General features: G+C 61.1%; 56 protein-coding genes, 1 tRNA gene and 3 pseudogenes (1 of these 60 only partly in view). 30 read left to right on the top strand and 30 right to left on the bottom strand.

Annotated features, from left to right (window positions below; genetic code table 11):
* The 3 genes from NKJ72_RS19055 to NKJ72_RS19045 form a co-directional block, all read right to left on the bottom strand.
* Nucleotides 1-1,392, bottom strand: the 5' portion of a protein-coding gene (locus tag NKJ72_RS19055; protein ID WP_352478898.1) for an alpha,alpha-trehalose-phosphate synthase (UDP-forming). The gene continues 390 nt to the left of window position 1, outside the view; the window shows 1,392 of its 1,782 coding nt (coding positions 1-1,392); its start codon is at nt 1,390-1,392; the stop codon falls past the left edge of the window.
* Between the two features lie 177 nt (nt 1,393-1,569).
* Nucleotides 1,570-3,732 (bottom strand): amylo-alpha-1,6-glucosidase, encoded by a 2,163-nt coding sequence (locus NKJ72_RS19050; protein WP_352478897.1) that lies wholly within the window; start codon nt 3,730-3,732, stop codon nt 1,570-1,572.
* 48 nt (nt 3,733-3,780) lie between these two features.
* Complete coding sequence (locus NKJ72_RS19045; RefSeq protein WP_352478896.1) at nt 3,781-4,842, bottom strand: glycosyltransferase family 4 protein; 1,062 nt, start codon at nt 4,840-4,842, stop codon at nt 3,781-3,783.
* Between the two features lie 101 nt (nt 4,843-4,943).
* On the opposite strand from NKJ72_RS19045, the gene NKJ72_RS19040 reads away from it, so the two are divergent.
* Nucleotides 4,944-5,399: a DUF982 domain-containing protein gene (locus tag NKJ72_RS19040; protein WP_502901865.1), complete on the top strand. Its 456-nt coding sequence runs from the start codon at nt 4,944-4,946 to the stop codon at nt 5,397-5,399.
* A gap of 241 nt (nt 5,400-5,640) precedes the next feature.
* On the opposite strand, the gene NKJ72_RS19035 is transcribed toward NKJ72_RS19040, so the two are convergent.
* Nucleotides 5,641-6,237: a hypothetical protein gene (locus NKJ72_RS19035; RefSeq protein ID WP_254817284.1), complete on the bottom strand. Its 597-nt coding sequence runs from the start codon at nt 6,235-6,237 to the stop codon at nt 5,641-5,643.
* 198 nt (nt 6,238-6,435) lie between these two features.
* Between NKJ72_RS19035 and NKJ72_RS19030 the strand changes: the two genes are divergently transcribed.
* From NKJ72_RS19030 to NKJ72_RS18985, 10 genes are all read left to right on the top strand, one after another.
* A complete protein-coding gene (locus tag NKJ72_RS19030) occupies nt 6,436-6,603 on the top strand; it encodes a hypothetical protein (RefSeq protein WP_254817283.1) in 168 nt (55 codons plus the stop codon).
* A gap of 262 nt (nt 6,604-6,865) precedes the next feature.
* Nucleotides 6,866-7,090, top strand: coding sequence for a hypothetical protein (locus tag NKJ72_RS19025; protein ID WP_254817282.1), 225 nt, complete (start codon nt 6,866-6,868; stop codon nt 7,088-7,090).
* A gap of 184 nt (nt 7,091-7,274) precedes the next feature.
* Nucleotides 7,275-7,460, top strand: coding sequence for a DUF6894 family protein (locus NKJ72_RS19020; RefSeq protein WP_502894267.1), 186 nt, complete (start codon nt 7,275-7,277; stop codon nt 7,458-7,460).
* Between the two features lie 427 nt (nt 7,461-7,887).
* Nucleotides 7,888-8,430 (top strand): class I SAM-dependent methyltransferase, encoded by a 543-nt coding sequence (locus NKJ72_RS19015; RefSeq protein ID WP_254817280.1) that lies wholly within the window; start codon nt 7,888-7,890, stop codon nt 8,428-8,430.
* Between the two features lie 311 nt (nt 8,431-8,741).
* Nucleotides 8,742-10,454, top strand: coding sequence for an ABC transporter ATP-binding protein (locus tag NKJ72_RS19010; protein WP_254817279.1), 1,713 nt, complete (start codon nt 8,742-8,744; stop codon nt 10,452-10,454).
* Between the two features lie 6 nt (nt 10,455-10,460).
* Entirely contained in the window at nt 10,461-11,642 is a 1,182-nt protein-coding gene (locus NKJ72_RS19005) for a glycosyltransferase family 9 protein (RefSeq protein WP_352478895.1), read from the top strand.
* Nucleotides 11,643-11,651: 9 nt separating this feature from the next.
* Nucleotides 11,652-12,836: a glycosyltransferase family 9 protein gene (locus NKJ72_RS19000; RefSeq protein ID WP_352478894.1), complete on the top strand. Its 1,185-nt coding sequence runs from the start codon at nt 11,652-11,654 to the stop codon at nt 12,834-12,836.
* Complete coding sequence (locus tag NKJ72_RS18995) at nt 12,826-14,004, top strand: glycosyltransferase family 9 protein (protein WP_352478893.1); 1,179 nt, start codon at nt 12,826-12,828, stop codon at nt 14,002-14,004. The genes NKJ72_RS19000 and NKJ72_RS18995 overlap by 11 nt, the downstream gene beginning before the upstream one ends.
* 301 nt (nt 14,005-14,305) lie before the next feature.
* On the top strand, nt 14,306-15,085 hold the full coding sequence (locus NKJ72_RS18990) for a sulfotransferase domain-containing protein (RefSeq protein ID WP_352478892.1): 780 nt from the start codon (nt 14,306-14,308) through the stop codon (nt 15,083-15,085).
* 14 nt (nt 15,086-15,099) lie between these two features.
* Nucleotides 15,100-15,795 (top strand): sulfotransferase family protein, encoded by a 696-nt coding sequence (locus NKJ72_RS18985; protein WP_352478891.1) that lies wholly within the window; start codon nt 15,100-15,102, stop codon nt 15,793-15,795.
* A 29-nt stretch (nt 15,796-15,824) separates the two neighbouring features.
* Here the strand turns inward: NKJ72_RS18985 and NKJ72_RS18980 are convergent, their stop codons facing one another.
* Nucleotides 15,825-16,805, bottom strand: coding sequence for a glycosyltransferase family 2 protein (locus tag NKJ72_RS18980; protein WP_352478890.1), 981 nt, complete (start codon nt 16,803-16,805; stop codon nt 15,825-15,827).
* Nucleotides 16,806-17,030: 225 nt separating this feature from the next.
* Between NKJ72_RS18980 and NKJ72_RS18975 the strand changes: the two genes are divergently transcribed.
* From NKJ72_RS18975 to NKJ72_RS18960, 4 genes are all read left to right on the top strand, one after another.
* Nucleotides 17,031-18,194, top strand: a complete 1,164-nt coding sequence (locus NKJ72_RS18975) for a glycosyltransferase family 4 protein (protein ID WP_352478889.1) — start codon at nt 17,031-17,033, stop codon at nt 18,192-18,194.
* Between the two features lie 113 nt (nt 18,195-18,307).
* Complete coding sequence (locus NKJ72_RS18970) at nt 18,308-19,081, top strand: glycosyltransferase family 2 protein (RefSeq protein WP_352478888.1); 774 nt, start codon at nt 18,308-18,310, stop codon at nt 19,079-19,081.
* A 108-nt stretch (nt 19,082-19,189) separates the two neighbouring features.
* A complete protein-coding gene (locus NKJ72_RS18965; protein WP_254817270.1) occupies nt 19,190-19,912 on the top strand; it encodes a glycosyltransferase in 723 nt (240 codons plus the stop codon).
* Nucleotides 19,913-20,139: 227 nt separating this feature from the next.
* Nucleotides 20,140-21,177 (top strand): phosphatidylglycerol lysyltransferase domain-containing protein, encoded by a 1,038-nt coding sequence (locus NKJ72_RS18960; protein WP_352478887.1) that lies wholly within the window; start codon nt 20,140-20,142, stop codon nt 21,175-21,177.
* 546 nt (nt 21,178-21,723) lie between these two features.
* Here NKJ72_RS18960 and NKJ72_RS18955 read toward each other — a convergent pair.
* Nucleotides 21,724-22,004: pseudogene (locus NKJ72_RS18955) on the bottom strand (P-loop NTPase family protein); the annotation flags it as partial.
* A gap of 288 nt (nt 22,005-22,292) precedes the next feature.
* Between NKJ72_RS18955 and dusA the strand changes: the two are divergent.
* A complete protein-coding gene (dusA, locus tag NKJ72_RS18945; RefSeq protein WP_352478886.1) occupies nt 22,293-23,285 on the top strand; it encodes a tRNA dihydrouridine(20/20a) synthase DusA in 993 nt (330 codons plus the stop codon).
* Between the two features lie 6 nt (nt 23,286-23,291).
* Here dusA and NKJ72_RS18940 read toward each other — a convergent pair whose 3' ends face one another.
* Together NKJ72_RS18940 and NKJ72_RS18935 are read right to left on the bottom strand one after the other, a co-directional pair.
* Nucleotides 23,292-23,996 carry a TIGR02281 family clan AA aspartic protease gene (locus tag NKJ72_RS18940; RefSeq protein ID WP_352478885.1) on the bottom strand — a complete coding sequence of 235 codons (705 nt, stop codon included), beginning with the start codon at nt 23,994-23,996 and terminating at the stop codon, nt 23,292-23,294.
* A gap of 13 nt (nt 23,997-24,009) precedes the next feature.
* On the bottom strand, nt 24,010-24,243 hold the full coding sequence (locus NKJ72_RS18935; RefSeq protein ID WP_031193575.1) for a DUF1289 domain-containing protein: 234 nt from the start codon (nt 24,241-24,243) through the stop codon (nt 24,010-24,012).
* A gap of 174 nt (nt 24,244-24,417) precedes the next feature.
* Here NKJ72_RS18935 and NKJ72_RS18930 point away from each other — a divergent pair, with 174 nt between their 5' ends.
* A complete protein-coding gene (locus tag NKJ72_RS18930) occupies nt 24,418-25,416 on the top strand; it encodes a nicotinate-nucleotide--dimethylbenzimidazole phosphoribosyltransferase (RefSeq protein ID WP_352478884.1) in 999 nt (332 codons plus the stop codon).
* Between the two features lie 4 nt (nt 25,417-25,420).
* Here the strand turns inward: NKJ72_RS18930 and NKJ72_RS18925 are convergent, their stop codons facing one another.
* The gene (locus tag NKJ72_RS18925; protein WP_352478883.1) at nt 25,421-26,935 is read right to left on the bottom strand and encodes a sensor histidine kinase; all 1,515 of its coding nucleotides are present in this window, start codon (nt 26,933-26,935) and stop codon (nt 25,421-25,423) included.
* A gap of 75 nt (nt 26,936-27,010) precedes the next feature.
* Here NKJ72_RS18925 and NKJ72_RS18920 point away from each other — a divergent pair, with 75 nt between their 5' ends.
* The 4 genes from NKJ72_RS18920 to NKJ72_RS18905 all read left to right on the top strand — a co-directional run bounded on the left by NKJ72_RS18920 (nt 27,011) and on the right by NKJ72_RS18905 (nt 29,606).
* Complete coding sequence (locus NKJ72_RS18920) at nt 27,011-27,634, top strand: thermonuclease family protein (protein WP_352478882.1); 624 nt, start codon at nt 27,011-27,013, stop codon at nt 27,632-27,634.
* Nucleotides 27,635-27,675: 41 nt separating this feature from the next.
* On the top strand, nt 27,676-28,287 hold the full coding sequence (locus NKJ72_RS18915; RefSeq protein WP_352478881.1) for a glutathione S-transferase: 612 nt from the start codon (nt 27,676-27,678) through the stop codon (nt 28,285-28,287).
* A 13-nt stretch (nt 28,288-28,300) separates the two neighbouring features.
* Nucleotides 28,301-28,918, top strand: a complete 618-nt coding sequence (locus NKJ72_RS18910; protein WP_502901863.1) for a uracil-DNA glycosylase family protein — start codon at nt 28,301-28,303, stop codon at nt 28,916-28,918.
* A gap of 196 nt (nt 28,919-29,114) precedes the next feature.
* The gene (locus NKJ72_RS18905) at nt 29,115-29,606 is read left to right on the top strand and encodes an Lrp/AsnC family transcriptional regulator (protein WP_006333679.1); all 492 of its coding nucleotides are present in this window, start codon (nt 29,115-29,117) and stop codon (nt 29,604-29,606) included.
* A gap of 11 nt (nt 29,607-29,617) precedes the next feature.
* Here the strand turns inward: NKJ72_RS18905 and NKJ72_RS18900 are convergent, their stop codons facing one another.
* The 11 genes and pseudogenes from NKJ72_RS18900 to NKJ72_RS18850 form a co-directional block, all read right to left on the bottom strand.
* Nucleotides 29,618-30,190 (bottom strand): DUF3299 domain-containing protein, encoded by a 573-nt coding sequence (locus NKJ72_RS18900; protein ID WP_352478880.1) that lies wholly within the window; start codon nt 30,188-30,190, stop codon nt 29,618-29,620.
* Nucleotides 30,191-30,258: 68 nt separating this feature from the next.
* Complete coding sequence (locus tag NKJ72_RS18895) at nt 30,259-30,840, bottom strand: GNAT family N-acetyltransferase (RefSeq protein ID WP_352478879.1); 582 nt, start codon at nt 30,838-30,840, stop codon at nt 30,259-30,261.
* A complete protein-coding gene (locus NKJ72_RS18890) occupies nt 30,800-31,504 on the bottom strand; it encodes a DNA alkylation repair protein (protein ID WP_352478878.1) in 705 nt (234 codons plus the stop codon). The genes NKJ72_RS18895 and NKJ72_RS18890 overlap by 41 nt, the downstream gene beginning before the upstream one ends.
* A gap of 9 nt (nt 31,505-31,513) precedes the next feature.
* Nucleotides 31,514-32,389, bottom strand: a pseudogene (locus NKJ72_RS18885) (NAD(P)-dependent oxidoreductase); the annotation flags it as partial.
* Nucleotides 32,390-32,447: 58 nt separating this feature from the next.
* On the bottom strand, nt 32,448-33,275 hold the full coding sequence (locus NKJ72_RS18880) for an ABC transporter permease (RefSeq protein ID WP_352478877.1): 828 nt from the start codon (nt 33,273-33,275) through the stop codon (nt 32,448-32,450).
* Nucleotides 33,272-33,985, bottom strand: coding sequence for an ABC transporter permease (locus NKJ72_RS18875; protein WP_254817256.1), 714 nt, complete (start codon nt 33,983-33,985; stop codon nt 33,272-33,274). The genes NKJ72_RS18880 and NKJ72_RS18875 overlap by 4 nt, the downstream gene beginning before the upstream one ends.
* Nucleotides 33,986-34,103: 118 nt before the next feature.
* Nucleotides 34,104-34,886, bottom strand: coding sequence for an ABC transporter substrate-binding protein (locus NKJ72_RS18870; protein WP_254817255.1), 783 nt, complete (start codon nt 34,884-34,886; stop codon nt 34,104-34,106).
* 212 nt (nt 34,887-35,098) lie between these two features.
* On the bottom strand, nt 35,099-35,608 hold the full coding sequence (gene mobB / locus NKJ72_RS18865) for a molybdopterin-guanine dinucleotide biosynthesis protein B (RefSeq protein WP_352478876.1): 510 nt from the start codon (nt 35,606-35,608) through the stop codon (nt 35,099-35,101).
* Nucleotides 35,605-36,234 (bottom strand): molybdenum cofactor guanylyltransferase MobA, encoded by a 630-nt coding sequence (mobA, locus tag NKJ72_RS18860; RefSeq protein ID WP_352478875.1) that lies wholly within the window; start codon nt 36,232-36,234, stop codon nt 35,605-35,607. The genes mobB and mobA overlap by 4 nt, the downstream gene beginning before the upstream one ends.
* Before the next feature lie 65 nt (nt 36,235-36,299).
* A complete protein-coding gene (locus NKJ72_RS18855) occupies nt 36,300-37,220 on the bottom strand; it encodes a DMT family transporter (protein WP_352478874.1) in 921 nt (306 codons plus the stop codon).
* A gap of 124 nt (nt 37,221-37,344) precedes the next feature.
* Nucleotides 37,345-37,701 carry a hypothetical protein gene (locus NKJ72_RS18850; RefSeq protein ID WP_352478873.1) on the bottom strand — a complete coding sequence of 119 codons (357 nt, stop codon included), beginning with the start codon at nt 37,699-37,701 and terminating at the stop codon, nt 37,345-37,347.
* Nucleotides 37,702-37,959: 258 nt separating this feature from the next.
* Here NKJ72_RS18850 and NKJ72_RS18845 point away from each other — a divergent pair, with 258 nt between their 5' ends.
* Nucleotides 37,960-38,949 (top strand): hypothetical protein, encoded by a 990-nt coding sequence (locus NKJ72_RS18845; RefSeq protein ID WP_352478872.1) that lies wholly within the window; start codon nt 37,960-37,962, stop codon nt 38,947-38,949.
* A 256-nt stretch (nt 38,950-39,205) separates the two neighbouring features.
* Here the strand turns inward: NKJ72_RS18845 and moaA are convergent, their stop codons facing one another.
* Nucleotides 39,206-40,201, bottom strand: coding sequence for a GTP 3',8-cyclase MoaA (gene moaA / locus NKJ72_RS18840; protein WP_352478871.1), 996 nt, complete (start codon nt 40,199-40,201; stop codon nt 39,206-39,208).
* Nucleotides 40,202-40,399: 198 nt separating this feature from the next.
* Between moaA and NKJ72_RS18835 the strand changes: the two genes are divergently transcribed.
* Entirely contained in the window at nt 40,400-40,753 is a 354-nt protein-coding gene (locus NKJ72_RS18835; protein ID WP_352478870.1) for a gamma-butyrobetaine hydroxylase family protein, read from the top strand.
* Between the two features lie 17 nt (nt 40,754-40,770).
* Here NKJ72_RS18835 and NKJ72_RS18830 read toward each other — a convergent pair whose 3' ends face one another.
* Nucleotides 40,771-41,199, bottom strand: a complete 429-nt coding sequence (locus NKJ72_RS18830; protein WP_352478869.1) for a nuclear transport factor 2 family protein — start codon at nt 41,197-41,199, stop codon at nt 40,771-40,773.
* A 161-nt stretch (nt 41,200-41,360) separates the two neighbouring features.
* Here NKJ72_RS18830 and NKJ72_RS18825 point away from each other — a divergent pair.
* Nucleotides 41,361-41,973, top strand: a pseudogene (locus NKJ72_RS18825) (pyridoxamine 5'-phosphate oxidase family protein).
* A gap of 27 nt (nt 41,974-42,000) precedes the next feature.
* On the opposite strand, the gene NKJ72_RS18820 reads toward NKJ72_RS18825, so the two are convergent.
* Nucleotides 42,001-42,453 carry a MarR family winged helix-turn-helix transcriptional regulator gene (locus tag NKJ72_RS18820; protein WP_254817243.1) on the bottom strand — a complete coding sequence of 151 codons (453 nt, stop codon included), beginning with the start codon at nt 42,451-42,453 and terminating at the stop codon, nt 42,001-42,003.
* A 47-nt stretch (nt 42,454-42,500) separates the two neighbouring features.
* Here NKJ72_RS18820 and NKJ72_RS18815 point away from each other — a divergent pair, with 47 nt between their 5' ends.
* Nucleotides 42,501-43,409 (top strand): alpha/beta hydrolase, encoded by a 909-nt coding sequence (locus NKJ72_RS18815; protein WP_352478868.1) that lies wholly within the window; start codon nt 42,501-42,503, stop codon nt 43,407-43,409.
* 35 nt (nt 43,410-43,444) lie between these two features.
* Here the strand turns inward: NKJ72_RS18815 and NKJ72_RS18810 are convergent, their stop codons facing one another.
* The gene (locus tag NKJ72_RS18810; RefSeq protein WP_352478867.1) at nt 43,445-44,059 is read right to left on the bottom strand and encodes a TetR/AcrR family transcriptional regulator; all 615 of its coding nucleotides are present in this window, start codon (nt 44,057-44,059) and stop codon (nt 43,445-43,447) included.
* 98 nt (nt 44,060-44,157) lie between these two features.
* Between NKJ72_RS18810 and NKJ72_RS18805 the strand changes: the two genes are divergently transcribed.
* Together NKJ72_RS18805 and NKJ72_RS18800 are read left to right on the top strand one after the other, a co-directional pair.
* On the top strand, nt 44,158-44,904 hold the full coding sequence (locus tag NKJ72_RS18805) for a 3-oxoacyl-ACP reductase family protein (protein ID WP_352478866.1): 747 nt from the start codon (nt 44,158-44,160) through the stop codon (nt 44,902-44,904).
* A gap of 223 nt (nt 44,905-45,127) precedes the next feature.
* On the top strand, nt 45,128-47,020 hold the full coding sequence (locus NKJ72_RS18800) for a L,D-transpeptidase family protein (RefSeq protein ID WP_352478865.1): 1,893 nt from the start codon (nt 45,128-45,130) through the stop codon (nt 47,018-47,020).
* A gap of 11 nt (nt 47,021-47,031) precedes the next feature.
* Here NKJ72_RS18800 and NKJ72_RS18795 read toward each other — a convergent pair whose 3' ends face one another.
* The 4 genes from NKJ72_RS18795 to NKJ72_RS18780 form a co-directional block, all read right to left on the bottom strand.
* Nucleotides 47,032-47,508, bottom strand: coding sequence for a hypothetical protein (locus NKJ72_RS18795; RefSeq protein WP_352478914.1), 477 nt, complete (start codon nt 47,506-47,508; stop codon nt 47,032-47,034).
* Between the two features lie 127 nt (nt 47,509-47,635).
* Complete coding sequence (locus NKJ72_RS18790; RefSeq protein WP_352478864.1) at nt 47,636-47,887, bottom strand: PepSY domain-containing protein; 252 nt, start codon at nt 47,885-47,887, stop codon at nt 47,636-47,638.
* Nucleotides 47,888-48,105: 218 nt separating this feature from the next.
* Nucleotides 48,106-48,180 (bottom strand) — tRNA-Val (locus tag NKJ72_RS18785).
* A 102-nt stretch (nt 48,181-48,282) separates the two neighbouring features.
* Nucleotides 48,283-48,966, bottom strand: a complete 684-nt coding sequence (locus NKJ72_RS18780; protein WP_254817239.1) for a phosphoglycolate phosphatase — start codon at nt 48,964-48,966, stop codon at nt 48,283-48,285.
* A 144-nt stretch (nt 48,967-49,110) separates the two neighbouring features.
* Here NKJ72_RS18780 and rpiA point away from each other — a divergent pair, with 144 nt between their 5' ends.
* From rpiA to gor, 3 genes are all read left to right on the top strand, one after another.
* Nucleotides 49,111-49,842 carry a ribose-5-phosphate isomerase RpiA gene (rpiA, locus tag NKJ72_RS18775; RefSeq protein WP_352478863.1) on the top strand — a complete coding sequence of 244 codons (732 nt, stop codon included), beginning with the start codon at nt 49,111-49,113 and terminating at the stop codon, nt 49,840-49,842.
* Nucleotides 49,829-50,407, top strand: coding sequence for a DUF2059 domain-containing protein (locus NKJ72_RS18770; protein ID WP_352478862.1), 579 nt, complete (start codon nt 49,829-49,831; stop codon nt 50,405-50,407). The genes rpiA and NKJ72_RS18770 overlap by 14 nt, the downstream gene beginning before the upstream one ends.
* Before the next feature lie 117 nt (nt 50,408-50,524).
* Nucleotides 50,525-51,913, top strand: a complete 1,389-nt coding sequence (gene gor, locus NKJ72_RS18765) for a glutathione-disulfide reductase (protein WP_352478861.1) — start codon at nt 50,525-50,527, stop codon at nt 51,911-51,913.
* A 52-nt stretch (nt 51,914-51,965) separates the two neighbouring features.
* Here the strand turns inward: gor and mgtE are convergent, their stop codons facing one another.
* Both mgtE and NKJ72_RS18755 read right to left on the bottom strand, forming a co-directional pair.
* Nucleotides 51,966-53,324: a magnesium transporter gene (gene mgtE, locus NKJ72_RS18760; protein WP_352478860.1), complete on the bottom strand. Its 1,359-nt coding sequence runs from the start codon at nt 53,322-53,324 to the stop codon at nt 51,966-51,968.
* 271 nt (nt 53,325-53,595) lie between these two features.
* A complete protein-coding gene (locus NKJ72_RS18755) occupies nt 53,596-55,485 on the bottom strand; it encodes an ABC transporter ATP-binding protein/permease (RefSeq protein WP_352478859.1) in 1,890 nt (629 codons plus the stop codon).
* Nucleotides 55,486-55,572 lie beyond the last annotated feature (87 nt).

Raw genomic sequence — 55,572 nt, 5'->3', positions numbered from 1 at the left:
GCTGGTGACCATGCAGATGTCGGCGGCGCGGTAGACCTCGTAAATCTGCTCCTGCCGATGATGTTCGGCGACCATCAGGATAGGACTGTATGTCTCGCTGCCATAGCGTCGGTTGAGCTCGTCGGCATAGCGGCGGCATTCGTCGTGGAGTTGCTGGTAGGCGGGCAATGTCCCCCGGCTCGGCGCCGCGATCTGCAGGAAAACCACCTTGCCTATCCATTCGGGATATTTCGTGAACAATTCGTCCAAGGCATGGAAGCGATCGAGAATGCCTTTCGTGTAGTCGAGGCGCTCGACTCCGATGCACAGTTTGGTATCCGCTGACAGGCCGAATCTGTCGCGGACACGGGCGCGGCACTCCTCCACAGACGGCAGTTTTGCCAGCAATTGGGCCGGCCATTCTATGGAAATGGGATAAGCGTGGACCAATGTGGTCTGCCCACCATAGGAGATTGCCGCGTCTGCCCGTTCTATCCGGCTCTCCAGAAAGCGGTCGACACTTTCGGTGAAGTTGTTGGCATGGAATTGGGTATGAAAGCCGATGATCGAACTGCCGAGCAGTCCCTCCAGGATCCGCTCACGCCACGGACAGATGCTGAACACTTCCGAATTGGGCCAGGGGATATGCCAGAAGGTGATGACTATCGCGTCCGGCAGGCGCTGGCGAATCATGCGCGGCAGCAGCGCAAAATGGTAGTCCTGCACTAGCACGATCGGCCGTTCGTTGCGGGCTTCGGCAACCACCGTATCGGCGAATTTGCGGTTGACGGCCTCGTAGGCGTCCCAGTCCGAGGCGCGAAACACGGGGCGGGTGAAGGCGATATGGCAAAGCGGCCATAGCCCCTCATTGGCGAAACCCAGATAATAGCCCTGATATTCCTCCTCCGTCAGCCAAACCCTGCGCAGCGTGTAGGACGGATTGCCTGGCGGCACCTGCACCCGGTCGTCCTTGTCGACGGTGAGGCGGTCTGCCGTGCCGCCGCCATAGGCGATCCAGGTGCCGGCACAGGCGCGGGTGATGGGCTCGAGTGCCGAAACCAGCCCGCTGGCCGGCACTAAAAGTTGCACGCCGTCATCCTTGATGTTGTGGATGTAGGGTTCGCGGTTGGACACTACGATGACCTGTGCGTCCGGCAGGTCGTCGGCCAGGATCTTGCGCAAGGTGTCGGGCGACCACGTGACGAGTGCCGCATCGGCCGATTGGCCGTTCTTTTCGAACTCGCGCAGCACCTTGCGTGCCGCTTCCGACGCGACATCCTCGCTCGGCGTGTATGCGGCCGCCGTTGCGCGGCCGCGGCGCTGGCGGGATATCGATAGGAGAATGGCAAAAGCGGAAAAGCCAAAACTTGCAATCAGCAAAACCCAGAGCAGGTTTACAGTATAATCTGACATCGAATGTGATCTCGCCTCCGGCCGGCCGATAGCCGTTTCTATTTGTTTTTCTGGTTCGCTGCCGTGTGACGACGACAGCATCCCCCGCTGCCCATTTTTGCAACGCACAAAGGGGCTATCGGTTCCGGACGATTGTAATGCCGGGCGTCATTTCGATGCGCCGCAGCGCGGCGGGTATCAAGTGCGCACGATGAGCGGCACCATCCCCTCATACCGATCGGCGAGAAAGGCGACGACCCGGTCGCCGACACGTTGGAATGTGAGGTCGACCACCGTCGAGCCGACACCCAGATGCCGCAATGTCAGCGTGTCGATGCCGATCGGCAGCCTTGGGCGGGTGACCCGGATTTCGCTCTTCCAGCCGTCGATTTCGAGGCCAAGGCAGGCCTGCATCAGCATGAAGGCCGATCCCGCCGACCAGGCCTGCGGCAGGCACGCGACGGGATAGGCGATCGGCGCTTCGCCCGGCGACCGGGTAAAGCCGCAGAACAGTTCCGGCAGCCGCATGTTGAAATGGACAGCCGATTCGAACGTGCCGCTCATCAGCCGGACCACGCTGTCGCGCACGCCGTAACGTGCCAGGCCGGCACCGCACATGGCGGTGTCGTGCGGCCAGATCGAGCCATTGTGGTAGGACATCGGGTTGAAGAATATCGCATCGTCGGCCAGCGTCCTCACTCCCCAACCAGAGTGGAACGACGCAGAGAGCAGCTGATCGGCGACCATCTGCGCCCGTTCCGGCTCGGGCAGCCCGACATACAGAAGATGGCCGGCATTCGACGTCCGTACCTTGCAGAGCTCGCCTGCACCATCGATCGCCAGTGCGTAGAAATTGAGATCGTCCATCCAGAAATGGCGTTCCACCGCGGCGCGCATGGTTTCGGCGCGTTCCTCCCAATGATCGGCCTTGTCGTCCTCGCCGCGGCGGCGGGCGAGCGCCGCCAGCCCGCGGAACGCAGCAAAGACGTAGCCTTGCACCTCGACCAGGGCGATCGGCCCCTTGGGCATGCGGCCATCGGCATGGAAGACGGAATCGAAACTGTCCTTCCAGCCCTGGTTGGCGAGGCCGGTCTCGGCGCCGCGCTGGTAGGTAACGAAGCCGGTCGCGCGGCTTGTCTCTTCCGTCCATTCGGCCGCTGCACAAAGCGATGGCCACAGGCTGTCGACGAACGCCATGTCGCCGGTACGATCCGCATAGGCGCAAGCGAGATGAATGTAGAGCGGCGTGGTATCGACACCGCCGTAATAGCGGCCGAACGGGAGCTCCCGCAGCGCCGCCATCTCGCCCTTGCGGGTCTCGTGCATGATCTTGCCCGGCTGCGAATCGCTGAACGGCGACGTTTCGGTTGCCTGATGCTGGGCGAGAAAGGCGAGTACGCCGCGCGCCAGCCCAGGATTCAACCACAGCATCTGCAATGCGGAAATCACCCCATCACGGCCAAATGCCGTCGAGAACCAGGGTATGCCGGCATAGGGGTAAGGTCCGGTTGCAAGCTCGGTGGTCAGCAACGCCACGTCCGCGCGCGCGCGTTCGATCCAGTCGTTGAAGACGCGGCCGGAGCTGTGCACCGTCGCGCCGTGGCGGCGTTTGGCGCGCATGCCGAAGCGAGCGCGGGCGGCGGCAGCCCGAAAACGGTCACGGTCGGGTGTCTCCGCCACCTCCGGGCCGACCTCGATATAGAGGACCTCGCTACTGCGCTTCGTCACCGCAACCAGGAAATCCGCGCGGCTGGCGGTCAAATTGTCCGGCGCCTGCGAGAACGAGATCGCCGACAGGCGCACGAGCTGGTCCAGCCCGTCATATCGAAGCACCACGGATGTCGGACTGGTCTCGGCGGCGTGGGCAATCCCGCGCTTGAGCCGGGTCGAACCGCGCACCTCGAACATGTCGCGGAAATCTGCTGCGAAATGCAAGGAAACCCGAATGGCCGACGATTCCTGGCTATAGTTGGAAAGGGTGATGCGCTCGAACAGCCGGTCCTGCCAAAGCAGCCTGACGCGTTCTATGTGGATCGCGCCCTGCGGAATGTCGCGGCCACCGACACTCTGGATCGGCAGATTGGTCAGGTTCGAGGTGAAAAGCACATTGTCCTGGCTGAGCGATGCGCCCAGCAGCGACATTTGCCGGCCACCGATCGTCAGCCGGAATTCCGAAAGCACACGCGTGTCATCTCGGAAAAAGCCGTCGCCAGCGCCGCGGATGTCGCCATAAGCGTCGGCCACCGCGAAGCAGTCGCCTTGCTTGAGGGCGAACAGTCGGTGCGGCTCCCGGGGCGCAACCTCGTCGAGCGAGGCAAGGGCTACGGCGGGATCAAGCTTACGCTCGTCGAGTTGATTCATACGTCACAAGCTCTGTCGTTTCGTTTCCAACGTCCACAATGACGCCGATCAGGACGCTCTCGCTTCACCGGGAGTGCCGATCAGGCGCGCATAGGCAGTCACATAGTCGTGGGCCATTCTCGTGGCAGAAAAACGGTTTTCGAATACGGCTCTCACCTGTCGCCTGTCGAGGCGCAGCAATTCCGGTATCGAGGCGACAGCAGCATCGACTGAATCGACAAGGAAACCGGTCACGCCGTGGTCGATGATCTCCGGCAGGGCACCGCATTTCCAGGCGATCACCGGAGTGCCGCAGGCCATAGCCTCTATCGCGGCAAGACCGAACGGCTCCGGCCAATCGATCGGAAACAGCAGGCCGGCCGCCTTGCCGAGGAATTCCGCTTTTCTGTCCTCTTCGATCTCGCCAATGTAGTCGACACGGTTGCCGTCGATCAGCGGCTCGACCGTGCTGTGGAAAAAAGCGCGGTCGTCGTCGCCGATCTTTGCCGCAACCTTCAGTTTCAGCCCGGAGCGCAAGGCGATCTCAATGGCACGGTCCGGGCGCTTGTCGCGCGACAGCCGGCCCAGAAAGGCCAGATACGGCTCGTCCGCATCCGTCTCGAAAGTCGGCTCGTAGATATTGATCGGCAGCCCGTGATGGATGGTCGCCAGCCAATTGGCCATGGGTAGCCCGGTTCTCTGGCTGCGCGAAATCGAGATCATCGGAAAGCGCGGAAAACGTTCGTAGGCCGGGGCCAGGTCGACATAGTCGAGCCTGCCATGCGGTGTCGTCACCGTCCGGTCAGGCATGTGTTCGAAGAAAGGAAAATGCAGGAAGTGGCTGAGATGGAAATGGATGATATCGAACTGTTGCGCCCGGTTCCTCACCTCGGCGAGCATCGCGAGATGCGCCGCGGTTTCGGATTTGTGCGGGCGCGGATCGAGACGGAGCGCGCGCTCGCGACACGCCACCAATTTTGCCGATGTCTTGGTATCGCCGCTGGCGAACAGGGTCACGTCATGGCCAAGCTCGACCAATCCTTCGGTCAGATAGGAGACGATGCGCTCCGTCCCTCCATAGAACCGGGGTGGCACGGATTCATGGAGCGGCGCCACATGGGCTATTCTCATGTTTTGGCATTTCCCTCAAAAAAGACTGCTCGTGGCATCGAAATGCATCAGCCGCGCTAACGTTCCCGTACCATAGCAAGATGTCATCCAATTGGGGCAAGATGTCATCCGATAAGGGCTGCGGGGCGTTTCCACCGCTGCTCGTCTGGTCCGCCAACATTTTCCAAGCCAAGCCCTCTTTGCCGGGAACCAAAGCCCGGTTCGCGAGTTTAGTGGGGTTCGATCGCACGCATCCGGTCGACGGGGAGGAAATGATGGACCGCTTGCAATTCTTTTCACCCGTGCGGATTTTGCGCGGACAGGGACAGCCCGTGGAGGAGATCGACAGCGTTGCCGAAGCAATGGCATTCTTGCGAAAATGGCCGGCCGGGCGGCGCGGGCCCGTTTACCAGTGCGCCGTGAATTGCTGCGCTGCGGCCATGGCCGGCCGGATGTCGGCCGAGGAAGCGCGAAAGGCTTTTACCGGCTTTGCCCGGATCACCCGCCTGCTCGAGGGCGATCGGCCGTTGCCGATGAGCGGCGAGGATCGGCATCGCGATCACGCGTTGAGGCGATAGGCGCCAACTGCCGCTGATCGTCAGAGCACGGGTGGCATTCAGCCGGAGCGCCCGATCGGCGACCGATGCGCATTTGCGAACAGGCGTTTGAGCTGGGCTACAGCACCGTTCTCGGCGATGTAATCGCAATAGGCAACGTAAGCGGGGTCGCGTGACAGATGGCGTTCCTCGGTGATGGCGCGGAGTGCGTAGAAGGCGTTGAGTCCGAGCAGGATGGCGGAGTGCGGAGTGCCGTAGCGCTTCAGCGGGTCCTGCGGCGGTGAGGAAAGGTACGGAGATCAGCCACCAGGAGAGGTTCTTCGAAACATAGGCCGGATGCTTGATGCAGCGATGCGGTCCCCTGGTAATGATTTCCGCGATTGGTGAGATTGGAAAATCTCAGGCCAAAGCTCACGGTGGACCAGACAAAAATCAAGATGCAGAAGAGGACAGCCGATCCCCAGAAAACTTGGAGCGCCGGTGAGGGAATCACCGCCGTCCAGTTGGCGCCCGTTTCGTAGTTCAGGTAGGCACGGGTGGCGGTGTTGATGGGTTCATAACAGGCAAGACAAACCAGCCAGCCGAACACGGCGGGCTCGACGCTGCGGATATGGTTGTCGAGTACGCGCAGCGTGAAGATATAGCTGACGATCGCGACAAGAACATCCACCATGAACAGGAGATCGATTGCAAAAGCGTGCCAGCGCATGATGTCGAGCTGATACGGTTGTTCAAGCCCGGCAAGGATCGAACCCAGTGTGGAGCACAGATAGACGAACATCAGCGGCAGGAAGAAGCCTTTGACGATCCAGCCCCGCACATGCTGGCGTATCTGCCCGGTCCGTTGCGGCAAACTCACGCCGGTATTCCGGCATTATCCAGTAGACTGCGGCAATGGTCGTGAGCGTAACGATGACGCCGATGAGCTTGCGCACGACGCGTTCTCAGCGGTCGGGCTCAGGGGCGGCATAGAAAGTTGAACGAAGCGCAGACAATGGTGCCGCATTGCGGTATTTCGACCGGAAAGGCCAGAGATGCACTTTTGGGGGAATAGATAATGTCGAAACGGCTTAGACTGGTCCTGGGAACTGCCGGCGCAATCGCCGTCGCCATCGTCTGGGGGATCGTCGCGACGCTGATGGGGGTGCCATCGATTCTGATCACCGTCGGAGCGGTCGCGATCGGCGCGGGCATCTACAGCTATCTCGATCGAAGCCGGATCTGATCCGGTACCCCGGCGACGCGGCATAGCCCAAAAATCCCACGGCCGCAGACTGACGGCGGCAATGCTCAGTGTACGAAAATTACCAACGACAGCGTTCTGTGGAACGAGTGGCCTCTCGAAGCTATTGTGTGACGGTCCGAGACCCCCGCCTCGGCCCATTGGCTCACCCAGCCGAGAGGTCCGCTGCTAGCCAACGGCAGCGGACCTTCACCCGGAGGACCGCCCCCGGAAGACGGACATTGTGCCGAATCGAGGGAGAACGATGGTCGTCGACGAGATTGCAGCGCGGCGCCTGAAAATTCTGATCGAGCAATATATCGAGACCAGGAAGAGGCGCCACGATGAGGTTTCTACCGCAGCGGCTGAGATCGCGATCATGGCAGTCATGCCGAATTGCCCGGTCTCCGGAAAAGCCCTGGACGACATGATTGCGGCATGTGCGTTCGAACATGGGCTGGGGGTGCTGTTCGATCGACCTGACGCATGAAGGCCTGAACGCCATGAATCCCGATGTCAAAATCGTACAGTGCTGTCCTGTACGTACGAATTCAACGCTGTTCCTGAGACCGCTCGCGACGACATAACCAACCAGCCGGAGCAGGCACGCCGAGATATTTTTTTCATTTCCGAAACAATGACGGCCGCTTGACGGAAGATTCGAGAGGCAGGAGGTGGATGGCCTGTCTGCCGCCCAGGACAACGCCATGGCTTCGGCCAAGGAAACCCTGGCCGAGGGTCTGCTCAGCGGCAGCCCAGTCCTGACAGGTCTTTCCTTCGAAATCTGCGAGGAGAACCGGAAGCTGCTTTTCCGATTTCCCTTCTCGGAAGCTGCCGAAAAGGCTGGCGCTCGACCTTGATCGCCCAAGACCCCGCAATGCGGGCGAGCTTTGATCGAGCCTGGCTGAAAAACCGCATCTCGCGGCAAGACGGTCGTTGGTGCAAATCAGCACCATAGGCAAATTAGTAGCATAGCTGCCGGCACAAAGCAAGAACAAACATGGCTTGCCTTGCCGAAAGGGCGTACGTTTCAGGAACTCGAGGGCAGGCCCGGGTGGGGGGCGCCAAGCGACATTGCGGTTTCCAACCGATGTGTCGATCTGTCGGGCTGGTGTTCGTCAGCTTCCCGAAACGTCTTCGCAGGATGCTGTGATCAGGAGTTCCTTTCTCCCGCGGTTACGTTTACAGGACGTTCTGGACAGTGTCGTTTGCGCGCCAGCAACTGGTCCGGGGCCAAGGCCCAGCGCACAGTCGTCCTCCGTCAAGGAAACCAGTCCGGCGCCGCTTTTGGAGAACAATGATTTGTGGTGGTCAAATAAGCAAAAGAGATTCAAGGGAACGTGGGACGACCGACTGGACGGCCTATTCTCAGCAGAGGTCGACTACGCCGGGAAGTCCATTCTCGATGTTGGCTGCAACATGGGTGTTGTCGCCTATGAGATATCCAAGCTAGGACCAAGTTCGATCCATGGGATCGACATTCTCAAGCCGCATATCGAGACGGCCAGGATGATCTTCCTGGGTTGTCCGGTTCAAAGCCGGTTCGATTGTCTCGATCTTGGCAGCCGGAAGCTGCAAAATGTTCTCCAACCGCAGTATGACATCGTCATGCTGCTGGCGGTCTACCATCACATGCAGTGGAGCCTCGGCGCGGACAAGGCGCGACGCGTGCTGTGCGATATCGCCAGGCGTGCTCAAACGATCGTTGCCCGCGTTCCTCCTGGCAAGGATAGAGAGATGATCGCGGTGCTTTCGGATGTGGGCTTTTCAATCAAAAGCAATCACACCTCGCCTCTTGGAAGCCATCTCATGGTCCTCGCGAAACACTGACCGGGCATAGCGCGGCCGACGGCGAATGGCGCAAGAGCCGCGTGGCTGGGTCCGCTATGCTCGTATGCGAGGAACCGACGGTCGTAAGCCGATGACGTGCAAGGATCCGGTTCGGCATTGACTGCGGTCGGGAACGAAGCCACAGACAGGTGATCGAAACCGTTTCGCGCTTCAAGACAACACGAAGACCGGACGGGATCGCAACGGGCGGCGACGAGATGATTGCAAAGAAACGAGTGTCAACGGGCCCAGCATATCCGCTGATCAAGCGTCTGATTGGCGAAAATCTGCCGCCGCACAAGATGCTGTATGTGACAGGTTTGCTGTGCTCGATCGCTGCTGCTGCGGCGACCGGGGCGGCGGCCTGGATCATGAAAGTCATGATCAACACCATCTATGTCGAGCGAGACGCTGCCGCTGTATCGGGTATCAGCGTCGTCATCATCGGCATTTTCCTGGTCAAGGGCATAGCTGCCTACTGCCAGACCATCACCACGGGCAAGATTCGCCGGGCTATCGTTTCAGACCTTCAAAACCGTCAATTTTCCCGAATGGTGTATTTCGACATCAGCCGTTTCGCGAACCAGCATCCGGCAAAATTTATCTCCAAGATCATGTTCAACGCGCGCGCCGGGGCGACCGTTATTCTCACCCTCACGAGCAGCGCCGTCTCTGATCTGCTGACCCTGATTGCCTTGGCCAGCGTCATGGTCAAGCAGGACCCGGTAATGTCGCTGATATCCGTGGCGGTTCTGCCGATGCTGTTCCTATCGGTCGGCGCGATAACCAGGAAGCTCAAGGCGCTGGCGAGGGGCGAGACGGAATTGGCCGCACAGGTCCAGTCGATCGGCACGGAAGCCGTCGAAGGCATCCGCACCATCAAGTCCTTCCAGCTCGAGGACAAGGCGGTTGCCAGCTTTGCAAAGGCCGTCCGCAAGATGGAAAGACGTGGCATCCAGATCAACCGGACGTCAGCATTGATGAGCCCATTGATGGAGACCGGCGGCGGCGTGATCATCGGGCTTTTCGTTATGTACGCCAGCTGGCAGACCCTCGGCAACGGCAAGACGCCCGGCGAATTCATGGCCTTCATTACCGCGTTCCTGCTTGCCTATGAGCCTGCCAAGCGGTTGGCCCGGGTCAACGTCGACATCCAGAAGCAAATGGTCGCCGTCGAGCAGATGTATGATTTGATCGACACGCCCGAGCAGCGGCGACTTGCAATCGCGGGCGAGCGCCTGGCCGATGTCGATGGTGGTATCCGCTTTGAAGATGTGGCCTTCTCCTATGACGGCAACAGCCCGGCGCTGGAGGGTGTTTCCTTCGACGTGCGACCTCGTGAGAAGCTGGCGATCGTCGGCCGCTCCGGCGCCGGCAAGACCACCATCGTCAATCTGATCCTGCGCCTGATGGAGCCGGACAAGGGCAGGATCCTGATCGACGGAAAGGACATTTCGAAGATCAGCCTGGCCGACGTTCGCGATAACATCGCACTGGTGTCACAGGACGTCTTCCTGTTCGAAGGCTCGATCCGCGACAACATTCGCGACGGCCGCCCGAACGCCACGGATCAGGAAATCGAGTCCGCTGCGAACCTCGCCCGGGTCACCAGCTTTGCTTCGGCGCTCGAAAACGGGCTCGACACGCTTGTCGGGCCGAGCGGCACCAATCTGTCGGGCGGGCAGAAACAGCGCGTCGCCATCGCACGCGCCCTGCTCAAGAATGCTGCGGTAATCGTCTATGATGAAGCGACATCGGCGCTTGACGGTGAAAACGAACGGGCAGTCATGGAGGCAGCCTTCGACAACACATTTCAGCGCACAGTGATCTGCATTGCGCACAGGCTGTCTACAATCAAGGCGGCCGATCGTATTCTCGTGTTTGACGCCGGACAGCTTGTCGATGCTGGAACGCATGACCAGCTTGCCAAGCACAGCGAGATATATCGTTCGATATTCCACCTGGAGACGCCCGATCCGATGGTCGAAAGCGGCAAAAAGCTGCGGCAGAGCGTATTGCGCTGAAGGCCGATGACCAGCTTTTATCACGGTTCCTATGTCCGGTATGTGATTGGTGGACTGGGCCTTCAGGTGCGCCGGTACAAAAAGGCGGTGCGCAGGTTGTTTTCCGGCCCCAAGCAGCCGCGGTCCATTCTTGAGCTGCAAGCCAAGGTTGAGGCCCTGATCGTTCGCAGGGACTGGAAAGGCCTTGAAGCCGGTACCAATGAGACAGCTGTCGCGGCCGATCATAATCGCGACCCGGAGCTGATGCAGAAGGCGGGCCAGGCATTCGAACGGCTTGGCAACTTTGCGCGGGCAGCTGAGCTTCGGCTTTCCGCTCGCCGGCTGCGGAAAGGGAAAAGCGCGAACGAGTGGACCGGCGAGAATCTCGGATCGGATACACTGCTGATCGACCTTGTGGAGGATGACCCGCGCAGCCTTGGCCGGGTTATCCGCCACGCGCGACTGGCCGGCGCTGCCGCTGCCTATGCGCAAAGCGCAACAATCCGGGTCGAGCCGCGCCTGGTACCAATTCTGCAGCGAACGTTCCCGAAGGCGACCGTGGTCCCGGCGCAGCGGGATGTGGTCGCCAACAAACGTGCGACTTTCGAAGATCTCGCCTGGGTGTTCGGACGCGATGCCGAAAAGCTTGCTGCCGACTTTGTGCCGCTGCGGGCAGATCCTGAACACGTCGAGACATTCCGTAAGCGCTATCGCTCGATGACGGATCTGCCGCTGGTCGGCCTCTCCTGGGGCAGCAAATCCCACACCAAGGACGTGCCTGATTTTCCTGAATGGGCACGGTTCATCGCCCAGACACAAGCGACATTCGTTTCGCTCCAGTACGGACAGATCAAGCCGGCTTTGCGGCGCCTTCGCGACGGCAATGACGCGCGTCTGATCTTTGACGACGGCGTCGACCAGATGGTCGACATGGACCGTTTCGCGGCACAGGTCGCCGCACTCGATGCTGTCGTGACGATCAGCAATACGGCAGCCCATCTTGCCGGAGCCCTTGGCGTGCCGACTGTTTTCCTGATCGACGATAATTTTCAGACGGCATGGCCGGTGACCGGCGACCGGACACCCTGGTATCCGAAGGGCATTGTCATTCGCAAGGAGGGGCGCACTTGGTCGCTGGTGCTCGACGAGGCCGGCCGGCGGCTCTCATCGATCCTGACGACGCTTTCCGACTCTGCCCGAGGACGATAGAACATCGCCGTGCAGAACAGACGAACCATCCTTCAGAAAGCAAGAACCGCCGATCTGCGCCCGCAGGGCGCCGGCGGCAAGCGGCTGCAGAAGGTTCTCGAGCGGGCAAAGGAACTTCTTAGACGTCCCTCGCGCCACGCCGACGAAAGTGCCGAAAGGCATATGAGGCTGATGGAGGAAAGCGTGCAGCGTGGTGACTGGCAAACTGCTCGCGACCATGCACTGGCGCTTGGCGCGCTTGGTGAGCAGCTTGGCGACCTCGGCCTGATCAAGAAAGCGGGGCGCGGACTGAGGCGTCTCGACGGAGGAAATCGCATCTGGCAGTTGATGGCGGCGAGCAAGCAGCGCGGCAGACCCGATTGGGATGGCAGTGATCTTGCGGGTCGCACGCTTCTAGTCGATCGTCGCGAAGGCGACCTGGCAATCTTTTTCCAGTTCGCGTCGCTGCTTGGTCCAGTCGTCGCGGCTGCCGGTCGATGCATCGTCTTCGTCGAGCCGCGACTGGCACCGCTTTATCGCAGAACATATCCTGCGCTCGATGTCAGGATTGAAGGGGAAGAGGACATGGCGGCAGTGGACGCCGATGTCGTTGCCGGTTTCGAGACACTCGCAAAGCATTTCTGGCCGGACGACCCGGCGGCACGCGCGCCCTTCGTTCCGTTGGAGCCGGACCGCCGACTGGTTGCCGAGCTGCGCGGCACCTATCTCGATGGCGGCCCAGGTCCCCTGATCGGATTTGCCTGGGGAAGCCTCAACAAGAGCAAGGATCTGCCGGCCCTGGACGACTGGCGGACGCTGTTCGCCAGCCTGCCGGGGCGCCTCGTCAGCTTGCAATATGGCGATGTCGGGCCGGCCCTCTCCGAGTTCGAGCGCCACGCGCCGGGCCGCATCATCCATGACGCTTCCGTCGATCAGTTGACGGACATGGACCGCTTTGCCGCCCAAATCGCGGCGCTCGACGCAGTGGTGACGATCAGCAATACCGGTGCCAATCTGGCCGGAGCGCTCGGCGTGCCGACGGTTGTCATGCTCGACGACGGGTTTCGACTGTCCTGGCCTGCCTTCGGCGAGACCGTCGCCGCATATCCGAGCGTTCGACTGGTCCGAAAAGGCGGCCGAGCCTGGGCGTCGGCAGTGCAGGAAGCAGGCGGACGCGTCATGCAGATCATCGGCGGAGCTGGCGATGGAAGGTAGCCTACTTCTCGGCCGGTTGCGCCGCGCTGTCGCGCTTGCAGGCTACAAATACAAGGTCTGGTTCCGACGTCACCGGCGGCAGCTCTTCCTTCGCTGGCGTGACGGCGACATTGCCGATCAGATGGCGGATTATCGGCGAAGCGTCGAGTCCCGCGATTGGCCGGCGGCACTGCCGAAAGCCCTGGCTCTTGGATCCATTGCGAAGTCGAGGGGCGAGGTCCACCTGATCGACGAGCTCAGCAAGGCGCTGATGCGGATGGGCGCCTATGGCGCAGCCGCCGAACTCAGGATTGCACGACGCCACATCGTCAACGGCCGCGTCGATGGCGAGTGGCTGGGCCAGGATATTTCTGGCCAGACACTGCTGATCGATCTGATGGAAACCGAAAAGCAGGGTCTGGCCACCGCGATCCATCATGCGAGCTCCGTCGGCTGTGCCCTGGCGCGCGCCGCCCGTTCGATCGTCCTCGTCGAGCGCCGCCTGGTACCGCTCTTTCAGCGCACTTTTCCGACTGCCGATGTGCGGCCGGTCGGCGCTGGCGGCAAGGCCGTCTATGCCGAGGCGCAGGCCTTCGCCGGCGTCCAGCATCTGACTGCCGTTTTCGAAACCGACGAGGCGACGATCCGCGAGCATTTCGTGCCCCTTAAGCCGGATCCGGCCCGGGTCGCTGAACTTCGCGCCCGCTACCGGAAGGAAGGACGACCGCTGGTCGGTATCGCATGGGGCAGCTCCAATCCCGGCAAGGACCTGCCGCCGTTGTCCGCCTGGTGTAACCTGATCGGCCGACCGGACCTCCGGTTCGTCTCGCTGCAATACGGTCAGATCGACACCGACCTGAAAGTTCTGACCAACGGTGAGCCGGAGCGCATTCTTCATGACAGATCGGTCGATCAACTCGTCGACATGGACCTTTTCGCCGCTCAGGTTGCCGCGATGGACGCCGTGGTGACCATCAGCAATACCGGAGCGCATCTGGCCGGCGCGCTCGGCATCCCCTCGGTTTTCATTCTGGGCGACGGCTTCAAGCGCTCCTGGCCGGTCGAGGGCGACCGCACGCCCTACTATCCATCGGCCGTGCTGGTCTCGAAACGGGAACGCCCCTGGTCCGTGGTGATGAGCGAGGCCGAGGCCATCCTGGCGCCATGGATCACAAAAGTGAGTGGCTAGTGCATGTCGTCCGAAAGCGCGTCACTGAATACGCATCGACGCGATCCGCATTAAGCGTTCGGCCGACGGATCGCTGAATGGAGCGCCCGTGTCGAACACTCGTCGCAACAGGCCAAAAAACATAAGGCATTCCGAACCGGGATATAGTAAAGGCCAATTCGCCCCGCAGAGGATCGCAATTCTTGCCGGCATTTCTGCCTTGTGTTCGAATCAGCCGTAGGCTTAGGCGCCCAGTAATGGGGTTGGTCTGGCCGGCAGCGGTTCGGGCGCCAGCTCTGATAATCTAAAGGAGGTCTCTCCCATGTCCTTTCTAAAATTTTTCCAGGCCAAAGCGCCGGCTCTTCCTCTTATCGTATCCTTTCCAAAATCAGGGCGCACGTGGCTGCGTGTCATGCTGGACGATCTCGGGGTTGAAGTTCAATACATTCACGACGGAACCGACCACAAGTTACTTCGACCAAAATCGAGCCTCAAGGAGAATAAATCTCGATACAAGAAGAGAAGAACAATAATGCTTGTTCGCGACCCAAGAGATACGGTGGTCTCAGGGTACTTTCAGGTTCAGAAGCGCCACATGCTTCCAGCCGGATCGTTCAGTGATTTTATCAGAAGCGACAATCATGGGATTGAAAAGATCATCAGGTTCAATCTGCAATGGTTCGCAGCCATGCCCCGGATGCGCGAAATCCGGTATCTTCAATATGAAGATATGCATCGGGATACGGCTGGTGTCCTTCGCGCGATCCTTGGATTCCTGAACCAGCAGGCTGACGATCAGACGCTTGTCGACGTGGCGAACAACCGAACCTTCGACAAGATGAAAGTGAGTGAATCGACCGGTGATCTGTCCGATCGATACGGCAAGATATTACAGCCGCGCGATGCGAATGATCCCGAAAGCTTCAAGGTGCGCAAGGGTAAGATAGGCGGTTACGGCGAATATCTTTCCGAGAACGACGTGGCCTATTGTAACGAGCAGTTGGCCAAGTTCGAATATTGGGAGAAGCTGGACAAGGTCTTTAGCACGAACGGCTTGTGCTATGCTCGCGTCGATAACCGCGCCCGGGTCGCCTTGGGTTAGGGGGCATTGCCGACATGGTGATGCGGACCGGATTCATTTGCGGCTGCGGCCATAGCGGGACGACGTTGATTGCAACGATCCTTGCGTCGCATCCTGACGTCTACCTGCCGCTCCAGGAAACCAACATTTTCTTCAAGTGGACGCCACTGGCCGTGTTCCGCTTCTGGAAACTGAAGCGGGCGGCGCGCGAGGCTGGAAAGAACGTGCTGCTTGAAAAGACACCGCGGCATATCCGCCGTGTGGCCCGCATCCGCCGGCTCGTACCCGGCGCGCGTTTCATCATGCCGGTGCGAGATGGGCGCGACGTCGTGGCGTCGCTGACCAAACGACTTGACGACCCAAAGGAGGCTCTCGACCGCTGGATCAACGATAATGCGCTGGTTCTCGCGGAACGGGGAAAGCCGGATGTGCTGATCTATCGCTATGAGGATCTGGTCGAGAATCCGGCCAAAGTCGTCGAGCAGATATGCGGCTTTCTTGATGTGACCTTCAGCCCGGATCTCCTCGACTACCACAAGAACCCGCAGCAATGGTTCAAGCCGACCGACGCCAGCGTCGAGACGCCACACGAGGTGCTCCGGAACCAACAGGTCAATCAGCCAATCTATGACGGGAGCGGGAGATGGCGCTCCGAACTTGGAAACGCCGAGTTACAGGACCTGGTACAAGGACGAGGTGCCCAGCTCATGAAAGCGTTCGGTTATGCATGATGTTGGTTCGGCATCTGCTGGAGTGCCGTCTACCAATCAATTTTGTCGATCAAACCCGTTTGGAACAGGCTGTGAGCGCCTTCGTACAGCATTGACTGTTCGCTCATCGCGCTGAGAGCGGCTTTACTGCTCGATACCTCATGATACTGGCGATATTTGGAAGCGCCGTTCCAATACTGACCTTCCGCCACCGCGACCTGCGCCTTGTCGTTGAAATCGGCGAAGAACTTGAAATGAAGCAGGCCGGCCAATCCCTTTATATAGTTTCGCCAGTAGGGCAGCGGTGCGTGAATCGACGTAAAAATCGTCTGGCGATCAATATATATCAGAGGAAACTTGGTCAACTTGTGCTGCCTGGCGAAAAGCCGGGTCCTCGGGCCGCCTGTGATCTTCAGATGCCGGGGGCTCCTCGTCACCTCATAGCCGCTGCCGTCGAAATGGTCCGCAACCTGCCATGGCGGCACGATGGGATCGAAGGGTACGTCCCAGATGTTTCCGCTCGGATACATGTCGATCATCGGCGCCAGCAGGCGTGTCATTCCGCGCCGCTTGAGCCAGGCGGCCATCGCGCCGAGCGGATTCTGATCCATGCCGTCATAGACAAGATATTCGTCCGCATCGACGGTCAGATACCAGCGAGGCTGACCATAAATCTGCACAAGACGCTGCCGCCAAAGGTTTCCCAGGTCCGACTGAGAATAGGTGAGCGGCGAGCTGAATAGATCGACATCTGGCTGCTCGGCCAGAAGCTCAGCTGTTCCGTCGGTCGAGCGATCATCAAGGACGGCGAATCTGGTGACGCCGAGCTCGCGATAGTGCTTCAGGAACGGGCGTAGCCTGTCCGCCTCGTTGCGGATGACGAGGATCAAAGGCAGGTCATTCACTTTAAGAGGCGTTATCGGCCGCAGCGATGACACTTCTGCCCGCCTTCCGAAGGCGTGTCTCAGCCGATATATGGCGGTGTCGGTAATCGTCCGGCGGACAATGGCGGGCCAGGTTGCTTTGCTCAAGCCGTCGATTCCCCCTCATAGCGGTCACTACCCGGCTGGAGCTGGCGCTGATCCGCTGTTTGCTGTTAATTTCTACATGCAGCACCGTCAGGCAAATCGCAAGCAGTCGCGGACAATGGACACAGGCCTGTTCTGAGTTCCGCGACTGAGCTTTCCAACTGTTGCCGATGCGCGCTGGCCTCTATAGACATCGTTAGATGGCAACAAGGCCGGAGCCCCGACCCCATGCACGCCGGCATTCGTGGCATCGAAAATCAATTCGACAGGCCGATCCTGTTCGTGCGCCAGCGTTATGCGCCCTTTGGGGGCGGCGAGATCATGCTGGAAAACATCATGGCCGCATTTGCCGCGCGTCAGCGGCCGGTGGCCGTGCTCTCGGGTGACTGGCCGCGCTATGAAGGCGTAGAATTCATCCATTGCGCCGGCCGCCGCTTTCCGCGTTCGCTGCGGGCGGCGTCCTTTGCTCAAGCCGCCTGCCGCAAGATCGCCGAGATGCCACCGGCGCTGGTGCAGAGCAACGATCGCCTCCCGTGCTGCGATGTTTTCCGGGCCGGGGAGGGCGTTCATGCCGCCTATCTTGCCGAACGGCGGCGTTTCGAGACGCGGCTCGGCAGGGCGGCAATGGCGCTGAGCCCCTTTCACCGCCAGACGCTGCGCCTCGAGCGCGCAACCTATGCCAGTCCACGGCTCAAAGCTGTGATAGCGATTTCGAAGATGGTCGCCGAGGACATTGTCCGTCACTATGATTATCCGGCCGAAAATGTGCACCATATTCCCAACGGGGTGGATCTCGACCGCTTCAATCCGCAACTGCGCCAACAGCATCGGGCCGCGGTCCGCGCGCAGCTCGACGTCGACGAAAACAGGCCGGTCGTCCTGTTTGTCGGCTCGGGCTTTGCGCGAAAAGGACTGCTTGCACTGATGAAGGCTGTCGCCAGGCTCGATGGCGAGCCGGAATTGTGGGTCATCGGCCATGATTCGCGCGCCAACGCCTTCAGGCAGGCCGGTAACAGGCTCGGTCTCGGCGCACGGCTCAAGATGCTGGGGCCGCAGAAAGACATGCTGCCGTGGTACGGCGCGGCCGAGATTGCCGTGCTGCCTTCCATCTATGATCCTTTCGGCACAGTGGTCATCGAAGCGATGGCCAGCGGCTTGCCCGCCGTGGTAAGCACCGGCTGTGGAGCGCGCGAGCTTGTCGAGCGGTTCGAGCCGACGCTCGTTTGCGATGCGGCCAGCGAACGTGACCTCGCAGCAGCGCTCGCCCACGCGCTGCAGTTGGCGTCACGACCTGAAACCGGAACCCGGGTGAGAGCGGCGGCCGAACACTATGATTTCAATGTCATGATCAAGCGAATGATGGCGTTGTATGAAAGCCTTGATCTGAAATGATTTTCGACTTTGTTGAATTAGGTTAGTACCCTCAATGTGCTAACGGGCCGGGAGCCGATGCTGCAGATGCATTCGAATGACAGTGGCAGCTTTGATGCCGGAACCTTCTGACCGTGCCGGCGCTCTCGGTCATTATCATCACCCGCAACGAGGAGGCGTCCATCGCGCGCTGCCTTCGCTCGGTGGATTTTGCAGACGAAATCATCGTTCTCGACAATGACAGCAGCGACAGCACCAGGGAGATTGCCGGTGACTTGGGGGCCAAGGTTTTGATGACCCTTGATTGGCCCGGTTTCGGCGCGCAAAAAAACCGTGCGCTGGCCGCGACAACGGGCGATTGGATCCTCTCGCTGGATGCCGATGAGTGGGTGGAGGCGCCGCTCGGCACGGAAATCAGGGCCGCAATCGCCGACCCAAAAGCCTATGACGGCTTCGAAATACCGAGAAGATCGCGCTTTTGCGGGCACATTGTCCGCCATAGTGGCTGGTCGCCCGATCTGGTGCTCAGGCTCTTCCGTCGCCGCTCCGGGCGCTTCAGCGACGACACCGTGCACGAGAAAGTAGTGTTGAACGGAAAGGTCGGGCGATTGTCCCAGCCGATCGAGCACGACTCGATCACCGACCTGGCAGATGCCCACGACAAGATCGGCCGGTACGCAGAAGCATCCGCCGCGCAGCTGCTTGCCGAGGGCAAAAAAAGCTCGATAGGCAAGGCAGTTTTGCGTTCCGTCTGGGCCTATGTGCGCAGCTATATTTTCCGGCTGGGATTTCTGGACGGTTCCATTGGTGCGATGGTGGCTGCGTATTCGGCCAGCTACACCTATCAGAAATGGGCGCGTGTCGCATTGGGAATGCGAGGCCAGGTCCACCCAAAAAAGCAAGGCTGAGGCCAGGACAAATCTGTGAGAAACCGGCTCGGTTGACCGCAATTGTTGCCGAGCCATCGCCAACTAGTTAGTGTACGACCGTTAAAATCGAAAGCCAGGGTAGTGAATATGACTGATGCGTTTAGGGTATTTATCGGATGGGACAGCCGTGAGCCGATCGCGTACGACGTCGCGCGACACTCGCTGCTCAAACATGCGTCGGCGCCTGTCTCCGTCATTCCGATCAAACAAGACGAGATGCGTGCCCGCAGGCTGTATTGGCGGGAAAAAGATCCACTCGCCTCGACGGAGTTCACCTACACGCGCTTCCTCACGCCTTTTCTCGCCGACTACACGGGTTGGGCCCTGTTTTGTGATTGCGATTTTCTGTGGCTTGGTGACGTCGCAGGCCTGCTGAAATATACGGACTCGGACAAGGCGGTCTATTGCGTCCAGCATGACTATACGCCGAAGGCCACAACCAAGATGGATGGCGTGGTCCAGACATCCTATCCTCGGAAAAACTGGTCGTCGCTGATGCTGTTCAATTGCGCGCATCCTTCGGTCAAATCGCTCACGCCAGAGGTCGTGAATCAGGAAAGTGGCGCCTATCTTCACCGAATGCAGTGGGTTGCCGACAAAGATTTGGGTTCATTGCCGGTAGAGTGGAATTGGCTCGAAGGCTGGAACGAAAAGCCTGCTGTCGGCACACCTAAGGCGGTCCACTATACGAGCGGCGGCCCGTGGTTTGCCGAGTGGCAGAATGTCGACTATGCCGACTTGTGGATAGCAGAACGCGACGAGTTCCTGGCTTCCGATCAGGCAGAATCTTCTCAGAGCGCAGTTCGATAAGAGCATCGTGTTTGGCTGGTGACCTGGGCGCTTCCGAATTGGCATCGGCGTCGGCAACAACGCGTGGTGCCGCCTCGGGGCGGGACCGGGGCAGATTGCGCCTAGGAATCTGGCGGTTCCGGCTGGGGAAGCATGACGCGCTGAGATAAGGATCAGCCCGCGGCAATATGATCGGTTTGGGGTCCGTCAGCTCTTTCATCGGCCTAGCTGGCACGCGAAAGTCGACCATGTCGTCACTGCGAAGACGCCTCGATCGTTTCCTGGAAAACCGCGGGCCTAAAATACCGCGGCTGCGGCTGAACCATGTCGAGCGCCTGGCGCTGGTCCGTCGCCATGGTGATTTTTCCCTTGCCTATTCGACCGCCGTGCAGAAGGGGCTTCACTACTTCGGCGATGCCCAGGGCTACATCGCTTACGGAACCAAAACGCGACATCACTTCGCGCTCGGTGATCCAATGGCTGCCCCGGCCGATCGGCGCGACTATATCGAACGTTTCATCGAGGTTGCCGGCAGCCCGTGGTTCGTGCAGATCGGCGAACAGACGGCGCACGTGCTTGCCGGACTTGGCTATCAGGTCAACCGCCTCGGCGTCGACACCAGGCTTGTCCTGCCCGGCCACGACTTTTCCGGAAAGCGTAATGAGACAGTGCGTTATTCCGAACGCTGGCTCTTGAGGAAGGGGTTTTCCTTCGCGGAGGACAATGGGACCGTCTTCCTCGACGAGATTGCCAGGCTCTCCCAGAATTGGCGGGCCGACCGCATCGTCAAGCGCTGGGAGATGAGGTTTCTCAACAGGCCTTTTGCCGATCACCTTGGCGTCGATATGCGCCGTTTCGTCCTGCACGGTCCGGATGGAGAACTCGTGGCCTTGCTGGATTTCGATCCGCTGTTCAGCGACGGCAAGGTCATCGGCTACACCACCTCGTTCAAGCGCAAGCACATCGATGCCTCGGCGCATGCCGAGATCGGCCTGACCAAATTCGCGGTCGACCGCTTTCGCGACGAAGGTGTTTCCGTGGTCACCCTCGGCCTGTCGCCGCTTGTCGAAACCGGACCTAGCGGGTTTGCCGAAAGCGATTTCTGGCGGCGCGCCTTCCAGCGTGCCTATGACTCGCCGTGGGTCAATCGCACCCGCTTCAACCTGCAGGGGCAGGCGGCCTTCAAGCGCCGGTTCCATGGTGTCGAAGAACCGACCTATCTCGCCTTTCGCAAAGGGACCTTTTTCGAAGCGCTTTCTTTGCTCCGGCTGATCAGGGCCGTCTAGTGCCTGGAGATGAGGGCTCGTCGTGTCCCAGCATGGTCGACCTCACACCGGCCAGGCTTGGTTGTTTAGGTGGGAAAGGAAAGCCGTGTCGGGAAGCAAAAGACCGGCTGCGAAGCGCCGGCCTATTCTGCTGCGTCCCCCAGTCCCGCCGGCTACTTTTGGCAGCCCGAGAACGGCTCCGCATCAGCGCGCGCCAAGGGGCGGATTCACGGTTGCTGCTGCGTACCGCCAGGAATAACGAGAGTACCTTGGCCCGGCCTTGAGTATCTGAAGCCTACGAAGAACAAAGCAACGATGATCAAACAAATGACAATGACCGCGACGACGCTGCCAGGATGGTGTCCGGTATCTGGCGGTTGGACCATTGCCTCCCCGTATGGCTATCGCCGCTGACCTTCTTCATCTTCCAACCGAGCATGACGACTGTCAATGGATACAGGAGCTACCCCCGCCATCCAATCAGCGGCCGGTAGTGTCGAACACGTTACGCGCTTGCCGACCGAAGCTGATGATGGACCGAACCGCAGCTTGCTCCCAAGCACGCTTGCGGCGGATTTCGCCCTGGATTTCCTCGCGCAGCTTCTTGTCGAGCGCCGACAATGGCTCGTCCATCGGCGTCCGGCCGGCGGCGAACCCGCAGCGGAAAAGCGGTCGCCGACATGCTGGCCCTGGTGCGGCTCGAAAGCTTCGCCGGGCGCCGTGTAGCGCTGGAAGACCATGCCGATGTTGCGCTTGTACGAAGGCACTGCAAGCAGTGATTTTCCTTCCAGCAAGACATCGCCGGAAGTCGGGTCCTGAAAGCCGGCGATCACCGAAATCATGGATGCAATCCGGTCGCGCAAGCCGGACGGGGCGGCGGCGGCGCGGCGGCATGTCGAATCCGCGTGGCAGATCGCCCGCAACACGCATCGCTTTGGCTGACTGGTATGCCCCCGGCGGTGCATCGTTCCACGGCAGGCATCTAACTGGTGCGTACGGTGACATTGTGACATGCCAATTTGCTTTCAGTTGCGGCGGCAAAATCGTATATCGGGTTAGTTAGGTGTGTATCTCTTGCCAAATTGCTCTGTCATTCGAACGGAGTATCGGACGGACTGAGACAGAGAACTAGTAAAATGAATATGTTACGCCACAAAGTTGCCGTGGCGCCCATGATGGACTGGACGGACCGGCACTGCCGGTTCTTCCATCGCCAGCTGACGCGCGAGGCGCTGCTCTACACCGAGATGGTGGTGGCCGATGCGGTCATCCACGGCGCACGCGAGCGGCTGCTTGGCTTCGACGACAGCGAACATCCGGTGGCGCTGCAACTCGGCGGCGCCGATCCGGGAAAGCTGGCCGAGGCGGCGCGCATCGGCGAAGCCTTCGGCTATGATGAAATCAACCTCAATGTCGGCTGCCCGTCCGACCGCGTCCAGTCGGGCACCTTCGGAGCCTGCCTGATGAAGGCGCCTGTGCTCGTCGCAGATTGCGTTGCGGCGATGAAGGCGGCGGTGAAAATACCGGTTACCGTCAAGTGCCGCATCGGCGTCGATGAGCAGGATCCGGAACCGGCGCTCGATGCGTTGGCCGACGGTGTTTTCGCGGCCGGCGCCGACGCGCTGTGGGTGCACGCCCGCAAGGCCTGGCTGGAAGGACTGAGCCCAAAGGAAAATCGTGACATCCCCCCGCTCGACTATGACCGCGTCTATCGGCTGAAAGCCAGAAAACAAAACAAATTCATCGGCATCAACGGCGGCATTCAATCTCTCGCAGAGGCGCTGACGCATCTCGACCATGTCGATGGCGCCATGCTCGGCCGCGCCGCCTATCACACGCCAGGGATACTGACCGGCATCGATGCCGCGTTTTACGGCAGCACAGCTGAGTCGTTCGATTTTGCCGCGCTGATCGATGCCATGGCGGATTACGCGTCACGCCATATCGAGCAGGGCGGACGCCTCGGGCATGTCACCCGGCACATGGTCGGGCTGTTTCACGGCCTGCCCGGTGCACGCCGCTACCGGCAGATCCTCTCCACCGAGGCGACACGGCCGGGTGCCGGACCGGAGGTGCTGAAGTCAGCCTTCGCCGAGGTCGATTTCGGCAGGACCGCAGAGGCGGCCTGAGCAAATTCAATCCCGCAAGATCATGCGGTCGCCGCGCACGTCGAAGCCCGATAGCGAGCTAATGAAATTCATGCCGAGCAGGCTCTGACCGAGGGTGCCGGGTGCGGCGATCATGATGGGCATGTCCTTGCGCACGATGCCGCCGATCGACAGTTCGTCGCTTCGCACCGACGCTGCGCGCGTCATGCCGTTGGCGGTCGAGATCGGGATGGTGAAGTGGAGAGCCGCCGAATTGAACCCGGCCGCCAGAGCGTCCTCGGCGGTCAGCACTGTGCTGGTCGCGCCGGTATCGACAACCGTCAGGATCGGCGTGCCGTTGATCGTGACGCGCGCTTCGAAATGGCCGCTGCCGGCCTTGTCCAGGGTGACGGTGGCATGGCCTTCTTCCACGCCCAGCGCCAGCGGACTGCCGGGAACAAGGCCGGCGGTGACGCGGCTGGCGAAATCCTGCAACTCATAGCGGTACTGATAGCCGGCGATCAGCGCCAGCACGATGGCGCCCCAGGCGCCGAGGCTGCGGGCCATGGTGCCCAACGGCCTGCCCGATCTGAGCAGGCCGGCGCCGACGAGTGCCGCTAAAGCGCCAAGCCAGATCAACTGGCTGAAATCGTAATTCTCAATGCCGAATGTACTGCCGGCGGAATCGTTGAGCATGAGCAGGAGTACACCCGCCCCGATCGCGACGATCAGAATCCACAGCAGTCGGTTCATCTCTGCGGCCGGTTCACGAGAGGGCGTCGCGTTCGCGTGCCATGCGGCTGCGACGCGTTTCCCGGCGGGGGCGTCGCTCGACCGTTTCCAGCCTTGCCGGCAGCTCGGCCATCACGCTGCGGCGGGTTTGCGGGGTCATGTCGATCCAGGCTGCGATTTCCTCGCGCGTGCGCCCGCAACCGAAACAGAAGCCGGTTTTCATGTCGATCGAGCAGACCAGGATGCACGGGGATTCAATGGCCGTCATAAGGATTTCCTTGGGCTAGCCTCCACATGGTGCAACGACAAAGTCAATGCAAGCCCTCCGGGATGCGCCGCCAACGGGTGCGTTCGCGTCAATACCTCGAAGTTGTGCCAAGGTTGTGCCGGCCCGCCAAGGCGGCTATGCCGCTCCCCAATTCACAGGATGATTGCCATCGACATGACCAGCGCACTGCCTTTCGACGATTTTCGCGACCTCCTGGTGAGCCTGCCGCCGGCAGATATGGTTGCGAACACCCGCGTTCGCCAGTTGTTTGCCAAGGCAGACAAGCCCGAAGACTCGCTTGGCCGTATCGAGGACATCGCCGCCTGGCTCGCCGGCTGGAGCGGTCGCGCGCCGCCGGTGGTGACGCGACCATTGGTGGCGATCTTTGCCGGCAATCATGGCGTCACCCGCCACGGCATTTCGCCGCGCCCCGCCGCCGCTACGGCAAATGCAGTCGAGCTCTGCGCCGCCGGCGGTGCAGCGATCAACCAGATCTGCATCGCCAACGATCTCGGCTTGAAGGTGTTCGATCTGGCTCTGCACATTCCGACAGCCGACATCACCGAGGATGCGGCACTGGACGAGCGCGGTTGCGCCGCCACCATGGCCTTCGGCATGGAGGCGATTGCCGGCGGCACCGACCTGCTTTGCCTTGGCGACCTCGGCGTTGGCAATTCGACTGTCGCCGCGGCCCTTTGCACCGCACTGTTCGGCGGCACCGGCGCCGACTGGGTCGGCCCCGGATCAGGGGCCGACGCAGCGATGCAAAGGCGCAAGGCGGAGGTGGTCGATGCCGCGGTCGCGTTTCACGGCGCGAGCCTCAAGGACCCGCTGGAAGCGCTGCGCCGGGTCGGTGGACGGGAATTCGCAGCGATCTGCGGCGCCATTCTGGCGGCGCGGATGCAGAAGATCCCGGTGCTGCTCGACGGGTTTGCGGTGACTGCGGCCGCTGGCGTCCTACATACCGCCAACCCCGCCGCGCTCGATCACTGTCTCCTCGCAAGCCTGTCGCCGGAGCCTGGCCATGCCAAGGCCGCCGAGCGCCTCGGCCTTCGCCCGCTGCTCGATCTGGGCGTCAGTCAAGGCGAGGGGGTAGGAGCGGCGCTTGCCGCCGGCCTGGTCAAGGCGGGCGCGCTGACCAGCTCCGGCATGGCAGCCGCGGTCGGCGGTTAAGCATTCAGCGCCGGCGCGAAGCAACCGCCTTGGTCGGCAGCGCCGGCAGCTCCTCCATCACCCGGCTCAGCGGGAAGATGGCGATCGCCTCGGTCCCTTCGCGCAGCCTGGAATGGAGCTGGAATTCACCGCCATGCATGGCCAGCAGGCCTTGCACGATCGGCAGGCCAAGCCCTGTACCCTGTTCGGCGCTCTTGATGGCGATCGAGCCCTGGCCGAAGGCCGAGAGCACGATCGGAATCTCGTCTTCCGGTATGCCCGGCCCATTGTCCTTGACGGAGAGATATTGCCCGCCGCCCGCCGTCCAGCCGACGCGCACGCGGATTTCGCCGCCGGTCGCGGTGAACTTGATGGCGTTGGACAAGAGGTTGAGCACAATCTGCCGCACCGCGCGTTCGTCGGCAAACAGGCGCGGCAAGGCGTTTTCGAAATCCTGGACGATGCGGATGTCCTTGTTGCGCGCCTTCAACTCCATCATGTGGCAGCAATCCTCGACGACGGAAAGCAGCATCATCGGCTCCTCATTGAGCTGATAACGGCCCGCTTCGATACGCGACAGGTCGAGGATTTCGTTGATCAGGTCGAGCAGATGCTGTCCGGAGTCGTGCACGTCACGGGCATAGTCGCGGTATGTCGGGTTGCTCATCGGGCCGAGCACCTCGTTGGCCATCACTTCGGAAAAGCCGAGAATGGCGTTGAGCGGCGTGCGCAATTCGTGGCTCATCGAGGCCAGGAAACGCGATTTCGCCAGATTGGCGTCTTCCGCCCGCCGCCGTGCCTCGTCCGACATCGATTTCGCCGTCTCCAGTTCGGCGATCAGCGCATCCTTTTCGGAGCGGAACGAAAACAGCATCAGCGAGGAACGGTTGAGCTGGCGCGCCACATAGGCGAAGAACGGCAGCGACGAGATCAGCAACCCGGCCATGATCACTTCGACCGGCATCCATAATTTTGCACTGGCATAGGCATAGATGGCGACCGGAAGCGCGAAGGTCGCCAACAGCGCACCGCGAAGGGACGATGCCAGGATCGCGGTTGCCGACATGGCGAGCAGCAGCACCACCGCCTTGGCGACCTGGAACTGATCGATTTGGCAAGCTTCGCAGCCAAGCCATGCGAACCAGGCCCAGCCAAGCCCGCAAAGAAAATGGCCGATCAGGAAATCCCTGTGCGTCTCCAGCGGGTTGAGCTCGGACGCTTGCGTGACGCGTCTGGCCATGAACGCAACGATGGTATAGCAGATGAATGTGAACAGCGCCCAGACGCCGATCTCCTTGCCGAGGCCCGCGAACAAGCCTGCCGCGGCCGTTGCCAGAACGAGCAGCGGGATAACGATCACGCCGCCGGTCATCGAAAGCGCGTGGAGCTTCAACAGCTCGCGGTCGAAGTCGGGATTTCCGGCTTGCTGCGAAAGACGGTCGCGCGTCTTGCGCACCGCGCGCGCGACATCGCTGTTGCGATGGCGTTTCCTGCGGTCCACAATAAACTTGTCCGCCGTGGTCGAGCGTTGCAGGGGCATGAAGTCTTCAATTTACGCGGGCAGCAATTTCAAATCGTTAAGCTACGTTCGAATGATTAACCAACGGTTTGCCATATGAGCCGTTCGTGGTCGCGATGGCCGCGCCAGCGATACTATGCGCCGCGTCCGCGAACCCTGGGGCGCCGACTGATGGACTATGGGCTGACACTCATCGTGCTCGGCCTGCTGATCCTCCTGGCGGCGCGCCTCGACCGGGTGGAGACGCGCAAGACGGAGGGCGCGGCCACCGTCAATGACGGCGATAGCATCACGCTCGGCAGCGAGCGCATCCGCATGCGTGGCATCGATGCGCCGGAATATTCGCAAATCTGCCGCAGGGACGGTGCCGACTATCCTTGCGGCAAGCTCGCGCGGCAATCCCTGGTTCGGTTGATAGCCGGCAAAGCGGTCTCCTGCAGCGGCTGGCAGCGCGACCGCTACGGCAGGCTGCTCGGCGACTGCAAGGCCGGCGGCAAGGATCTCAACCGCGCACAGGTCGAGGCCGGCTGGGCGGTCGCCTTTGGCGATTTCGAGACCGAGGAAGCTGCTGCGCGCGCGGACAAAGCCGGCATCTGGGGCGGAACTTTCGACGAGCCGAAGAACTGGCGCGAGAGCCACGGCCATGAGCTGGTCGAAAGAAAGCACGGCACCTTGGCGTCGATCGGCGATGCCCTGCGTGAAATTTTTCGCTTCTGGTGAGTTGTGCTTATAGTTCGTCGGGACGGACGAGGAGGATGGAGATGAAGCTGTTCGACGGCGGGCGCGCGCCCAATCCACGTCGGGTTCGGATTTTTCTGGCCGAAAAGGGACTTCAGGTTCCGCTGATGCCCGTCGACATGGGCGCGCTGGAGCACAAAGAGCAGCCGGTCAGCTCGCGCAATCCGCTGAAGCGTCTGCCGGTGCTCGAGCTCGATGACGGCACCATCATCACCGAATCCGTCGCAATCTGTCGTTACTTCGAGGAACTGCACCCCGAGCCGGCTTTGTTCGGGCATGGGGCGCTCGGCAAGGCAATCGTCGAGATGTGGCAAAGACGTCTGGAGTTCAATTTGTTCGGCTGCGTCGCCGCGGCCTTCCGGCACATCCACCCCGCAATGAGGGAATGGGAGATCCCGCAAATCCCCGAATGGGGCGAGGCCAACAAGCCGAAGGCGGTCGAATTCCTGAGATTTCTGGACACTGAGCTCGCCGGCAGGGAATTCGTCGCCGGCGATGCCTATTCGATCGCTGACATCACCGGGCTGGTCGCCATCGATTTCATGAAGCCGGCTCGCATCAAGGTACCCGAAGAGTGCACCAACGTGCTGCGCTGGCATCGGGAAATCTCCAGCCGGCCGAGTGCCGCCGCCTGATAACGAGTCCCAAATGAGCGAACAGTTGGAAGCCCTGGCGGCGAGGGTGCGTGCCTGCCGCATCTGCGTCGATAAGCCAGCCGGCAGGCCGTTGCCGCACCAGCCGCGTCCGGTGCTCCGGCCATCGTCGAGCGCCCGCATCCTGATCGCCAGCCAGGCGCCGGGTACCAAGGTCCACATCACAGGAATGCCGTTCACCGACGCCTCCGGCGACCGGCTGCGAAGCTGGCTGGGCGTCGGCAGCGAGGAATTCTATGATACGGACAAGTTTGCCATCGTGCCGATGGGTTTTTGCTTTCCCGGTCAGGACGCCAAGGGCGCCGACCTGCCGCCGCGCCGCGAATGTGCGCCGGCCTGGCGCGCATTGCTGATGGCGCTGATGCCGCAAGTCGATCTGGTACTGACGATCGGCATCTACGCCCAAAGCTGGCATATGGGCGCGGCGCGCCGTCCCTCGCTGACAGAAACAGTCATGGACTGGCGCGCCATCTGTGCAGCGTCGACTGACCCGAAGATCGTGCCGCTGCCGCACCCGTCCTGGCGCAACACCGGCTGGCTGAAGCGCAATCCCTGGTTTGAAATGGATTTGCTGCCCTTTCTGAGATCGGAAATCCGCTATCGCCTCGGCTAAGCGTTCAGCAAGAAATCACTCGCTTTTGCGCTATTAAACAGAATTTCTTTCTTGTAATAGGCTTGAACAAGAGGGAATATGGTAATCTATTCCTCGAAGCGCGTCGCATGACGGGACGCGCGTTAAATTCTTGTTTTCATGCATGTCGTTGTGCCAAAGCCGCGCATTTTGACGATTTGCGTCAGGGGAGCACCCAATGGACCGCCTCGATAGAAAAATTCTCCGCCTCCTGCAGGAGGATGCGACGCTTGCAGTCGCCGACGTCGCCAAGAAGGTCGGCCTGTCGACGACGCCGTGCTGGCGGCGCATCCAGAAGCTCGAAGAAGAGGGCGTCATCAAGCGGCGCGTTGCCATCCTCGATCATGAAAAGGTCAATGTGCGGGTGACGGTGTTCGTCTCGATCCGCACCAATTCGCACAGCCATGAATGGCTGCGGCGCTTTTCGGAGGTCATCCAGGAATTCCCGGAAGTGGTCGAATTCTACCGCATGAGCGGCGACGTCGACTATCTCTTGCGCGTCGTGGTGCCCGACATCGCCGCCTACGACGCCTTCTATAAGCGGCTGATCGCCAAGATCGAGATCCGCGACGTGTCGTCTTCCTTTGCCATGGAGCAGATCAAATACACGACCGAGATGCCGCTGGATTACATGGTGCTCGACAAGGAGTCCGGCGCCAACGCCGCCTGAGATTTTTCTGCTTAGTTTTTCTTTTTGTTGAGGAAAGTCCAGGGCGAGTTGACCGGCAGCGTGATCGTGTCCGGCACGGTGCCGACGTCGACCACCTCGGCCTTGCGCACAGCGTAGCCCGACTGGATGACACTTACACCGTCAAGGATAAAAAGCTGACTCTTCTCCATGCCGGGCTGCAAGGCGCCGGTCACCGAAACCGGCTGGTAGGCCTCAGACATCCGGTAGGGTTGGGCAGGCGTAACGAGGACGATCTGGTTGGGCGGCGGCGTCGGCATATGGCTGCAGGCCCCCGTCCAGGGCACCAGCAGGAATTGGTAGACGAGATCACCGTCGCGATCGACCGGCAGTGCATAGCCCGCGAGTTGTACGGTCTTGTCCTGCAAGTTGAGTGACAGCGTTTCGCCATGATCCGGCATTTTGGCCGCGATCATCGGCAGCCCGACGCTTTCGGCGGCTGCCTGGCTCGCCGGGCGCAGATCCTTCCAGAAAATATGCATCGTCCCGGCGCAAGCGTTGCCTGCGACAACAGAGGCGAACACTGCGGCTGCCAGCGTCGCGCCTGACTTGAGACGGTTTTTCATTCCTGCTCCACTGCTGAGCCTTGATCTGCGGCCTATGCCAGCAAGTAAAGCTGCCGCTGTCGCCAAGGTCAACGTTCAAGCCGCATGACATGCCGGCGCGAGCCGGTCATGCCGATCTCGCGAAAGCCGCGGGCGACGAACATGTCGCGAAAACCCATGAAGCTGTAGCTCGGCGATGCCTGGTCGACCGGATAAGCCTCGATCGTCGTGGCACCTTTGGCAAAGACGTGATCGATGGCTGCATCAAGCAATGCGCTTGCCAGCCCGCCGCCGCGCAACGCTCTCGGCACAAAGAAGCAGACGATCGACCAGATCCCGGCCTCGCGGTCGTCCTGCTGCCGTGACAACTTGCGGTAGGTCTGGCGCGGCGCGACCAAGCACCAGCCGACGGTCCGGCCATCGAACTGGGCGACAATGCCGACCGGTGTGCCGGCGTCGATCAGCGCCATCATCGCGCGTTTCTTCTCGTCGTTCTCGACATGCTCGCGGCGGTCGAGATTGCGCCAAGCCATACACCAGCAGTATTTCGGCCCGCCGGGTTGCTCGAACAGGTTTTCGAAATCGGCGCGCGTCGATTGCGTCACCTCCGTGAAGCGCACTTCGCTCAGGTCAAGCTTTTCTGGCGGCGAGCCGTTCGAGCGTCTTGGCATCGGAAAGTTCCTTCACGGCATCCTTGCCGATCCAGCGAGCAGTCCTGTCTGTCGAGGCCGCCAGTTTTAGCGCCACGGCAAGGGCATGGCCGTGCAAATTCATCGATCGCTTGCCGATCGAACGAAGCGCCCAGTTCACGGCCTTCTTCACAAAATTGCGGCCGTCGGTCGCATGCGCTTCGATGATCGGCAGGAATTCGAGGAAGGTCGTCTCGGGTTCCTTCTTCCGGTGGACCACCGACCAGGCCATCATCGCAAAAGCCGTGCGTCGAACAAATTCCCGTTCGTCGACCGCGAATTCGGCGATCAATTCCTTCCAGCAATCCGTATCGACAAAGAGATCGGAGACCCCGTCGACGATATCCCACGAGTCGAAAGTCGCCGCCCATCGTCTTGCATCCGCGGCGGAGAACCGCTCCGGATCGGCTGTCACGGAAGCGATGAACTGCGCCTCCATGATGCCTGTCTGCCAAAGCTCAAAGGCACGCTCATGGTTGCGCTTGATTTTCTTGGCAATCTGCCGCTGCACGCCATGCGAGATACCGAGCGCACGTTCGATCTTGATGCCGTAGCGCAGCATGCCAAGTCGATTTTCCTCCGAGGCGATCGAGCGCAGATGAGCGACAATTTCATCGGCGCTGGATTGAGGCGAAAGCTCGGCCACGGCGAAATCCTATTTCTCCAGCCGCGCCAGCAGCGAGGACGTGTCCCAGCGCTTGCCGCCCATCGCCTGCACGTCCTTGTAGAACTGGTCGACGAGTGCCGTCACCGGCAGTTTGGCGCCGTTGCGGTCGGCCTCGGCGAGGCAGATGCCAAGATCCTTGCGCATCCAGTCGACGGCGAAGCCGAAATCATATTTGCCGGCATTCATCGTCTTGTGCCGGTTCTCCATCTGCCAGGAACCGGCCGCACCCTTGGAAATCACCTCGATGACCTTTTCGATGTCGAGCCCAGCCTTCTTGCCGAAATGAATGCCCTCGGCCAGGCCCTGAACGAGGCCGGCGATGCAGATTTGGTTGATCATCTTGGTGAGCTGGCCAGCCCCGGCCGGTCCCATCAATCCGACCATGCGGGCATAAGCATCTATGACAGGCTTCGCCCTGTCGAAGGCGTCGGGCTCGCCGCCGACCATCACGGTCAGCATGCCGTTCTCGGCGCCTGCCTGACCGCCGGAGACCGGGGCGTCGAGGAACGAACAGCCGAGCGCTTGCGCCTGCTGCGCCAGTTCGCGCGCGACCTCGGCCGATGCGGTGGTGTTGTCGATGAAGATGGCGCCTTTCATCATGGAATTGAAGGCGCCTCCGGCGTCGGTCGTCACCGAGCGCAGGTCGTCGTCATTGCCGACGCAGGAAAAGACGAAATCCTTGCCCTCGGCCGCCTCGGCTGGCGTCGCGGCGAGGCTGCCGCCATACTGGGCAACCCACTGCTCGGCCTTCGCCCTGGTGCGGTTGTAGACGGTGACGTCGTGACCACCCTTATTCTTGAGATGCCCGGCCATCGGATGGCCCATGACGCCAAGACCGAGAAATGCCACCGAAGCCATGTTTTCGAATCCCTTAGAAGCCTGCTTTGCGGTCTTCTTACCGGATCAGACAAGGCGATGGGAGTCAGCGGTGCAGATGGATGGTGATGCGGCGTTCGATCCACTCAACGCCGTGGCGCAGTGTTTCAACGATGACCAGATAGATGATCGCCGCCCAGATATACGACTGGAACTCGAACGTGCGCGCATAGGTGAGCTTTGTAATCCCCATCAAATCGTAGACCGTGATGATGGCGACGATTGCCGAGCCCTTGATCATCAGGATGATCTCGTTGCCATAGGGGCGCAGCGCCACAATCAACGCCTGCGGCAGGATGATTTTCCACATCGTCTGTAGTTTATGCAGGCCGAGCGAGGCGGCACCTTCCCATTGGCCCCGCGGCACGCTCTCGATCGCGCCACGCAAGATCTCGGCCTGGTACGCGGCCGTATTCAGCGAAAAGGCGAAGATCGCGCAGTTGAACGCTTCGCGGAAGAAGCCCCATAGTCCGACCATCTCGAGCTCCGGCCGGAAGGAGCCGACCCCGTAGTAGACCAGGAAGGTCTGCGCCAACAGCGGCGTGCCGCGAAAGAAATAGACATAGGCATAGGCGAACCCCGAAAGGATCGGGTTCTTCGACATGCGTGCATAGGCGATCGGTACCGACAGGATCGCGCCAAGCACAATCGAGATGGCAACCAGCAACAGGGTGATGCCGAGGCCGGATATGTAACCGGGTGCATATTTCTGGAAGAACTCCGGGTTCCACGCAGCGACCAGGTAGACGACCATGCCAATGCCGAGAGCGATCCACAGGCCGACCAGGACATGGCCGAGGATGCGTTGGCGCGACCAGCCGCGTGCGGGCGGCGGCGGCCGGTCGACCTTCAGCGCGTCGGTGGCAAGGCTCATCTCTTGACCTCGCTGCCGCCGACCGCTCGTTCGATCGCGTTGATGCCGAAGGAGGAGACGATCGCCAGCAGGAGATAGATCAGGCCGGCAAAACCGTAAAACAGGAACGCGTGCTTGGTGACGCGAGCGGCAACCCCGCTCTGGCGGAGGATCTCGTTGAGGCCGACGGCCGAGACGAGGGCGGTGTCCTTGAGCAGGATAAGCCAGAGATTGGCAAGTCCGGGCAACGCGATGCGGATCAACTGCGGCAGCACGATCAGCCGCATAGTCTGGCCGCTGGACAGGCCAACCGAATAGCCTCCCTCATATTGCCCTTTTGGAATGGCGCGGAACGCGGATAAAAACACCTCGCTGGAATAAGAGGAAAAAATGAAGCACAGCGCGATCATACCGGCGACGAAGCTGTTGACGTCGGCGGACGTTCCGGGGCTCACCAGCCGGACAAAGTACTGCAGGATCAATGGGATGCCGAAGAAGATCAGAAACAGCGTGAGCAGCTCGGGTATTCCGCGAAAAATCGTGGTGTAGATGTTCCCGGCCAGTCTCAGCGACGGCTCTTCCGACTGTTTGGCCAGCGCCACGAAAAAGCCGAGCGTCAGCCCGAAGGGCAGAGTGGCCAGCGCAAGACATACCGTAACAAATACACCCGCAGCGATATCGTCGAGCCAGCCTTCGGGTCCCCAACTGAGAAGCGTCAGTGCGCTCTGCATCCGCCTGCCTGTTCTCCTTGAGGCTCTTTGAGACCCGTACCGCATCACCCCTGGTGCGCGGCAACCTTATAAGAACGGCGGGAATCTCCCGCCGTTCACGTCTTCCTATGTCGGTCGATCAGGATTCGCCGCCATAAACATCATATTTGAAGTATTTGTCGTTGATTTCCTTGTACTTTCCGTTTGCGCGGATGGCGTCGATCGCCGCATTGAACTTGTTGACGAGGTCGGTCTCGCCCTTGCGCACGGCAATGCCGGCGCCCGGACCGTGGATTTCGATAACCGGCTTGATTGTGCCGACCAGCTTGCAGCAGGCGCCGTCCGGCGAATCCAGCCATTGCTGCAGCACGACGACGTCGTCATTGGCGGCATCGAGCCGACCATTGGCCAGATCGAGCTGGTATTCCTGTGCGGTCGGGTACGGCTTGACCGTGCTTTCGGTATAAGTCTTGGTCGAATAGTTGAAATGCGTGGTGGACGCCTGCACGCCGATCGTCTTGCCGGCCAAATCTTCCTTGGTGACACCCTTGATGTCGGTGTCCTTGGGCGCGGCGATCGCCGGCGGCGTATTGTAATATTTGTGGGTGAAGTCGACCTTCTCGGCGCGTTCCGGCGTGATCGACATCGACGCGACGATGGCGTCGAACTTGCCTGCCTGAAGGGCTGGAATGATGCCGTCCCAGTCCTGCGCGACGAAGGTGCACTTCACCTTCATCTCGTCGCACAGCGCCTTGGCGATGTCGATATCAAAGCCCACGAGTTGGCCGTCGGCGGTGAGGTTGTTGAATGGCGGATACGCTCCCTCGGTGCCGATCCTCAAGGTTTTTTCCTGGGCCTGGGCAACGCCAAGCGTCAGCAGCGCAGCCGAAGCGGCGAGCGCGATACGCAGTGCAATACGCATAATGGTCCTCTCTGTTGGTCCCGGCCGTCGTTCCCGAACGGCTCTGTGGGCGGTGCTTTTGACCGCCCGCTGGCGCGATACTCCCATTGTTTCCCAAGAAAAAGCAACTGCAAAAACCGTCGCTTGAGGGAAGGTCATGTTCAGAAAACGGTGACGCTGGGTCAAACGCCTAGATGGAGAGAAAGTGGCCGGAACCCCCTGCGGCCGCGATCTCAGCGCGTCAGGCCGGTGGCGCGCTCGATGAAGTCAGCTATCGAATTCGTGTCGTCGAGATCAAAGGCCGGCAGGTCTTCGCCGACAACGTGGAAGTCGGAGGCGATGGCGACAATGTGTGGATCGGCTGCAGAGAGCGGTGTCCGGTCCTTGGCCTCGAGCCGTCGCGTCTCGATTTTCTTGTGCGCCTCGCGCTTGTAACCCTCGACCAGCACGATATCGGAGGGTGCCAGCCGTGACAGGATCGCGTCCAGCGTCGGCTCGTCCTCGCCGCGCAATTCGTGCATCAGCGCCCAGCGCCTGCCCGACACGACCGCGACCTCCATCGCTCCCGCCTGCCGGTGGCGAAAGCTGTCCGCTCCGGGTTTGTCGATGTCGAAATCATGATGGGCGTGTTTTACCGTCGACACTTTCCAGCCGCGCCGGACGAGCTCGGCCACCAGCTTTTCGGTCAATGTCGTCTTGCCGGAGTTCTTCCAGCCGGTGATGCCAAAGATACGTCTTTTCATGGCTCGATGCTCTGCAACAGATGCGCGGCCTGGGCAAGGTCGTCGGGAGTGTTGATGTTGAAGAACGGATCGATCTCGGCTCCGCCGGATTTCAGGATGGGAAATTCCACCTCGACAAAACCGTGCCGGTCGATGAACGCCGCAACGCGCCGGTTGTCTTCCTCGACGAGAAATTGTCGCAAGGCCTGATCTAACCCTAGCGGCCACAGTGCAAAGGTCGGATGTCGTTTTCCGCCGGAACAGGAGACCGCGATAGAGCCCGGGCGCGCATAGGCTGCCGCGAGCAGCCGCTCGACCATGTCCTTGGGCAGGAAAGGCGTATCGCCGGCAGCCGTGACCAGCGCCTGGCAGGCCGTGTCGGAAGCCCATTCGAGGCCGGTCAGTATCCCGGCAAGCGGCCCGGCATAACCTTTGACGGTGTCGGCAAGCACCGGAAGCCCCGTCGCGGCAAACCGTGTCGGATCGCCATTGGCGTTTAGCGCAAGCGGGCCGACCTGCGGGCCAAGGCGCGAAACGACACGGTCGAGCAGGGTGCCGTCGCCAAGCGCAAGCAGGGTCTTGTCGCCGCCACCCATCCGGCTCGATCGGCCGCCGGCCAGAATGATCCCTGCGATATGTCGGCCCATCGTTTGCTGCCTAGACCCAATGACCAAAATCCAGTTTTCAAATCGGACAGTCGTCGACAGTCATCCTATATGCCGTCCGGCGCCATGTCCGGTCCAGTGCTTTCGGCGGCTGTTTTTCGCCGGCCGACGATCCGTTCGCGGTAGAGTGCATAGAGGCCTGAGGCGATGATGATCGTGGCACCGACGATCATCGGCAGATCCGGGACATCGCCGAAGATCGTGAAGCCAAGCAGGATCGACCAGAGCAGGGCGGTGTAACGGAACGGCGCGATGAAGGAGATATCGCCCACCCGCATTGCCGTGATGATGGAGTGGTAGCCGATGAGCACGAGCACTGCCGCCAGCGCCAGAAACGCCGTGCTTTGTCCTGTCATCGGTGTCCAACCGCCCATCGGTGAAAGCAATGCCGCGCCCAGAAACGTCATGGCAAGGGCGGTGGCGCTCGACACCAGCAATGTCGGAATTGCCTGCGGTATCCGCTTGGTGGCGAGATCGCGCACCGCACAGCATGCCACGCTGGCCAGCGCCAGCAGAGAAAAGACGCTGAACCCTTCGAAGCCCGGCCGCACGATGATCAGCACGCCGGCAAAACCGACGGCAATAGCCAGCCAGCGCCGCCAGCCGACGCCCTCGTTGAACACAAGCGCTGCGCCCATCGTTACCGCCAGCGGCAGCGCCTGCAGCACGGCGGAGACATTGGCGATCGGAAGATGCGCCAGAGCAACCAAGAACGACACCGTGGCGCCGGCCTCGCTGGCAACGCGCAGCGCAACGGTCGGCTGCAGCATCGAACCTGGCCGGGCAAGCGCGCCGCGTTGCCACGCAAGCAGGCCAACGAAAAGCGAAGCGAAGGCGCCGCGGATCAGCATGACCTGCGCCATGTTCATCGATTCCGACGAGAATTTGGTGATAGCGTCGTTGAGGGTGAAACCAGCCATGGCCACCATCATGAACAACGCGCCGCGCAGGTTTGGCGAAAGAGGCAAGGCAGATTACCGGGTGAATCCTGCAGCAAGCGTCTAGCAGGCACCCGCAAAACAGCAACGTCAAAGGGCTGGGCCACAGCCTTTTCTATGGCCCGTAACATCTGTCGCGCAAGAGCGGCAGGGCTTATTTGGGCGTCAGTACCTCGGTGCCGTTGCCTTCCTTACCGGCAATCGTCCACAGGCCACGCAGCGAGCCGTCGTCCTGCACCTTGTAGACGACAAGACCGACCGCCTTGCCCATGACATAACCGGCGGAGAAGGCATCGTCGTTGCGCATGCAGATGCCGTCCGAGGACGAGCCGCCCGTCTCCCAATGGATCGTGCAGGTCGTCTCGCTGGTCAGCGTGATCGTCGCGTTGCCACCATAGGACGATCCATCGAAATTGGTGCCGGCCACGGCATAGGTGCCGCCGATCGACTGGGCCGCCGCGGGCAGGGCCGCGAGGCTGAGCAATGCAAGAGAAAGAATGAGTTTGCGCATATCGTATTCCCCCACTGGGCGAAGAACCGCTCCAGAGCAGAGGCTAGGCTCGAATGGGCTTGCGGTAAATCCGGTGACCGTTTGCGGACAAGACCTTTTCTGGGTGTGACCCCGAAAGGTGCCCTTTTAAAGGTTCGGTTCGGATAGCAAATCGATCACACTGCCGCTCGAGGAAAATTCTCGACGAGATCAATTTGCTCGGCAAGAGTCGCCAAATTGGTCATTGTAGGCCTCTGATCTTGTCCGGGGAGGTGGTCCATGACGAATGCACGAGGCAATGCGGCCAGGCTTGGCACAGGCAGCAGGCGGCACGTTTCGTCGGCTTTCCGGTTCTCTTCTGCACTGGCGGTCATCTTCATGGCGATAGCGCCTGCGTTGGCCGAGAACGGCGCTTCGGCGTCGGCAGTCGAACGGATGTCCACGCCGGGTCACGAAGCGAATGAGCTCGCTCGCCGCATCGGGAAATGGAACGTCGTCAACACGATCTGGCCAACCCCCGGTGCGCAGCCGATCGTGATGACCGGGCTGGTGGCCGAACGTACGATGATCGGCCCCTTCATGCAGGAGGTGATGCGCCCGGCGCCCGGGTCGAAAAGCCCGGACTTCCAGCGGATAGCCTATTTGAGCTATGACCGGGTGGAGGGCCGCTGGAAGTATGTCTCCATGGACACCCGTTTCCCGGCAGGGATCATGCCCGCCTGGAGTTTTGGTGGCGAGGAGGACGGCAAGATTTCACTGCTTTTCGAGCCGCTTGGTTTCGTCGGCTTCGGGCCCGAGGTCGAAGGGCGATTCACGGCCTCCGATTTCATCATTTCCAGGGACGGCGACAATCACGAAGTGGCCGAGCAACACTTCCTCCAGGCCAATGGCAGCGGCAAACAATGGCTTGCCGTACGATACGACTACACGCGCCAACAACCGGGACTCGCAAGCAAAAACAATAGGCTGCGAATAAGTTCTGACGTTGCCGGATGCTCACGGTCCCTTGAGGCTACCGGCGATCGCATCGACGAGCGGGTCGTATTTCGATTTCAGGGCTCGCGGGTAGTCGATCCAGACCGTGCGGATGACACCGTCTTTTCCGAACAGGCGGCGTTCGTAGAAGATGTTCCCGCCTTTGATGCCCGACAGCACCGCCCAGTCCTTGCCGGTCTTGCTGTAGGTGATCCTGTAGCCAGGTTCCTTGCTGGCCCTCTCGGCGGAGACGAAGGCTGTCGGGGTGTCATCATCGACATTGAGAATGCCTGAACAGATCAGGCTGGCGCCATCAGCAGTGAGCCACTGTTGTCCATCACCATTATCCGGCTCAGGCTGGCGAAGAGTGAAGATTTCATCCGGAAAGGTGCAGACGGTACCGAAGCGCTCGTTCGTATAGGTAAATGACGCGGCAACTGCCACGGTCCCCGCCATCACTCCGAAAAACGTCAGGACTACAAGAAACCGCTGCACGCCTTGCCTCGCGCTGATACCAAGGCGATTGTTCTTGCACGAAATCGGCTAAAAATCAGCCGCCGGTGACGCTCATATGCCGCGACACCGACGGACGGTTGGTGCGGCGATCGATGATGAAGTCATGGCCTTTGGGCTTGCGGTCGATTGCTTCGTCGATGGCATCGGCGACCAGCTCGTTGCCTTCCGACGCACGCAGTGGCGCGCGCAGGTCTGCGGCATCTTCCTGGCCGAGGCACATGTAAAGGGTGCCGGTACAGGTCAGCCGGACCCGGTTGCAGCTTTCGCAGAAATTATGCGTCATCGGCGTGATGAAGCCCAGCCGCCCCCCGGTCTCGGCGACATGGACGTAGCGGGCCGGGCCACCGGTCTTGTAGGGAATATCGCTCAGCGTGAATTGGCGCTCGAGTGCTGCACGCAGCAGCGACAGCGGCAAATACTGATCGGTGCGGTCGGCATCGATCTCGCCCATCGGCATGGTTTCGATGACCGTCAGATCCATGCCGCGGCCATGCGCCCAGCGTAGCATGTCCGGCAATTCGGCGTCATTGAAGTCCTTCAACGCCACCGCGTTGAGCTTTACCTTCAGCCCGGCCGCCTGCGCGGCGTCGATGCCATCCATGACCTTGTCCAGATTGCCCCAGCGGGTGATCTGTCGAAATTTGTCGGCATCGAGAGTATCGAGCGAGACGTTAATGCGTTTGACGCCGCAGTCGGCGAGCTCGGCGGCAAAGCGGGAAAGCTGCGATCCATTGGTGGTCAGCGTCAGCTCTTCCAGCGCACCGCTCTCGAGATGCCGCGAAAGCTGGCGCACAAGATGCATGATGTTCTTGCGTACCAGCGGCTCACCGCCGGTGAGGCGGAGCTTGCGCACGCCCTTTTCGATGAAGACCGTGCAGAGCCGGTCGAGCTCTTCCAGCGACAGCAGGTCCTTCTTGGGCAGGAAGGTCATGTCCTCGGCCATGCAATAGGTGCAGCGAAAATCGCAGCGGTCCGTAACCGACACGCGCAGGTAGGTGATCGTGCGACCGAAAGGATCGATCATATCCATGCTGTACGCTTCCCGTGGCCGTGAACGGCTTCGTTATATATAGCTATGTGATACGAGCCAACTTGCCATTCAAGATATCAGCTCGCGATCTCCGGTAACATTCCGACGCCGACAGATCATGTCGGAACTTTCGATGCGGCCTTTTCCCTCGACACGAAGCGGCGTAGGGAAGGGCGGTTCTTCGCAGGATCCACCACCATGACAGCGCCGAAGGAACTCAGGGTCTCGAAAGATCGCAAGCTGCTTTCCGTGACCTTTCCGGGACATCAGCCGTTCGAGTTGCCGGCCGAGCTTCTGCGGGTCGCCTCGCCATCGGCCGAGGTGCAGGGCCATTCGCCCGAACAGCGCGTCACCGTTCCCGGCAAGCGCAATGTGGCGATCCTGAAGATCGAGCCGGTCGGCAACTATGCCGTGCGCATCACCTTCGACGATTTCCACGACACCGGTATCTTCACCTGGAACTACCTGCATACGCTGGGTCATGAGAAGGACGCACGCTGGGTCGCCTATCTCGCCGAGCTGGAAGAGAAGGGGCTGAGCCGCGACCGCTGAATGGTTTCGCGGTATGCTCAGCGCAGGATCACCAGTATCTCGCCGGTGTCATAGTAAAACGGCGTGCCTTCGATCAGTCGGTCATCCTTGAAGCGCAAGACTTCGGCAAACGGCTGTATGATTGTTGCACCAGTGGCTCGCGACGTCAGCGAAAGCATGCAGCTCATGAACACCACGTTATCGTTCTGGGCGGTTTGAAGATCCTCCACCGCCACGTCGCTCCAGATTTCCCGCATGTTGCGGAAAAGAGCGCCAACGCCGTCGAGGCCATTCCAGTCACCGGCATAGGGCAGGGACTGCGGCTCATGCACCACAATCTCGGCATGGAATGCGCTGGCAAGCACATCGAGGCTTTCCGACCCTGATTGCAGGAAACGCATTTCAACATTGAACATGTTTTCAATAAGTTCCATGGCGGTGCGTCGCCGGTCGAGCGGTTTATCCATTTTCGGTCTCCGTATCCGTCGGTGCGATTGTGTAGGTGAAAGCGGTTTGCCCTTCTTCGCGTTGCCTCGACACCCGTTTCCTGATGACCGGCAAGCGGGCACGATGTCGTGAAAACGTCATGCATCTGGAGTAGCGCCGGCAAAGCTTTGGAGACGAAAACATGTCCATGATCACCAGTGTCGAACAGCTCGAAACGCTCTATGGCCTGCCTGGCGAGGGCGTCGGTGGTCAAAGAACTCGATCAGCTGATTCCCGAATACGCAGCTATCATCGAGGCTTCGCCGTTCGCCGTGCTCGCAACCTGCGGGCCTGAAGGGCTGGACTGCTCGCCGCGCGGCGATCTCGCCGGCTTCGTCCGCATCCACGATCCGAAAACGGTGATGATGCCAGACCGGCGCGGCAACAACCGTGCCGATTCGCTAAGGAACATCCTTCGCGATCCGCGCGTCGCGCTCCTGTTCCTGGTGCCGGGTTCCGGCACGACGCTGCGCGTCAATGGCCGCGCCCACATCACCACCGATGCCGCGCTCTGCGACTCGTTCGCAGTCGAGGGCAAGCCGGCGCGCTCGGTGACGGTCATCGAGGTCGATGCGGTCTATTTCCAGTGCGCCCGCGCCATCCACCGGTCGGAGCTGTGGAATCCGGCAAGGCATGTCGACCCGAGATCGCTGCCGACTCCCGGCCAGATCCTGGAAATCACTAGCCGCAAGAACATCGACGGCGAGGTCTACGACAAGGAATGGCCGGAGCGCGCGAAAAAATCGATGTGGTGAAGCACTTGTTGGTGGAGCACTGGGCTGTCAAGCGGTCTTCAAAACCTCGGCAACCCTACGCATCTGTTCGCCGATCATGTCGCATTGTTCCGGCGTCGATTGGCTCATCGCCTTCTCGATCAGCGCCATATGGACCTTCAGCGCCTGCATCAGCAGTGCCTCGCCGGCCTCGGTCAACGTCAGTCGCAGCACGCGCTTGTCCTTCTCGTCGCCCTCGCGGCGCAGCAGGCCGCGCGTCTCCAGCTGCGGCAAAAGCATGGTGATGTTGGAGCGACCGACCAGCAGCCGGCGAGCGAGGTCGTGCTGCGACATGCCGGGATGACGGTAGAGGTTCATCAGCACGTCGAGCTGCGCCGGCTTCAGGTCGAGCGGCGCCAGCTTCACCGCCAGGGTGCGTTCCAGCACGTGGCATGCGCGCGCCACCGCCACCCAGTTGCGAAAGCGCGGGTTGTCCCAGGGCAGGTCTTGCTTAATGTTCATGTTTGAACTATTATGTTCATGCTTGAACCAATGAATGGATTGCCACTATGGCATCATTTGGACTGAAGGTCATCCGCGGCACGTTCGGAGTGGCTGAGCATGTGGCACCGCGACTCACCGGGCGCGCTGCATTCGAGCTGTTCTGCCGCACGCCGCACGAGAAGAGCTTGAGTGAAGGCGAGCGCCGCGCAATCGATCGCGCCGCCGATTTCATGACCCAGGCACGACATCACCGGCTAAAGACCAGAACCGGCTGCGTCATGGTGCATGAATTCCGGCCCGAGCCGGGCAGGGCCACTGCCGGCACCGTGCTCGTCATCCATGGTTGGCGTTCGCGCACCGAATACATGCGCACGCTGATCGAGGCCTATCGCGATGCTGGCTATAAGGTCGTCTCGCTCGACCTGCCGGGCCACGGCCAGTCGCAGGGCCGCCGGCTTACCCTGGTCAATGCGGTCGATGCGGCACGGGTTGCCGGCGAATGGTTCGGGCCGTTTGCCGCGATCGTCGGCCATTCCTTTGGTGGTGCCGTTGCCGCCAATGCAGTTGCCGGTTCAATCAGGAACATCCCGCGATTGGCGGCCGGGCGACTGGTGCTTATCGCTGCGCCGAGCTCCCTGCCGGCAATCTTTGCTGATTTCAGTCGCATGCTGAATGTCGGCTCGCGCTCGCAGGTCGCCATGGCCGACCGGGTCGAGCGTATCGCCGGCCGGCCGTTGCACGAGTTTACCGGTGATCGCCAGCTGGCAAGCACGCTACTGCCGACGCTGGTGATCCACGCGCCGGACGACCGCGAAGTGTCCGCCGATCATGCAAGGCTCTACGCGCGCGCCGGAGACCATGTGCGGCTGTACTGGGCCGACGGGCTCGGCCACCGCCGAATTCTCGCCGACAGGGGTGTGGTGGAGCGTGCCGTTGGCTTCGTTGCCGGCAGGCTGGAGCCGTCTCTGCAGTGATCTGAATGTCTGTTCTTGTCTGCCGGGTTCGATCGTCACGCCGCCCCGGTGCCGGCCATCGCTATCCAAGCCGCCATTGCCCCGGCCACCGTCGCCAGAAGGGCCGAGCGCGACGCGCCGTCGCGCGCCTGGATCGACATGCCGTGCTGCACGGTGGCGTAGAAGGTCGCGGCCGTACCGCAGTCGAAATCGGCCGGCAACTCTCCTTCGGCCACGCCACGCTCGAAGCGTCTCAGCAAGGCTTCGCGGTTTTCGGCGCGGCGACGGCGCAGATCATCACAGATGGCGCCGCGGCTTGAGTCCTGGTGCAATGCGCCGAGCGCGATAAGGCAGCCTTGCGGACGACCGGTCTGTGAATAGGCCCTGGCAGTCTGCCGCAGGAACCGCTCGACGGCCTGGCGCGCGGTCGGCGCCTTTTCCAGCGCGGACCAGATCTCGGTTCCCTCGACCCGCGTGTAAAGCTCGGTTGCCTCGAGAAACAGCGCTTCCTTGCTGCCGAAGGCGGCATAGAGGCTGGGTGAGTTGATGCCCATTGCAGCGGTCAGATCGCTTATCGACGCGCCCTCATAACCCTTGAGCCAAAACACTTCCATTGCGCGCCGCAAGGCGGCGGCTCGATCGAAGGTGCGGGGGCGGCCTCGTTCCGGCATGGTATCCTTTCTGTATTGATCGATACATAATTCAGTTGACGTGGTTCAGCAAGGCTGGCAGATATTTATGTATCAATCACTACAAAATGGAGAAGCAGATGTCATTCAGAAGCTTGAACGGCAAGGCCGCCCTCGTCACCGGCGGCAGCCGCGGCATTGGTGCGGCGATCGCAAGAAGGCTCGCGGCCGACGGCGCAGGCGTGGCGATCACCTATGTGAATGGTGAGGAAAGGGCACTCGCGGTGGTCAGGGAAATCGAGGCGGCCGGCGGCCGGGGCTTTGCCATCAAGGCCGACAATCGCGATGCTGCGGCGATCGAGGCGGCAGTCGATGAGGCAGCAAAAGCCTTCGGACGGCTCGACATCCTCGTCAACAGCGCCGGCATCTGGCGCGCTGCGCCGATCGATGCTCTGTCGCTTGCCGACTTCGATGAGACGATGGCGGTCAACCTCAGGGCCCCGTTCGTCGCCGTCAAGGCGGCAGCAGCACATATGGGCGAGGGTGGCCGGATCATCTCGATCGGCAGCAATCTGGCCGAGCGTGCCACCGACGCCGGCCTGAGCGCTTATTCGGCCAGCAAGGCTGCCTTGGTTGGCCTGACCAAGGCCTTTGCCCGCGATCTCGGTCCGCGCGGCATCACCGCCAATGTCGTCCATCCGGGGTCGACCGATACCGACATGAATCCGGCAGCCGGCCCGCACGCCGAGCATCAGCGCCAGAAGATGGCGATGCCTCGCTTCGGAACGGCCGACGAGATCGCCGGCATGGTCGCCTGGCTTGCCGGTCCCGAAGGACGCTTCGTGACAGGCGCGGCATTGACCATCGACGGCGGCGCAAACGCGTGAGACTTGGTCACTGGACGGTTGCCGTTCTGGCCGAGGACGGCGACGGATTCGCTTGACCCGTCACGACCTTGTGAAACCGTTCTGCAACAGACGTTCCGAAATTTATGGAAGCTTAACGAAATCAGTATGAATCAGTGTAGTCACGCCTTACATCCGCCATGGGGTGGGCGAGACCGTGAAAGCGGTGCGGAACGGGATCCGGTTCAACCGGAGCGGGTGATCCATGAAACTCCTTGGAAACAAAGCAACCGTGCTGCCGTTCGCGGTGGCCGCGGCAATGCTGGCCTTCGGGACGCCGCAGGTTGAAGCGCAAGGGTTCTTCGACATGCTTTTCGGCGGCGGCGTCAAACACGCAGCGCCGAAAGGTAACTTTCCGCCGCCACCGTCAAAATACAAGCCCAAGGCGCCAGCCGCTTCCGGTGGGGGTGGTGGTGCGCAAATCAGCAGCCCGTCCTATTACACCTACAAGAGCGATCCGCTGGTGCGCGTCGATTTTTCGGCACTGTCGGCAGCGCCTGAACCGGCAACGCCTCAGGATGCTGCATTCGAGCCGACGGCCACCGGGGCTGCATTCCGCGAAGCCATTGCCGGGCTCGACGGCTATGATCTCTACGCCGAGAAGGACATCGCCAAGGCGCTGATCGCGTACTACTCAGCCAATCCGGATTTCATCTGGGTGACGGGAACCAGTCCCAACAGCCGTGCCGAGGATGCGGTGCGGGTGCTGGGCGAGGCCGCGAGCTACGGCCTGACGCCCGCCGACTACACCGTCGAAGTTCCGGCAGCAGGCGCATCGGCGGGCAATGCCGACGAGCGCCTGAAAGAGCTGGTTCGCTTCGAGATGGCGATGTCGGCCCGTGTCCTGCGCTACGCACGTGACGCACAAAGCGGCCGCGTCGATCCCAACCGCATCACCGGCTACTACGATTTTCCGCCGAAGCCGCTCGACATGGAAGGGGTACTGAAGACGCTGGCCCATACCCAGCAAGTGCGCACTTATCTCGAATCACGGCATCCACAGAATTCCGAGTATCAGGCGCTGCGCGTCGAACTGGAATCGCTACAGGCCAGCGCCGAGGACGAGATCGTCGTCGATCCCAATCTGCTGTTGAAACCGGGGCAGACCAGCCCCGAGCTGCCGAAGCTTTTGACAAGGATCGCGCGCAATCTCGATGACGAGATGGGCGGTGCCTATGGCGAGGTGCTGGCGAGGCTCGCCACCAGCGAGGTCTACGATCCGGAACTGGTGCCGGTGATCAAGGCGGTGCAGAAACGGGCCGGCATGAAAGGCGACGGCGTCATCGGCCCGCGTACCGTCGCATCGTTGGCCGGAACGTCCAAGGCCGACAAAATTCAGAAGGTTCGGGTCGCGCTCGAGGAATTGCGCTGGCTGCCTTCCGACCTCGGCAGCCCGCGCGTCTTCATCAACCAGCCGGCTTTCACCGCGAGCTATATCGACGACGGCGAGGAGAAGCTGAAGACCCGCGCCGTGGTCGGCAGGCCCACCAACCAGACTGCTTTCTTCTATGATCAGATCGAGCAGGTCGACTTTCATCCCTATTGGGGCGTGCCGCAGTCGATCCTGGTCAACGAGATGTTGCCGCGGCTGCGGCGCGATCCTGGCTATCTCGACCGCGCCGGCTATGAGGTGGTCAATGCCCGCGGCAAGCGCATTCCCTCATCCTCGGTCAATTGGGGTGCCTATGGCGCAAAGATACCCTACGGCGTGCGCCAGCTGCCGAGCGAGGCCAATGCGCTGGGCGAGCTGAAGATACTGTTTCCCAACAAGCACGCCATCTACATGCACGATACACCGCAGAAGTCATTTTTCCAGCGCGACATGCGCGCGCTCAGCCATGGTTGCGTTCGCTTGCAGGATCCGCGCGGCATGGCGGCTGCCGTGCTCGGCACCCCGGTCGACTACATCGAGGACAGACTGAAACACGGACATTCGACCGAGGACGTGACACGCAAGATCCCGGTCTATGTCGCCTATTTCACCGCATGGCCGGACCTGTCCGGCAAGGTCGAATACTTCAACGACGTCTACGGCCGCGATACAAGGCTGCAGCAGGCGCTCGACAGCACGGAAGCGGTGCGTTCGCCGGCAAGCTGAGAGATACGGTTCTAGCGCTGAAACAGTGGGCGCCGGAAACCGGCATCGCGTCCGGCGATGAGCCAGTAGACCAAGCCCGCGACAACGCCTGCCGCGGCAATGATGCCGATATCGGCCCAGCGCTCCGGGTCCGTGTCGTCCGGTACACTGGGCCAGATCAAGGCGAAGCCGCCAACCGCGGCCGCCGCGCCGAAGACCATGTGCAGCCAAAAACTGCGCAGCGAGAAAAACTCGGCAATCAGTGCGAAGATCAGCGTCTGCAGGCCGGTCATCACAATCGTCAGAAAATAGATGAACATGCCGAGCGGCGGCAACAGCAGCACCGCAACGGGGGTGACACCCATGACGTCGAAATAATTCGGCGCGTTTGGCAGCGAACTCAGCCCGCCATAGATCGCCGCCACCGCGATCAGCCCAACCAGTACCGCTATGAAATAACCCGCGAGCATCATCAGAAAGCGTTTCAATACGTGCTTTACCGTCGCCATGCCCACCCCCGCGCGCAATGATAGCACCCAGTCAGCCATCAAAGTCATATCTACGCAAGGGTGTGCCGAAGGCCGGGGGCCTTCGAGGAGCGCCATTTTTTAGAATCTGGACCGTTGGCGCCCAGCTTCATTTCGGCGCGGCTGTCACCGGATCATAGGTGATTTCGACTTTGGCCTTGTCGTTCGTGTAATAAATGACGGTGTAGGCGCCGCTGTCCCAATCGATTTCCTTGATGTAGCGGAAGTCGTCGCGCTGCTCGACCTTGGCGATGATTTCCGACAGCTTCTTGGCATTCTGCGGCGGCACCGGATTTTCGTTCGCGGCAAAGGCCGATCCGCCGACAAGCAGCACGGCGGCCGCCAAAACAAGTCTGGACATGGCTTTCCCTCACATTTCGATGAGCAGAAACTCATCTACATACGGGTTTGTTCCCGGACTCGGGCTTGTGGATCGTCCAGACCGGCAATTGTGCCGAGCGTAAGTGTGCCAGTCAGTCTTATAGCTTGCGGAAAAGCGCACGGAAAACCAATGCGATCATGCGCTGGTTCTCGATCACGGCAGCATTCCCCGTCGGTGATGGCTAAGTGCTTGAAAGATGGTGGGCGATGCAGGGATTGAACCTGCGACCCCACCCGTGTGAAGGGTGTGCTCTCCCGCTGAGCTAATCGCCCGCTCGTTGCCCGAAGGCCAAGCGCGCCGCGATATAAGGGAGGCCGGCCTGCGAAGTCAACCACTTGTCGGCCGTCACCTGGCGGTCTGGGCTATCGCCGGCTTCAGCCCTCCGCCGCGGCCATCAGCCCTTGTACCAGATCGAGCGTCAGCGAATCGAAATGCGAGATCACCGCCGACGGTTCGAACTCCCGCACATGACGATCGGTGTAGCCGAAATCGACTGCCACTACCGGAATGCCGGCGGCCTTTGCCGTGTCGATGTCTGTCTGCGAATCACCGACCATCAGTGCACGGTGCGGATCGCCGCCGGCACGCGCGATGGTCTGCGTGAGATGGCGCGGGTCGGGCTTGCGGAACGGAAAACTGTCCTGGCCGCAGATCGCCGCGAAATGCCTGGTCATACCGAGCGCCTCGATCAGCGCCACCGAATTGGCCTCATATTTATTGGTGCAGATGGCCAGCAGGTAACCGGCTGCCTCGAACCGTGCGATCGCCTCGGGAACGCCCGGGTAGGGGCGCGACTTGCCGGGAATGTTAACGGTGTAATGGTCCAGAAACAGCTTTAGCAGCCGATCGTGCTCCTCCACGGCCAGCGACCTGTGCTGCGCTGCATGGGCGCGCTCGATCATCACGCGGCCGCCATGGCCGACGAAACGCTTGAAGCCGGCTTCGTCTACGGCCGCGAGCTGGCTGGCGGCAAGGCTGTGGTTGAGACTGTCGAGCAGGTCCGGCGCCGTGTCGATCAGCGTCCCGTCGAGGTCGAACACGATGGTCGGTCGGGTCATGGCCTGTCCTGTGACGATTCGATTGCCGGCAGGCGATAACCGCTGCGGCCCGTTCAGGCAAGCCGGCTTATCCACCGCAGGCAAGGTCCTTTGACCCGCTCGGCAAAAATGCTACGAGCGCCGAAACAAATCTTGGGGCCCGGCATGGATGCGAGGCAATTGAAGGTTGAGGCCGCGCGGGCAGCGCTTGCCCATGTCACGGATGGCATGCGGCTCGGCATCGGCACCGGCACGACAGCGGATGAGTTCGTGCGGCTGCTCGCCGACAAGGTCGCCACCGGCCTGACTGTCATCGGCGTGCCGACCTCGGAGCGCACCGCCGTCCTTTGCACCCAGCTTGGTGTGCCGCTGTCGACCCTCGAGGAAACACCGGAGCTCGACCTCACCATCGACGGCGCCGACGAGATCGATCCGGCGCTGACATTGGTCAAGGGCGGCGGTGGCGCGCTGCTGCGCGAGAAGATTGTCGCGGCGGCCTCCGCCCGCATGATCGTCATCGCCGACAGCTCCAAGATGGTCGAGATGATCGGCCGTTTTCCGCTGCCCATCGAAGTCAACCGGTTTGGCCTGCGCGCCACCGAAATTGCGGTTGGCGCGGCGGCTGCAAACCTGAGCCTTTCCGGCCCTGTTACATTGAGGATGACGGGGAGCCAGCCATTTGTTACAGACGGCGGCCATTTTATCCTCGATGCATCTTTTGGCCGCATTCCGGATACAAGAGCGCTTTCGAATGCTCTCCACGCTATTCCCGGCGTGGTCGAGCATGGTCTTTTCATCGGGCTGGCGACAACGGCCATCATAGCCGGCGGCGACGGCATCCAAACCGTCCATGCCGCCCGAAAACCAAGGAGTTTTACCGATCATGATGTTGCATAACCGGGTTGGCCGCTTTTTTGCCATTCTGGCGGCCTCGGCCGTTTTCGCGTTTTCGTCGCCGGCGTTTTCGCAGGACGTCACTGATGCGCATCTGAAGGCGGCGCGTGCCGCGGTCGCGGCGATCCATGCGACGGATACGTTCGACAACATCCTGCCGCAAGCGGCCGCGGCGCTCGAGCAGCAGCTGATCCAGAAGAACCCGGACATGCAGGAACTGATCGCCAAGACGATCAACGAGAAGGCGATGGCCTTGGCATCGCGCCGCGCCGACCTGGAAAAGGAAGCAGCGCTTGCCTACGCAAAGGTGTTCTCGGAAAAGGAACTCAATGAAATCGCCGCCTTCTACAATTCCGATTCCGGCAAGAAGCTGCTCGACAACGGCCCGATCGTGACGCGCGAACTGGTGAAGGCTGCCGAGATCTGGCAGAACGGCCTGGCTCGCGATCTCGCCCAGCAGGTCGGCGAGACCCTGGGTGCAGCGGCGAATGCCAAGGCGCAGGCTGCACCTGCCGAGGGTGCCGCCCCGTCAGACGGGGCTGCTCCCACGGACGCCACGCCGAATTGATCGGGGACTTCCGAGTGGCCTGACCGCCACTGGACCAGAAAGCCCGGCAAGTCCGGGCTTTTCTTTTGGTGGCTGGCAGCCTACCTGTCTCGTTGTTTGAGGGGCAGGAGCTGGACCATGGCCGGTTACGACTACGATCTTTTCGTCATCGGCGGCGGCTCCGGCGGGGTGAGGGCGGCGCGCGTCGCTGCCCTACTCGGCAAGCGTGTCGGCATTGCCGAGGAATTCCGCTACGGCGGCACCTGCGTGATCCGCGGCTGCGTGCCGAAGAAGCTTTATGTCTACGCCTCGCAATTCCCCGAGCATTTCGCCGACGCTGCCGGTTTTGGCTGGACGGTGCCTGAGGCGCATTTCGACTGGCAGAAGCTGGTCGCCAACAAGGACCGCGAAATCAGCCGGCTGGAGGCCGTCTACAAGAAGAACGTGCACGGCGCCGGCGGTGAGGTCTTTCATTCGCGCGCCACCCTGGTCGATCCGCATGTGGTGCATCTTCTCGGTGAGGATCGCACCGTTACCGCCGACCAGATCCTGATCGCTACCGGCGGGCGCCCGGCGCCGCATCCGGCGTTGCCCGGCCATGAGCACTGCATCTTTTCCAACGAAGCCTTCGACCTCAAGGAGCTGCCGAAGGCAATCATGATCGAGGGCGGCGGCTATATCGCCGTCGAATTCGCCAACATCTTTCATGGGCTGGGCGTCGACACGACTCTGGTCTATCGCGGCAAGGAGATACTCAGCCGCTTCGACATGGACCTCAGACGCATGCTGCACGAGACGATGGAAAAGAAGGGGATAAAAATCCTCTGCCACGCCGTGTCCGCGTGGGTCAGGAAGCGCCCTGACGGCCGGCTCGACGCGCTTGTCACCGGCGGCACCGTGCTGACGGTCGACCAGGTCATGCTCGCCATCGGCCGCATTCCCAATACCGAGAACATGGGGCTGGAAGGCGTCGGCATCGAGATGACCAAAACCGGGGCAATCCAGGTCGACGAATACTCCCGCACGAACATCGACAACATCTGGGCGATCGGTGACGTTACCCACCGCGTGCAATTGACGCCGGTGGCGATCCACGAGGCGATGTGCTTCGTCGAGACCGCCTTCAAGGACAATCCGATGGCGCCCGACCATGACACGATCGCTACCGCAGTCTTTTCACAGCCCGAGATTGGCACGGTCGGCCTGTCGGAGGATGAGGCGGCAAAGCGCTTTTCGGATCTTGAAATCTACCGCGCCACCTTCCGGCCGATGCGGCACACGCTTTCCGGCCGCGATGAAAAGATGCTGATGAAGCTGGTCGTCGACGGCGCGTCGAAAAGAGTCCTCGGCGCCCATATCCTCGGGCCGGACGCCGGCGAAATGGCGCAGCTTCTCGGCATACCGCTGAAGGCCGGGCTGACCAAAGATGATTTCGATCGCACCATGGCGGTGCATCCGACCGCGGCGGAAGAACTCGTCACCATGTACAAACCGACTTACCGGGTGAGGGATGGTGAGCGCGTCTGACGCGACGACGACCGTCGCGGCAACGAGATTGCCGCGATGGAAGTGCGTGATCTTACAGCAACGTTCCGCGCAGGATCACAAGCGCCACAGAAAAATAGATCACCAGCCCGGTGACGTCGACCAGCGTGGCGACGAACGGGGCTGATGCGCTGGCCGGGTCGAAGCCGACGCGCTTCAGGGCGAACGGCAGCATTGATCCAGACAGCGAGCCGAAGGCGACGATGCCAACCAGCGTGGCGCCGATCGTCATTGCGATCAGCGGCCAGTGCGGGCCGTAGTCGTAGAAGCCGAAATATTGCCAGAGCGCGATGCGGCAGACGCCGACTACGCCAAGGATCGAGCCAAGCACCAGGCCGGTGGGCAGCTCCCGCAGGGCCACCCGCCACCAGTCGCCAAGGCCGATCTCGCGCAGCGCCAGGGCTCGGATGACGAGCGAGGTCGCCTGCGAGCCGGAATTGCCGCCGGAGCTCATGATCAATGGAATAAACAGGGTCAGCACGATCGCCTTTTCCAGCTCGCCCTCGTAGCTCTGCATCGCGTTGGCGGTCAACATCTCGCTGATAAACAGCGCACACAGCCACCCGGCGCGCTTCTGGATCATCGCCAGAAAACCCATCTTCATATAGGGCTCGTCGAGAGCCTCCATGCCGCCGAAACGATGCACGTCCTCGGTCGTTTCCGAGATCATCGTATCGATGATGTCGTCGATGGTGACGATGCCGAGGAGCTTGCCGTTGTCCACGACCGGGACGGCGAGCAGATCATATTTGGAGATCAACTGAGCAACCTTTTCACTATCGGTCAGCGGTGAAACAGTGATAGGCGCACGATCCGGCGCTATTGCCATGATCAGTTCGTCGGGTTCGCCAGCGATCAGTCGACGCAGGCTGGTCGAGCGCAACAGGACCTGCGTTTGCGGATCGACGATGTAGATCGCGTAGACGGTTTCGCGCGTCCGCTCGACCTTGCGAATGTAATCCAGCGTGCGGGCAACGCTCCAGTCCGGCGGCACGCCGACATATTCAGTCGTCATGAGCGAGGCGGCGCTGCCCTCGGGGTAGCCGAGAATAGCAAGCAGCGTCGCGCGCAGCGGTGGCGCCAGGCCGCCGAGCAGCTCGGAACGAGCCGGTTCGTTCAGATCGCGCAGTATGTCGGCGGCGCGGTCGACCGACATGGCGGCAAGCAGTCTGCCTGCCTTGATGCGGGGTAGTGCCTCGACGAGTTCGGATGCGCCGTTGAGCTTCGGCTGGTCGAAGATCTCGACCAGCCGCTCGAACGGCACTTCGCAAAGCAGCTCCGATGCCGTCTCGCGAGGCTCCTGGTTCAGCGCCTCGACCATGTCGGCGACATGTTCGTTGGCAAGTACGCGGGCGATGGCATCGCCGCCCGCAACGGGGGAAAACTCGTTCATGGCTCACTCCTTGCCGTCCGGCAGGACGTGAGCCTGTCAGATCACGTCAAGCGGACGGCGGTTGCGTTCGACTGTGACTGTCGCCAGGCATGGCGCTGTGACCTTTCTGCTCGCGGGTTCGAGTTGAGATTCTGCAAGCCGGCGCAACATAGGAGCGTGCCTTGCCAAGTCAATCGCGAGAGCGGGTTAAAACGGCGGCAGACCGACCGGATCGCGAGACTGTGATCGGGCTACGTCACAGGCAGGCTGGATGCTGGCAATGGTGCCGCAGCTATCTCTGCTTGAGCCGGCGGGGAAAGCGCAGCCACTTGTCCTCGGCCGGCCGCGTCGGCTGCGTGAGGATGGTGGTGAGCTCGACCGGCAAGCTCGGAACCAGCGGCTTCTTGGTGGCGACGCCGTCGGCGATCGCAACGACGCTGTGGTAGAATTCGGTGCCCGCGAGCGATCTCGGTGGCGTCGCCTCATGCATGATCGAGATCACAGTTGCATCAGGGCAATTGTCCTTGATCGCCTGGTGGAAGGCGATCCGTCCATCGGGATCGAGAGCGCCAGTGGCTTCATCGAGGAACAGCAATCCCGGCTGCTGCAGCACGATACGGGCGACAACCAGTTTCTGTTTCTGCCCACCCGAGAGAACCTGATCCCAGATCTTTCCTTCACGGCTCTCATCGGCCAAATGCTCGATGAAATCGCCGAGGCCGGCCTTGTGCAGGGCGGATGCGACCTGCACGTCGGGATAATCATGCTCGGAACCCGGCAGGCAGACCAATTGCTTCAGCGAAACCTGCTGCAGCTTCACCTCCTGGGCGGCGTAGAAACTCCTGACCCCTTCCGGGAAGACGATGGTGCCGCGGCCATAGGGCCAAAGGCCGTTGATCGCCTTGATCAGCGAGGTCTTGCCGCAACCGGATTCGCCCTTCAGGAAAGTCCATTCGCCACGCCGGAAGCGCAAGTTCGCGGCACTCAGGAAGGGCGTTGCGTCCTCGCCCTGATGCGCTAGCTCTAGTTTCTGGATGGTCAGGCCGAAAACAGGGTTTTGGCGGTCGTAGCGAAAATCGGAGCGGCCGGTCTGCTGATAAAATTCCTGCGGGTGCTGAACGTTTTCGATCGCGTTTGCGAGTTCGGTGACGCGCTGGCTGTTGGCCCGCAGCGCGGCGATGGCAGGCATGACATGGATGAACCACGAGCATTGACTGATCAGCGAGTTGACCATCTCAGAGCCGGTTATGTAGCCCTTGAGATCGAACCCGTTATGGATGAAGGGAACCAAGCCTGGCCCGTAGGCGACAATGCGGGCACCGATGAAATTGTAGATCAGCTCGAACGAATTGTAGCCTGTGTTGACGATGTTCAGCCGCGCCCAGGTGCGGTCGATGTCGACATAGCGCTGGCTGTGCACTGCCTTCTGCACGTTCTCGCCTTGCGATGCGGCGACATGAAAACTGCGGCGCAGAAAGGTGATCAGCTCGCCGCGATAGCTGCCTTCGGCCTGCTGCATCCTGACATTGAGCCGTTCCAGCAGCCTGCCCAGCTTGACGGCGATCCAGGTGTTCAACGGTACGTAAGTGGCGACTGCCAGAAAGGCGAGGACGGCGCTGCCATAGCTGCCGAGGAACTCCAGCCCTTTGACCTCCGCCGAGTGTGCAAGCAGTTGCTGGCCGACGAAATACAATGAAGTAGCAACGGCCAAAACCCCCATCGCGAGGCCGATGGCGCCCCCCGTCATATCCTTGATCGATTCCTGGATGCGCTGGTCGATATTGTCGGGAGCGGCGGCACCTGACGAGCCATGCTGAGCGTGGAAATGGGTGTGATTGGAATCAAGCAGGGCTTCGTTGAACTGGCTGTCCAGCCAGCCGCGCCACTTGCGATGCAACGTTGCGGACACCAGGCTGCGGATACCGGTAAAACCCGCATCCTTGAGCAAGACCAGGAGGACAAGTATCCCGGCATTGGCCAGCAGTGTCTGAAGCGGGGTGGTGTTCGCGGCATCATGGAAAAAGGCGATCGAGTTGACCAGCTCTCCGGATGCTACGGCAAACCACACGCCTGACTTGCTGGAGAGCGCGGTGAGCAGGGCGATCACCAGCGTCAAGGTCCAGGCTTCCACCCACTTGTCCGAAAACCAGTAGGCCCGCATCAGGCCCCAGAAGCTGCGCATCGACGATACGGGCGTAAGGGGCGACTGCCTTGCGGCACCGCGGAGCCATTTTTCCGATATTGAATGTCGCGTTGGTCTATCGACCCG

Origin of the sequence: Mesorhizobium sp. M0045 (assembly GCF_040323385.1) — a bacterium.
Classification (GTDB): Bacteria; Pseudomonadota; Alphaproteobacteria; order Rhizobiales; family Rhizobiaceae; genus Mesorhizobium.
This window is presented reverse-complemented; position numbering and strand designations above follow the sequence as displayed.

Excerpts from the sequence above, each read along its gene's own strand:
- NKJ72_RS18910 (WP_502901863.1), top strand. The coding sequence starts at position 28,301 with ATGAGCGAACAGTTGGAAGCCCTGGCGGCGAGGGTGCGTGCCTGCCGC.
- NKJ72_RS18845 (WP_352478872.1), top strand. The coding sequence starts at position 37,960 with ATGACGAATGCACGAGGCAATGCGGCCAGGCTTGGCACAGGCAGCAGG.
- NKJ72_RS18830 (WP_352478869.1), bottom strand. The coding sequence starts at position 41,199 with ATGGATAAACCGCTCGACCGGCGACGCACCGCCATGGAACTTATTGAA.
- NKJ72_RS18780 (WP_254817239.1), bottom strand. The coding sequence starts at position 48,966 with ATGACCCGACCGACCATCGTGTTCGACCTCGACGGGACGCTGATCGAC.
- NKJ72_RS18815 (WP_352478868.1), top strand. The coding sequence starts at position 42,501 with ATGGCATCATTTGGACTGAAGGTCATCCGCGGCACGTTCGGAGTGGCT.
- NKJ72_RS18920 (WP_352478882.1), top strand. The coding sequence starts at position 27,011 with ATGAGCCGTTCGTGGTCGCGATGGCCGCGCCAGCGATACTATGCGCCG.
- mgtE (WP_352478860.1), bottom strand. The coding sequence starts at position 53,324 with ATGAACGAGTTTTCCCCCGTTGCGGGCGGCGATGCCATCGCCCGCGTA.
- NKJ72_RS19005 (WP_352478895.1), top strand. The coding sequence starts at position 10,461 with ATGACCAGCTTTTATCACGGTTCCTATGTCCGGTATGTGATTGGTGGA.
- NKJ72_RS18770 (WP_352478862.1), top strand. The coding sequence starts at position 49,829 with ATGATGTTGCATAACCGGGTTGGCCGCTTTTTTGCCATTCTGGCGGCC.
- mobB (WP_352478876.1), bottom strand. The coding sequence starts at position 35,608 with ATGAAAAGACGTATCTTTGGCATCACCGGCTGGAAGAACTCCGGCAAG.
- NKJ72_RS18990 (WP_352478892.1), top strand. The coding sequence starts at position 14,306 with ATGTCCTTTCTAAAATTTTTCCAGGCCAAAGCGCCGGCTCTTCCTCTT.
- NKJ72_RS19040 (WP_502901865.1), top strand. The coding sequence starts at position 4,944 with ATGTCATCCGATAAGGGCTGCGGGGCGTTTCCACCGCTGCTCGTCTGG.
- dusA (WP_352478886.1), top strand. The coding sequence starts at position 22,293 with ATGAATATGTTACGCCACAAAGTTGCCGTGGCGCCCATGATGGACTGG.
- NKJ72_RS19025 (WP_254817282.1), top strand. The coding sequence starts at position 6,866 with ATGGTCGTCGACGAGATTGCAGCGCGGCGCCTGAAAATTCTGATCGAG.
- NKJ72_RS18995 (WP_352478893.1), top strand. The coding sequence starts at position 12,826 with ATGGAAGGTAGCCTACTTCTCGGCCGGTTGCGCCGCGCTGTCGCGCTT.
- NKJ72_RS18805 (WP_352478866.1), top strand. The coding sequence starts at position 44,158 with ATGTCATTCAGAAGCTTGAACGGCAAGGCCGCCCTCGTCACCGGCGGC.
- NKJ72_RS18985 (WP_352478891.1), top strand. The coding sequence starts at position 15,100 with ATGGTGATGCGGACCGGATTCATTTGCGGCTGCGGCCATAGCGGGACG.
- gor (WP_352478861.1), top strand. The coding sequence starts at position 50,525 with ATGGCCGGTTACGACTACGATCTTTTCGTCATCGGCGGCGGCTCCGGC.
- NKJ72_RS18900 (WP_352478880.1), bottom strand. The coding sequence starts at position 30,190 with ATGAAAAACCGTCTCAAGTCAGGCGCGACGCTGGCAGCCGCAGTGTTC.
- NKJ72_RS19045 (WP_352478896.1), bottom strand. The coding sequence starts at position 4,842 with ATGAGAATAGCCCATGTGGCGCCGCTCCATGAATCCGTGCCACCCCGG.
- NKJ72_RS18965 (WP_254817270.1), top strand. The coding sequence starts at position 19,190 with ATGACTGATGCGTTTAGGGTATTTATCGGATGGGACAGCCGTGAGCCG.
- NKJ72_RS18930 (WP_352478884.1), top strand. The coding sequence starts at position 24,418 with ATGACCAGCGCACTGCCTTTCGACGATTTTCGCGACCTCCTGGTGAGC.
- NKJ72_RS19050 (WP_352478897.1), bottom strand. The coding sequence starts at position 3,732 with ATGAATCAACTCGACGAGCGTAAGCTTGATCCCGCCGTAGCCCTTGCC.
- NKJ72_RS18870 (WP_254817255.1), bottom strand. The coding sequence starts at position 34,886 with ATGCGTATTGCACTGCGTATCGCGCTCGCCGCTTCGGCTGCGCTGCTG.
- moaA (WP_352478871.1), bottom strand. The coding sequence starts at position 40,201 with ATGGATATGATCGATCCTTTCGGTCGCACGATCACCTACCTGCGCGTG.
- NKJ72_RS18925 (WP_352478883.1), bottom strand. The coding sequence starts at position 26,935 with ATGCCCCTGCAACGCTCGACCACGGCGGACAAGTTTATTGTGGACCGC.
- NKJ72_RS18795 (WP_352478914.1), bottom strand. The coding sequence starts at position 47,508 with ATGGCGACGGTAAAGCACGTATTGAAACGCTTTCTGATGATGCTCGCG.
- NKJ72_RS18820 (WP_254817243.1), bottom strand. The coding sequence starts at position 42,453 with ATGAACATTAAGCAAGACCTGCCCTGGGACAACCCGCGCTTTCGCAAC.
- NKJ72_RS18810 (WP_352478867.1), bottom strand. The coding sequence starts at position 44,059 with ATGCCGGAACGAGGCCGCCCCCGCACCTTCGATCGAGCCGCCGCCTTG.
- NKJ72_RS18915 (WP_352478881.1), top strand. The coding sequence starts at position 27,676 with ATGAAGCTGTTCGACGGCGGGCGCGCGCCCAATCCACGTCGGGTTCGG.
- NKJ72_RS18755 (WP_352478859.1), bottom strand. The coding sequence starts at position 55,485 with ATGCGCAGCTTCTGGGGCCTGATGCGGGCCTACTGGTTTTCGGACAAG.
- NKJ72_RS18835 (WP_352478870.1), top strand. The coding sequence starts at position 40,400 with ATGACAGCGCCGAAGGAACTCAGGGTCTCGAAAGATCGCAAGCTGCTT.
- mobA (WP_352478875.1), bottom strand. The coding sequence starts at position 36,234 with ATGGGCCGACATATCGCAGGGATCATTCTGGCCGGCGGCCGATCGAGC.
- NKJ72_RS18800 (WP_352478865.1), top strand. The coding sequence starts at position 45,128 with ATGAAACTCCTTGGAAACAAAGCAACCGTGCTGCCGTTCGCGGTGGCC.
- NKJ72_RS19030 (WP_254817283.1), top strand. The coding sequence starts at position 6,436 with ATGTCGAAACGGCTTAGACTGGTCCTGGGAACTGCCGGCGCAATCGCC.
- NKJ72_RS18960 (WP_352478887.1), top strand. The coding sequence starts at position 20,140 with ATGTCGTCACTGCGAAGACGCCTCGATCGTTTCCTGGAAAACCGCGGG.
- NKJ72_RS18880 (WP_352478877.1), bottom strand. The coding sequence starts at position 33,275 with ATGAGCCTTGCCACCGACGCGCTGAAGGTCGACCGGCCGCCGCCGCCC.
- NKJ72_RS18850 (WP_352478873.1), bottom strand. The coding sequence starts at position 37,701 with ATGCGCAAACTCATTCTTTCTCTTGCATTGCTCAGCCTCGCGGCCCTG.
- rpiA (WP_352478863.1), top strand. The coding sequence starts at position 49,111 with ATGGATGCGAGGCAATTGAAGGTTGAGGCCGCGCGGGCAGCGCTTGCC.
- NKJ72_RS18790 (WP_352478864.1), bottom strand. The coding sequence starts at position 47,887 with ATGTCCAGACTTGTTTTGGCGGCCGCCGTGCTGCTTGTCGGCGGATCG.
- NKJ72_RS18935 (WP_031193575.1), bottom strand. The coding sequence starts at position 24,243 with ATGACGGCCATTGAATCCCCGTGCATCCTGGTCTGCTCGATCGACATG.
- NKJ72_RS18895 (WP_352478879.1), bottom strand. The coding sequence starts at position 30,840 with ATGCCAAGACGCTCGAACGGCTCGCCGCCAGAAAAGCTTGACCTGAGC.
- NKJ72_RS18940 (WP_352478885.1), bottom strand. The coding sequence starts at position 23,996 with ATGAACCGACTGCTGTGGATTCTGATCGTCGCGATCGGGGCGGGTGTA.
- NKJ72_RS18905 (WP_006333679.1), top strand. The coding sequence starts at position 29,115 with ATGGACCGCCTCGATAGAAAAATTCTCCGCCTCCTGCAGGAGGATGCG.
- NKJ72_RS18975 (WP_352478889.1), top strand. The coding sequence starts at position 17,031 with ATGCACGCCGGCATTCGTGGCATCGAAAATCAATTCGACAGGCCGATC.
- NKJ72_RS18875 (WP_254817256.1), bottom strand. The coding sequence starts at position 33,985 with ATGCAGAGCGCACTGACGCTTCTCAGTTGGGGACCCGAAGGCTGGCTC.